Here is a 57,671-nt window from a genome sequence, read left to right as displayed (position 1 = left end):
ATTGTCCAATGTCAGAAGAAAACTATCATCTGCTTGATGAAAAAGCTTTTGAACAAATGAAAGATGGCGTCATGATCATCAATACCAGCCGTGGCGGATTACTTGATGCTGCCGCGGCTATTGAATCTCTTAAAACAGGTCGAATCGGTGCTCTGGGCCTGGATGTATACGAAAACGAGAAAGAACTGTTTTTCCGTGATAAATCCAACGATGTGATTGTCGATGACGTTTTCCGCCGTTTATCGGCGTGTCACAATGTACTGTTTACTGGTCATCAGGCGTTCCTGACGGACGAAGCGTTAGGCAACATTGCAGATACAACGCTGGGTAATATTGCTGCATTCAGTGAAGCAAAGCGCTCAGGTAATGAGCTGCTAGAGTTGTAACGATTAAAAAGGGCTTTCATATGAAAGCCCTTTCTTTTTTATTTCCTTAATGCATTCAGTTTGGCTTGTGCTATGCCAAAAACCGTATCTATCGGGTAACTTCCCTCATCACTGGCTTCGCCTGCAGGCTTGCCCATGAACAGTTCTATCGCTTCTGTAACATGATCAATAGCCCAGATTTGAAACTCCCCTCGCTCTACCGCCTTAACAACATCTGAACGTAACATCAGATTGTGCATGTTGGCTCTTGGTATGATAACGCCTTGTGTCTCACTTCGTCCTTTAATGCTACACACGTCAAAGAAGCCTTCAATTTTCTCATTAACCCCACCGATAGGCTGAGCTTCCCCAAACTGGTTCATCGAGCCAGTAATGGCGATGTCTTGTCGATTTGCCTGCTTAGAAAATGCCGATACCACAGCGCAGAACTCTGCCATGCTGGCACTGTCGCCATCCACTCCACCGTATGATTGTTCAAAAGTAATGGTCGTCTTGAGAGGGACTTTTGCGGTTTTACCGAATACCGATGAAAGATAGGCGGTCAGGATCATGACACCTTTGGAGTGAATGCTACCACCTAAATCTACACTTCGCTCAATATCAATGACTTCACCATCACCATAGCAAGTGGTCGCGGTAATCCGGTTTGGTGCGCCAAACATATACTCACTGGTACTTAACACTGAAAGCGCGTTAACTTGCCCTACAGCTTGACCTGCAGTCTGAAGTAAGGTGGTACCGTTAATGAAGCCTTCCATCACACTATCTTTGAGTCGGCTAACTCTCAGTTCTTGGTTAGCCAGAGCCTCTTCAACATGGCTTGCGCGAATCATGTTTGAGTTAGCCTGACGCGCTACGTAGTTGGACTCACGAATAAGATTCGCGATGTTAGCAGAGTGCAGTGACAATTTAGTTTGATCACCGGATAACCGAGAGCTGTGCTCTATAATTCGAGCTATGGCTTTTTTATCACAGTGCAGCATGTTGTTATCATTCACAACACTGGAGATAAAGCGAGCATAATGAAGCTCAGACTCTGGGCTACGACTCATTTCGTCTTCGAAATCTGCCGTCACACGGAATAGCTCGCTGAATTCTGGGTCATAATGTTGAAGTAATTGGTATGTGCGATAGTCACCAAATAAGATAATTTTCACGTCCAATGGAATCGGCTCCGGATCCAAGGAAACCGCGCCAGTGAGTGTCACTTCTTTTTCTAGCGAGGTAAAGCTCAGCTTGCGTGCTCTCAATGCTCGCTTGATCCCATCCCAGACATAGGGTTGCTCTAATACCTTTTGAGCATCCATAAGTAACACGCCGCCATTCGCTTTGTGCAGGCTACCAGGGCGTATTAAAGAGAAATCTGTAAATACAGTTCCTTTAAACGTTGCCGTTTCAATGTAACCAAACAAGCTGTGGTAGTTGGGATTCTCTTCAACAACGATTGGGAATTCGTCACCTTTACGGCTTACAAGGACATTAACCTTGTAGCGACGAGGGAGTTTCTTATCCAATGATGCCGTGGCAACTTCACCTTGCTCTCCACTTTGTTCAAGAAAAATATCTGCGTTTTCAACAATGTCTTTCTGGAGTTCCGTCAAATACGCTTTAATTTCCGCGTAACCAGAATAATCCTTTTTCAATTGCTTGATAAAGTGTGTGATGACTTCTAAAGTCACCTCATCATTCAACTTCTTGATTTTCTCACTGTATGCTTCTTCCCACTCGGTCAACTGACGAACCATATCTCTTAGCTTGATTTCAAGCTCGTCAATGGTTGAGCCAAAATACTCTTGCTCTTTCTTTGTCAGCTCTTCAAAAGACTCTTCGGTGTGCATCTCTTCGCCATTCATGGCCACAAACTGATAATCACCTTGGTTAGTGATGGTCAGGCTAATGCCTTTCGCTTTCGCTTCTTTGGTGATCACTGCCAGTTCAGCTTCCTGCTTTTGGGCCAACTGATTTTTGAGTTTATCAGCACGGCTGTAATACAGCTCATTATCAAACGCTAATGGGATAGCATTCACCAGTTTTGACATTAACTTTTCAATGTCTTGCTTTAGCTGGCTACCAATACCACAAGGCAGTGCAAGTACTTTTGGTGTTCTAATATCATCAAAGTTTGCCACATAACACCAATCATAGAGTGCTTTTACGTCATGCTGGTGGCGATTAAGGTAACGTAAAATCATGGTTCGCTTACCAAGGCCGTTCTGGCCAATGGCGTAGATGTTGTAGCCCTTTTCCTTAATGGACATTGCGAATTCTACCGCCTTCTGGGCGCGTTCTTGACCGACGATTTCGTCAATGGGTGCCAGCTCTTTTGTAGACTTACTCGGTAGCATTTCCAGCTCCGCAGCATGGTACAGCTGGCTCGATTCAAGCCGTTGAATTGCCATCTTTCTTTCCTTATTGTTATTTTTCATCCACTCTATAACGACCTAGTGTAGGCCAGTTTTTTATATATTTTAGTGACTTAGGTACTATTAGAGTTCAACTGATTAAATATCCATCAATTATGACGTCAAACATATTTTAAATGATAACCATTTGCAATAGATAATAAATTGCATTTAAATGTGCATTGTTACAATTTTGGTGGAGTATTTGAACATGGATCTACAACAGTGCTGGACACATTACCTCAAAGCTGAGCAGTTATTAGAACAAGGTCATTGGCCAGAAGCACACTATTTGTACGATCAGGTTCTGCATCATTTACCTACGCACATTCAAAGTGCGCTCAGTGATGACCAAATCAAACCATGCCAATTCAGTTGTTTATTGACCGGCTTACGTGATGCAGCCATCTCTCAATCTGAGATCCTAAATAAAATGGGGCAGTATCATAATGCCTTCGATTTGCTCAACCAAAGTTATGCTTTGCTTCAGTTTCTGTCGATTGAGCCTACTGAATTGGTTCAAGCCACCCACCAGATTCTAGATAAAAACTGTGAGGATCTTTTACGCCATATGGGCGCATTTTGTAGTGCTCAGCGTAATGCACAGTGGATGTTGGAGTTTGAGCAAGTTCAGAAAGCCCACCACCACTTTGCGACATTAAAGAGCTATGGCAGTGCAATGGAAAGCTCTCACTCAATAAATTAATACAAGGAATGCAAATGTCACAGAAGCCAATTCTTGAGGTAGAAAACCTCTCTGTCAGCTTTACTACTAATGACGGAATTGTTGACGCGGTAAAGGATGTTAATTTTGAGCTGTTTCCAGGAGAAACGCTCGCCATCGTAGGTGAATCGGGAAGCGGAAAATCCGTTTCAACCAACGCTTTGATGCAATTACTACCAAATAATGCCATTGTTCACGCTCAATCAAGCATCATTTTCGAAGGTGAACAACTCGTTGATAAAGCGGAGAAGGGAATGCAGTCTATTCGTGGTGACCGCATTGGAATGATTTTCCAAGAGCCCATGACTTCACTTAATCCATTTATGCGCGTAGGTATTCAGGTGGCGGAAGCCATCATGTGCCACCGTCCTGTTTCTCGTTCTCAAGCAAAACAGAAAGTATTAGAGTTGTTTAACCTTGTTCACCTCCCAAACCCAGAGCAAGCTTACACAAAGTATCCTCATGAGTTCTCAGGCGGTCAGCTACAGCGCATCATGATTGCGATGGCATTGATCAACGAACCAGACATTCTTATTGCTGACGAGCCAACCACTGCACTCGACGTTACTGTACAGGCAGAAGTGCTTAACCTAATTAAAGAGATCCAAGAAAAAATGGGTATGGCGATTCTCTTTATTACTCACGATCTTGGTGTTGTAAAGCACCTAGCAGATCGTGTCATCGTCATGTGTAAAGGAGATGTGGTTGAAGAGGGGCAATGTCAGGCACTGTTTAACGATCCTCAGCATGATTACACAAGAATGCTCATCAACTCGATACCTAAGGGAAGTAAAGACCCTATAGAAGAGAGTGCTGCACCTCTGCTAAAAGCAGAAGATATTCGCGTTAAATTCCTGATAAAGTCCCATTTCATTCAAAGGAAAAACCAGTACTTTGAAGCGGTTAAAGGTATTTCTCTTGAGCTTAAGCAAGGTGAGACCTTAGGTATTGTCGGCGAGTCTGGCTCAGGAAAATCGACACTAGGACGTGCACTTATCGGGCTACTGCCCTGTACGGGAGGCATTGAATTTAAAGGTCAGGATGTGAAGGCACTGAGTGAGAAAGAGCGCTTTGGGCTTAAAAAAGACATTCAGATGGTTTTTCAAGATCCTTATGGTTCTCTATCCCCACGTATGACTGTCGGTGATATCATTACCGAAGGTCTAACAGTACATCAGCCTCAGATGGGCCGCTCTGAGCGTATGCAGCGTGCTCGTAAGGCGCTAGAAGAGGTAAGACTTGATCCTCATTCAATCAACCGTTACCCACATGAGTTCTCTGGTGGTCAACGTCAACGTATTGCAATTGCACGGGCTTTGATCCTAGAACCTTCTTTTATTCTGCTGGATGAGCCGACTTCTGCACTGGATCGCTCAGTACAGCTGACCGTTATCGACCTGCTTAAAGATATTCAGAAAAAGCACAACATCGGCTTCCTATTTATCAGCCACGATCTGAGTGTAGTGAAAGCACTTTCTGACCGCGTATTGGTGATGCAGAAAGGCGAAGTAATGGAAGAAGGCACGGCGGATGAAATATTCCACTCACCGAAAAATGACTATACAAAGAAACTCATTGAAGCGTCGTTTGATCTCGACGAAGAAGAGGTTGTAGCCGCGTAATTAACATTGGTTTGGCCGCCAACACAAGCCGATGCAAGGATGCATCGGCTTTTTGTTTTGAGTGTTTAGAAGTTATAACTTGCGGATGCATAAAAGCTACCGATGGATTGGCTGTACTCTTTATCGTAAAAATCTAGGATAAAGTGATCAACCTCATACGCTGCGCGGATAGATAGCCCTGCTAACTGAGGAACAAAATATTCGACACCAGCTCCAATTCGAACTGTCGAGCCAGCTTCTGAACCGCTCTCACCCAAATCAATACTGCCCATACCAGCGGTAGCGAATGGTCTCAAGCCGTTGTCAAATGTATAACCCATATTTGCATTAACCGTGAAAGAGAATAAATCCAGCTCATGATTAAAAGTGGAATTAGAGCTATTAATCTTAATAGGAGCATAGTTAGTGTATTGTGCTTCAACACCAATGATTCGGTTAAACATGTAGCCGGCTATCAGCTTATAGGTTTGCCCATCGGCATCATTACTCGCGGTCATAGATGAATTACCCGGTAACTTAGACGCGGATTCTTGCATATCTTCTGTGTAGCCATCATCCGAGTAGTTTGTCGAACCGATACCCGCTCCAAAATAAAACCCTTTAAAATCCTGAGCAGAAGCCAAAGAAGAGAAGATGATTGTTGCTAATAATAGTTTTTTCATAGTTTCTTTTAATGTGTTAACAAGAAGCGCCTACTTTAAGCAAGCAAACCACATAAAACTAAATATCGACCAAAGGTTTTCCTCATAACTGTCCACATTACAAATTTGACCTAACTCTCATATTTTCTATATAACTGTTTTTGTTGCAAATATTTTTGTGTGATTAATTTTATAAATGCAAACATTGATTTTATACGTTTAATTTATAAACTAACCCGCCTTTGAGTAAGAATCGAATCGCTTAACACGCAGCGTCAATGCTTAAGTTGTAGAAATGAACATAGTCACAATATCCAATTTGCAATTGGACACTGCGTCACGGACGCTCAGTAATCACAATGGTCAATCTATTGAGCTACGTCCTCTCACATTCAACGTTTTTAGCTTGCTGATTGAAAACCATGGTACGCCGGTTAAAAGAGAGAAGATTTACGAGGAATGTTGGTCTGGACGTATTGTTACTGACCAAGCACTTACCAACGTAATTTCAGAGTTAAGAAGAGTATTGATTTCACTTAAAGCGACAAGCGTAGAGATCAAAACTGTAAGTAAGATAGGCTACTATTTGAGCTTGCCCAACGCTAACTCTCCTATCGTTTACGAACCTGCCAGTTATCCGGTGAACACTGAGGTGCTTGAAGTACCTAGTGTTACTAAAAAGAAATTACCTCAGATGAGCTTACTTGAGTTTTTTAAGTTCGCGTATACCTTCAAGTTGGCTTTGTTTATCACTGTTTCTACTGCGATTTTTCTAACTGGCTTTGGCATATTCCACTCACCTCCAAAGCCGAATTTTATCAATAAAGACAACTACTCCAAGTTCGAAATGAGCCATCTTAGCCTCTACTTTAGTAATGTGAGCGGGAAGAATTTCGATATCAACAAAGTCATAGAAAGTTTAGAGGCTCGCAACTTTGAGAACATTAAACAATGTAAGATCAGTGTTTACGTAAGAGTTTATCGCTCGCTATATGATGAAAGCCGGCTTGCCTCAAAAATATTTGTGTTTACACAAGATCCAACTAACAGCAAAACCTATCACCACTTAAACGCAACGACACACTCATTAGCCGAAACGTTAAACCGTGTCGCTATTAATAGGAAGACACAATGCAACTCATTGTTATAGCAATAGTATTGATGGCCTCTATCGCATTCTCATTTCTTATCAAAACACAACAAGCTGAAAGCGAGCTTAATGGTACTCGCTGGGTTTGTTCAGAACAAAAAAGTCATTTTTTACGCAGTTCATTCAGTCAATACCTCTCGATTGATGAGACACATACTTTATTATTTACCTCCAATGATGTGATGACCCAATATCACTCAGGTCAAATATCCATCGATGGAGAACAACCTCATCCTTTCGAGGTCAGCTATACGACTCGCTACTCTCTGTCTGGCAATAGGCTACGGATGTTGTACGACAAAATCATGTGGGCCAACAAACCCACAAGCTTGGATGTATTTGTGAATAGCGTTGATAGGTTGGAGGGAATATCCATAGATATTAACTACTATATCGAAGGTAACTACCTTTATCTCTTCAACAATGGACAGAGTGAAGACAGCAACTTTGTATGCCATGCTGCTTAGTCTGATCAGATCATTAGAAATAGTGTGAAATGGCCAGATAGCGCGCCCGAATGTGCTCAATCAGCAGCTTAACCTTATTGGGTGGCTGACGAGTAAACGGGTACACCGCGTAAATCCCTAACCGCTTGCCGACCAACTCGGGAAACAGATCCACCAGCTGACCATTGCGAATATCGTGATAAACCAAGCATCGCGGCACATACGCAATCCCGTGGCCTCCCAACGCTGCTTTCCTTAATGCTGTCGCGTTGTCGGTCGAGAAAGACCCAGATACCTTCACAATATAGTTCCCCGATTTTGACTTAAACTCCCACTCTGAGGCACCTGTGGTTTGATAGGCGTACTGCAGGCAGTTATGGGTAACCAGATCTTCAGGTTTGATCGGTTTTCCGTTGCGTGCGATGTAAGAAGGTGACGCACAAACCACCCATTGAGAATCAAGAATATGACGAGCAATCAGGCTGGAATCTTCAAGATACCCCGTGCGAATCACTAAGTCATAACCGCCCTCTACTAAGTCGACAAAGCGATTATCGAGGGACATATCAACCGTTAAGCCTGGATGTAAGTTGCAAAACTCCGCCACTGCATCAGCCAAAATTAGGTCACCAGAGATTGAAGGAACCGACATTTTGATGTGGCCGCTGATATTCTCACCAAACCCAGATACCGCGTCCATCGCTTCCTGAGCGGCTTGCTTCACATTTTTCGCGCCGTGGGTCAGCGCCTTACCAGCCTCAGTTAACGTCAATTTACGCGTAGTTCGATATAATAGTTGAACGCCAATTTCTTCTTCTAATCGAGCGATTCTTTTACTAACTACCGAATTTGTAAGGTTATTTATCTCTGCCACCTTACTAAAACTACCCAGTTCTACGACCTGAGAAAACAAGATTATATCGTCCGCACGCATACCATTATGTCATTTTTGGAATTAATTATTTTCATTATTTCCCTATATCAATAAAAAAGAAAGGGGTAAATTCACCTCGAGTTAACACAAATATCACAATTATAAAATCTAAGAGATTCTGGAGAATCCTGATTTGTAAAAGTAAAAGCCTGTACGAGGATGTACCAATGAGTGAAACTTTACTGGCCTTAGTGGCCTTTTCGCCGATAGTTGTTGCGGCTATATTATTAGTCGGTCTCAACTGGCCAGCTAAACGCGCAATGCCTGTCGCTTTCGGATTGACGGTTGTGATTGCCCTATTCTTCTGGGATATGTCTACTACCCGAGTTCTTGCCTCTATTTTCCAAGGATTAGGCATCACTGTCTCTGTTCTATGGATTGTTTTCGGCGCCATTTTCCTGCTCAACACGCTGAAGCATACTGGTGCGATATCAACCATCCGCAATGGATTTACCAATATCTCGCCAGACCGTCGAGTTCAAGCGATCATCATCGCTTGGTGTTTTGGCTCATTCATTGAAGGCGCCTCTGGTTTTGGCACCCCCGCTGCCATTGCTGCTCCGCTTCTGGTCGCGATTGGTTTCCCTGCTCTTGCCGCCGTTTTAATGGGCATGATGATTCAGTCTACACCCGTGTCTTTCGGTGCCGTAGGAACCCCGATCATTGTCGGCGTGAACAAAGGCCTAGATACACATAACATTACTGAAGCGCTTGTGGCTAACGGTTCAAACTGGGACGCATACCTTCAGCAGATAACGTCCAGCGTTGCGCTGATCCACGCTTCTGTGGGTACTCTCATTCCTGTGCTGATGGCGATGATGCTAACACGCTTCTTTGGCAAGAACAGAAGCTGGACAGAAGGCCTAGACATTGTTCCATTTGCCATTTTTGCAGGCCTTGCTTTTACCATTCCTTACGCATTAACAGGTGTGTTATTGGGCGCAGAATTCCCATCACTTATCGGTGGTCTGGTTGGCTTAGCGATCGTGGTTTCTGCTGCTAAGCGTGGTTTCCTTGTTCCTAAATCAACGTGGGATTTTGAAGACGAGAAGAAATGGCCTGCAGAATGGTTAGGCTCTCTTAAGATTGATCTGGCGGATTCTAAAGACAAGCCAATGAGCATGGTTATGGCTTGGCTGCCATACGTGCTTCTTGCTGTCGTCCTAGTAGCAAGTCGCGTCAGCGCTGAGTTTAAAGCCATGCTGCGTAGCGTGAGTTTGTCGTTTGGCAACATTCTTGGCGAAGCTGGTATCAGTACTGCTATCCAACCTTTATATCTGCCTGGTGGCATCTTAGTGTTTGTCGCTTTGATTGCAGTACTTCTTCAAGCACGCAGTGCTACCCCATTGACGAAAGCGTTTGGTGAATCGAGCAAAACATTGATTGGTGCGGGCTTCGTACTTGTGTTTACCATCCCAATGGTACGTATCTTTATCAACTCTGGAATCAACGGTGCTGATTTAGCAAGTATGCCTGTGACTACCGCAAACTTCGCTGCAGGTTTGGTGGGTGAAGCCTTCCCAGCACTCAGTGCCACAGTTGGCGCTTTGGGTGCATTCATCGCAGGCTCAAACACCGTCTCTAACATGATGTTCAGCCAGTTCCAGTTTGAAGTTGCTCAGACGCTATCTATTTCAAGTGCAGTCGTCGTCGCTCTTCAAGCAGTCGGTGCGGCAGCAGGTAACATGATTGCGATTCATAACGTTGTAGCGGCTTCAGCAACCGTCGGTCTTCTGGGTCGTGAAGGTGCGACGCTGCGCAAGACCGTTATCCCAACGTTCTACTATCTTGTAGTGACTGGCGTTATTGGCTTGGTAGCCATTTATGGTATCCAAATTACCGATGCGCTAATGAAGTAAACCTTTTCGCGTTAATACCTGTCCCTGACAAGACCGGACACTAGTGTCGAATAATTGCGGGTATTAACGCCTTTTTAATCTAAAAGATGTCGTTCCAGCCTTATCTAGGCCCCCAATATGTAAATGTAGGACTGAATTTATGATCATCTCAGCTTCAACAGACTACCGCAAAGCGGCTAAATCTAAACTTCCGCCGTTCTTATTCCACTATATTGATGGTGGCTCTTATGGAGAGCACACGTTAAGGCGCAATACCGAAGATCTCGCGGATATTGCCCTAAAACAACGTGTTCTCAAAAACATGTCTGATCTGAATCTGGAAACCGAAATCTTTGGTGAAAAATTCGCTCTACCTATTGCTCTGTCTCCAGTTGGTCTAACTGGCATGTACGCGAGACGCGGTGAAGTACAGGCCGCTATTGCTGCGGAAAACAAAGGCATCCCATTTACGATGTCGACAGTTTCCGTTTGCCCTATTGAAGAAGTCACACCAGAGCTCGCAAGACCCATGTGGTTTCAGCTCTACGTTTTGAAAGACCGCGGGTTCATGAAAAACGTACTAGAACGCGCAAAAGCAGCCGGAGTCACAACGCTCGTTTTTACAGTTGATATGCCTGTGCCGGGGGCTCGCTATCGTGATATGAATTCTGGTATGAGCGGACCAAATGCCGCAATGCGACGAGTCTTTCAAGCAATGCGTCATCCTTCTTGGGCATTTGATGTCGGCCTGTTTGGTAAACCGCACGATCTAGGCAACATTTCAACCTACCGCGGTGAGCCAACAAAACTCGAAGACTACATTGGCTGGTTAGGTGAAAACTTTGACCCTTCCATCTCATGGAAAGACCTAGAGTGGATTCGTGACTTCTGGGATGGCCCCATGGTCATCAAAGGAATTCTAGATGAGCAGGACGCAAAAGATGCCGTTAAATTTGGCGCTGATGGCATTGTCGTTTCCAACCACGGCGGTCGCCAGTTAGATGGAGTGATGTCATCTGCTAAAGCATTACCAAGTATTGCTGATGCCGTAAAAGGTGATCTTAAGATCTTTGTTGATTCTGGTATTCGCACTGGTCTTGATGTAGTCCGAATGCTCGCCTTGGGTGCAGATTGTGCCATGCTAGGCCGTTCTTACATCTATGCACTTGCAGCACAGGGGCAGGCAGGCGTAGAAAACCTTCTCGACCTGTACGAAAAAGAAATGCGCGTTGCCATGACACTTACTGGCGCGAAAAACATTCAAGAACTGACTAGGGAATCTCTAGTTAGCTTCAAATAACAACTTGGGCAGTACATTCAGCATGCTGTGCTGCCTAATTTTCCCCTTCCCTGATTCTTACGCTCATCCCAGTTCTTATTAACAGCATGTAACAAAAGTATTATCCTTTGCGAAGACACTCCCACTCACGGTGTGTAAAGCATTACAAATAATTACCTATGAGAATATATTCTCAACAATTAATACATAAAAAGAATTGGAGAGAAGTATGGAACTGGATATGTTCACCTGCGATGCATTTACAACTCAACGCTTTAAAGGGAATTCCGCGGCAGTAGTTCCTTTAGCTGATTGGCTCAGCGATGAAATAATGCAAAACATTGCAGCAGAAAATAATCTTTCTGAAACCGCTTTTGTTAAACCCACAGGCGCTAACCGATATGAGATTCGCTGGTTTTCTCCCGTTGCAGAGGTCGACTTTTGTGGCCACGCGACACTCGCCACCTCGTATGTGCTTTACCAATTTTTCGCTCTGAATGGAAAGATCGAGTTTGAAACAAGACATGTAGGCTCATTAGAAGTTGAAAAAGACCTGTCTGGGCGAATATTAATGACATTCCCAAATCGGAAGCCAATAGAATCTGAAGTACCGCCGGAAGTAATGGAAGCACTTTCCATTCAACCAAGCCATGTACTGAAAAGCCCACAGGCCTATTTCGCTTTCTATGAGAGTGAGCAAGATATCATTGAGGTTCAGGTTCGTCGTGAATATTTAGAACAGTTGGCACCTTATGACTTAGTGATTTCAGCCCAAAGCCAACAGTATGATTTTGTCTCTCGCTACTTTTGGCCCGATGTCGGTGACTGTGAAGATCCCGTCACGGGTTCTATTCATGCTGGACTGGCTCCTTATTGGTCGAAACAACTAGGTAAGTCCAACCTCAAAGCCTATCAAGCGTCTAAACGTGGTGGAACTCTATATTGTCACGTGGAAGAGGACAAGGTGATTGTTTCGGGTGATGCGGTTCTATATTCACGCAGCAAAATCTATGTATAAGTAGCCAGGGTGTCATCCGTTTTTTGCTTCTACCTATTGAACAACAACTGTCTTGCTCTGGTTTCTTGTCCCCGCCAATTGCTTTTGTTCAGTTGAGCAATACAAATACTGCCGACGGATTATCAAATCTTGCTTTCACTGCTGGTTAAACCACCCCAGCATTGGCAGAATAAGGCTAAGATTTTGTAGTGAGAAGTCCGATGAAAATAATCATTCTCCATGGGCTGTACATGCATGGGCTGGCAATGCAACCACTCAGCCAAAAGTTACGCTCTTACGGCTACGATACTCAAACTATTAGCTATAACAGTGTTGCCATTGATGAGCACAAAGTGTTCAGGGCCATAGACCAAGCATTGTCATCACAACAAAGTAACGTACTAGTTGGCCATAGCCTCGGAGGGTTGATCATCAAGCACTATCTCTCATCCAGACAACCATCTAAGCAGAAAATCTCGCATGTTGTGACTGTCGGATCGCCTTTAAAAGGCGCCTCGATTGTTAGCCGTATTCAAGATCTTGGTATGGGTGCGATGCTCGGCAATGCAGCAGAGTTTGGTTTACAGGAGCATGATGACGTTTGGTGCTTTCCCCAGAAGCTTGGTAGCATTGCTGGCACTTTAGCTGTCGGAGCGAGAGCACTCTTGATGATGGGAAATCAAACCCTATCAGATGGTACGGTTACGGTTGATGAGACAAAAATTGAAGGCATGACCGATCATATAGAGATGAGAAGTGCACATACCAGTATGATTTATACCGCCTTCGTCCCAAAGCAAATTGACCATTTCATTCGTACTAACCACTTTTATCGCTAACGCGATCTCAGCGTGGCGTAAGGTAACCAGCTAAATCGCGTAGATTCTTATCCAAAAAAAGCAGCACTTATGTCTCAGCATAAAGTGCTGCGGCTTCATAACAAAATTTTAACGCCTACTTAAGCAGCTTGAGGTTTAGTATGCTTTCCCAGCAAACCAGCGTAAAAGTCGCTGTCATCCAAAACGCCAATCAGCTCACCATTTTCAACCAATAAAATGGGCTGGCCACTTCTCTGCTTGAGTTTAATCGCTTCTCTCATGCTTATGTCTGGGTTTGCAATCACGACGGACTCTTTATTTATATCATTCAACTCAATCGAATCATCGCGCCAATCCACCAGCTTTAGATTGATGCCACTATCAAGATGCAACTGATTGTCACGCCCTTCGACCCACACTTTTTGGGTTGGGCAAATTTGCCATCTTGCGTTTTCTTGTTCTAGTTCGCTCACCGGTTGCATTAGTGAGCGGCCCTTTAACACGTTAAGCGGATTCGTATGCGATACAAAGTCTTTCACGTAATCGTTTTCTGGTGAGAGTACGATCTGCTCTGGCTTACCATGTTGAATCAGCTTACCAGACTCCATAATAGCAATGTTGTTACCAATTTTAAGTGCTTCATCCAAGTCGTGACTGACGAACAATATGGTTTTATTAAGCTTTTTCTGAAGCTGGATCAACTCATCCTGCAACTGAGCACGAATCAGAGGATCAAGCGCCGAAAAGGGCTCATCCATCAACAGGATGTCAGTATTCATTGCAAACGCTCTGGCCAGCCCTACACGCTGCTGCATCCCGCCAGATAACTCATGCGGATATTTTTGCTCCCAGTCTGACAGCTCGACCATTTCCAGCTGCTCACGTGCTTTTGCTCTTCGTTCAGCTTTCGGCATTCCTTGCATTTCAAGACCAAATGCAACGTTATCGAGCACAGTCAGCCATGGCATTAAAGCAAACTTTTGAAATACCATGGATACTCTATGAGTGCGAAGGTGTCTTAACGTTTCTTCATTACAAGAAGAGAGCTCGACCTGATTATCGCCATCCTTGATTTGCAATGAACCACGGCTGATAGAGTTCAAACCATTCACCGCCCTAAGTAGGCTTGATTTACCTGAACCAGATAAGCCCATTAACACGCAAATCTCGCCTTCTTTGACACTCATAGTGACGTTATCAACGCCCACGACTTGCCCTGTTTGATCGATAATTTCCTGACGTACTTTTCCTTCATCCAGCAGCGACAAAGCCTTCTGCGGCTGATCACCAAATACAACATCAAGGTTCTGAATCTTAATCGCATCCATGATTACACTTCCTTCTGATTAGGTGATTTACAAAGGCGGTCAAGAATGATCGCAACCAGCACAATGGCCAGTCCGGCTTCAAAGCCCTGAGAGATATTCACAGTGTTTAGTGCCCGAACCACTGGTTTACCTAGGCCATCAGCGCCGACTAGTGCAGCAATTACCACCATTGAAAGTGACAACATAATGCACTGAGTGACACCGGCCATAATGCTTGGCAACGCCGCTGGTAGCTCGACTTTATAGAGTAATTTCATCTTACTCGCGCCAAATGCCTGACCCGCTTCAATCAGCTCCTCTGGAACCTTAATGATCCCAAGATACGTAAGACGAATCGGAGCTGCGATAGCAAAAATAATGGTCGAAATTAACCCAGGAACAATCCCCAAACCAAACAGAACCAGGGTTGGAATCAAATAAACGAAAGTGGGGACAGTTTGCATCAAGTCCAAAATAGGACGCAGTAAGGTATACAGCCAAGCGCGATGCGCTGCCATTACCCCTAATGGAACGCCAATTAATACGGAAATCGTTGTCGCAGCAAACACTAGGACAAAGGTTTCCAGCATTTCTTGCCAGTAGCCGAGGTTAAGAATGGTTAGCAATGCACCAATAATAAACAAAACCAATGGAATGCTACGATGTAAATACCAAGCGATAGCAGCGGTAAGTAAAATCGGTAGTGCTGGTGGCATCCATTTAAAGATGTCGACAACAAAAAGGATAATAGTTTCGAGAAAATATGAGATGGAGTCAAAAAAGCCCGCTGCATTCATGGTTAGCCAGTCGACACCCGTTTCCATCCATTCACCGAAAGGGATTTTGTTGTTGGTAATAAAATTCACAATAAAACCTTAGATTGCTTGGCGGGCAAGATTGCCCGCCAGATAACGTTATGCGTTAGATTTAACGTAGTTTGATACCGCTTCTGCTGCATCACTACCTGAAAGCGTTTTGACTCCATCAAGCCAAGTTTTCACTTGTTCTGGGTTGTCTTTCAGCCACTGCAATGCTGCTTTTGAAGGCTTAACATTTTGATTCAGAATCTCTTCCATCAAAGCGTTTTCCATCTCTAGGCTAAACTTCAGGTTCTTCAGGAGCTGGCCAACATTTTGGCACTCATTTAGGTAGTTAGATCGTACGTTGGTATAAACGTTGGCGCCGCCGTAGTTCGGTCCAAAGAAGTCATCACCGCCGTCAAGGTATTCCATATCCACGTTATTGTTCATTGGGTGCGGCGCCCAACCAAGATAAACAATCCACTGATTACGACGGACCGCTCGGGAGACTTGAGAGACCATGCCCGCTTCACTCGATTCGACCAAGTTGAAACCTTTTAGGCCAAATGCATCACTGTCTATCATCGACTGAATCAAACGGTTGCCATCATTACCCGGCTCGATACCGTAAATACGCTCTCTGAATTTGTCGGCATTTTTAGCTAAGTCTGCAAAGCTTTTCACACCCGCATCATAAACATATTTGGGTACAGCTAGCGTGTATTTTGCGCCCTCAAGGTTTGCTCGTACAGTTTCAACCGTTCCAGCTTCACGATACTTAGCGATATCTCCCTCCATGGTTGGCATCCAGTTGCCAAGGAAGATATCGATATCACCGTTCGCCATAGAAGAATAGGTGACCGGAACAGAGAGCAAGTCGGTTTTCGTTTTATAACCTAGCCCCTTGAGTAATTCGCTGGTTACTGCCGTTGTAGCGGTAATATCAGTCCAGCCCACATCTGCAAATCGAACGGTTTCACACTGATTAGCATAAGCCGTCGTTGTCATCACGCTCAGCGCGACCGTTGATAATGTTTTTGTCATCATAGACATAATGTTTTCCTTGTAATATTTACTGACTTTACGAGACAGAAGATACGTCTCTTTTTGGTGTCTCGGTTCTCTGTTTTTCTTGCCAATCTGGCGCAATCCAGACCGGTAACTTAGCCTCTTTGAGCAAAGGCTTCCCTAAAATCAAATCTGCGGCTCGCTCCGCAACCATGATGGTGGGGGCATTCAGGTTACCGTTAGGGATGGTAGGAAAGATCGACGAGTCCACCACCCTCAGCCCTTCAACACCGCGTACTCGGCAATATTCATCCAACACTGCCATCGGGTCTTCGTCTGAACCCATTTTGCAGCTACAAGATGGGTGATATGCGCTCTCCACATTTTGTTTAACCCATTCATCAATGGCAGCGTCAGTAGTGACACTCTCTCCCGGTTGAATTTCACTCCCACGGTACATATCCATGGCTGGTTGAGAGAGGATCTCACGCGTCAGGCGAATACAATCTCGCCAGTCTTGTCGATCTTGCTCTGTCGAAATGTAGTTAAACTCAATCATGGGTTTGTCTTGCGGGTCTGCAGACTTGATTGCCACCCGGCCACGACTTTCTGGTTTATTTGGGCCGACATGGACTTGGAAGCCATGTCCATCAAATGCAGCTTTCCCGTCATAACGCATTGCTGCAGGCAAAAAGTGGTATTGAATATTGGGCCATTTAAGCCCTTTGCGTGAGCGAATGAACGCACAAGATTCGAAGTGATTAGTCGCCCCTAAACCTTTGCGTGTCAGGATCCACTCCGCCCCAATCATACCTTTACTCACCAAGCCGAGCTTGCTGTTCAAAGTGATGGGTTGCTGGCAATGATATTGGAAGTAAACTTCAAGATGATCTTGCAGGTTCTCACCGACTCCCGGTAGGTTGTGCTTTACATCTACTCCCGCTTGCTCGAGTACGGCCTTTGGTCCAATTCCAGACAATTGAAGTAATTGCACTGAGCCAATGGATCCTGCGCTAGAAATGACTTCTTTTTTCGCAAAGGTTTTCGTTACTTTACCCGAACGCTCGAACTCGACACCTATGGCTTTTTTGTTTTCCAACAAAACTTTATGAACAACTACACCTTTAAGCAGCGTCAAATTCTTGCGTTTTAGAGCGCGCCTTAAGTAGGCGTTAGACGTGGATGCTCGTACACCTTTATCCACGGTCATATGCATCGCGCCAAAACCTTCCTGCTGATAACCGTTGTAATCGGCAGTTTCCGGGTAACCCGCTTCTTTGCCAGCTTGAATAAAAGCTTGATACAATGGGTTAAGCGTCATGTCATTACCGTTACAGGTACCGACTGGCCCTTCACCTCCACGGTATTTATCCTCTCCGCCTTTCCAAGACTCTGCGCGACGGAAGTACGGCAAGCAAGATTGATAATTCCAGCCTTTGGCTCCGTTCTCTTCCCACTCATCGAAATCACAAGCATGTCCTCGAACATAAACCATGCCATTGATTGAAGAGCTTCCGCCAAGCACTTTGCCGCGAGGGCAATGTAGCTTACGTCCATCTAGGCCATCTTCAGCAACCGTCTCAAATTGCCAAGCATACTTTTCGGTGTTCATCGGATAAGAAAGTGCGGTCGGCATTTGAATAAAAATACTCTTATCTGTGCCACCGGCTTCTAATAGAAGCACCTGATGTTCACCACTTTCAGAAAGCCGATCCGCCAGAACACAGCCAGCCGAACCCGCGCCAACGATGATATAATCGTAGCTTTGCTCCATTTTCTTTCTCCGTTGCTGCTTAAGCGTAAGGGCTGACGTAATCGCCCAGCTCGATTAGGACACTCTTTGTCTGGGTGTAGTGACGAAGCGTTTCAGGACCGTTTTCGCGGCCAATACCTGAGTGCTTATAACCGCCCACAGGCATTTCAGCAGGTGAGTCACCCCATGTGTTTACCCAGCAAATTCCCGCTTGTAGTTGGTGAATCACTCGATGGGCACGAGAAAGGTCTTGTGTAAACACGCCAGCAGCTAAGCCGTAGGTTGTATCATTGGCTCGTTCGATAACATTTTGTTCATCTGAGAACTTGAGTACAGACATCACTGGCCCAAAGATTTCGTTCTGGACGTGTGGCATATCATCAGAGCAATCAATAAAAACAGTCGGCACAACAAAATTGCCTTTTTCAAGACCGTTATGCGTTAACTGTTCACCGCCAGTTAGAAGAGTAGCACCACTGTGCTTTGCTTCTTCGATGGCATTCAAAACTTTACCTAGGTGCTCTTTGGAGATCAGCGCACCGATTTGAGTGTCCATATCCATTGGATCACCCACCACCAGTTTTTCTGTTCTTTGTTTTAATTGGCTAACAAAAGCATCATAAATATCTTCATGAACGTAGACTCGTGTACCATGTGTACACACTTCGCCTTGGGTATAGAAGTTCGCTACCATTGCCGCTGATACCGCATGGTCTAACTTGGCGTCGTCAAAAATAATCATTGGTGACTTGCCACCTAACTCCATGGTGACCTGCTTCAGCGTTTTAGCGCTGTCCGCCATAACCAGTTTGCCAGTACCTGATTCACCCGTGAATGATACTTTTGCAATGTCGGGGTGTGCCGTAAGCATTTGTCCTACACGGTGATCACCTTGAACAACGTTAAATACACCATCAGGTAGCCCTGCTTCAGTGAATATCTCCGCCAACTTTAAAGCAGTCAGTGGTGTTTCTTCTGAAGGTTTGAAGATCATAGCGTTACCTGCGGCAAGTGCAGGAGCCGATTTCCACATCGCAATCTGAATGGGGTAGTTCCAAGCACCGATGCCGGCACAAATCCCCAAAGGTTCACGGCGCGTATAGAAAAACTGGTTCTCACTCAAAGGTTGCTGCTCACCTTGCATGCTAGGAGCAAGACCTGCGTAATATTCGATCACATCTGCGCCCGTTGTGATATCGACTTCAATCGCTTCCTGAATAGGTTTGCCAGTGTCTGCTACTTCTAGAGCGGCTAATTCATCATTTCGCTCGCGTAATATAGCCACTGCTTTAAGCAGTATGCGGCTACGCTCAATGGGTGACATCGAAGACCAAACTCTGAAGCCTCGCTTTGCCGACTCAATGGCCCGATCCAGATCCTGTTGGCTAGCTTGCCCAATTTCAGCCAATGGTTCTCCATTAGCGGGGTTGTAAGTAGTAAAGTGTTCACCCGATGTCGCCTTACAGGCGTTACCATCGATGTATAGTGATTTCATATCCATTTGATAGTTCTGACTTTTCGTTATTTTTGTGAATAAAAAGTGAGCTGCTTATCCAGGTAATCATTGATGATTAACCGGGCTTTATCAGCATCAATGCCATGAGGGTTCATCGTGCCTCGCAGCCAAATGCCATCAATCAATGCTGCGATGCCATGCGCGATAATTTCCGCTTGCTCTTTGTCAAATAGCGCTTTCAACTCTATCCGAAGGTGCGATAAAAGGCGCTTCTCATTGACACGCTGTAAGCGCTTGAGCTGAGGTTCATGTACTGAGTAAGCCCAAAACGCGAGCCAAGTTTTGGCCACTTTGTTCTCAGCCTGATAACCAACAAAGTTTCCATCAATAATCGCGTTAATACGTTGCTGATGTGCGCTGGTAGGCAGTTTCTTAAGGCGCTTCGTTACGGTAAGCGAAAGCTGCCGAAGCACTTCTCGCATTGTTTCTTCCAGCAAACCTTGTTTGCCGCCAAAGTAGTGATTGATGATTCCAGTCGAGACTCCCGCTTCCTTACTGATCAACGAAATACTCGCTGCGTGCAACCCAACTCTATCAATCACCGCCATTGTGGCTTGAACGAGCTGAGGCCTTCTGACTTCTGGCATCCCTACCTTAGGCATGACTCTTTCCTTTTTTAATTGAACGTTCAATTAAATATAAGATGCCAGAAAATTAGTTAGCACTCAAACTATTTTTTTAATTATCCGACAAATACCACTTAGCTTTCACAGAAATAGTGATGATAATTTCTTCAGTCTATTCCCCCAAGTCGAAGTTATTTTCGTTGTTATCGCCAGGTAAATAGAAACAAAAACACAAAATAAAAACAATTTAAATCAACAACTTAATGTAAATTCAACAAATAAAGCAAAATACAGAAATGAATTTACACCCTCACAAGCTTAGACACTTAACTCGATATCGATGTATTTGAGGAAAATCTTTCATTAGAGCTCTAATCAAGTAAATTCATTAGATCTATAAAAATCAAAACGCTCAATTAATGAGCGAGAACAAAAATCTCATTATCCCTTTTCATAACAAGGCGATGTACCTAAGGAAATCGGGAAGCATGAGGTTGCTCTTACTGGCTACATACGCTTCTCATCAACAACCATTCTGGTACTTAAGAGAACCGTTCAATCAACTCCAACTTTAATGAGAAGGAAAATATGAACGCTCGATTGCCTAAGTTCATTGAAAAGTCAGATAATTCCTAAGAAAAAAAACATCTCGAACTTGTATCCTTTGGCCTAGATACTTAAGTAATGACTGGAGAAAGGATGCATCAATATGCACTTATAACTGGAGGAAGTAGAGGCATTGGGAAAAGCATAGCGGAATACTTCGCAAAGCAACATTTCTCTCTTATTCTTGTCGCGAACAATCCAGATAATCTAAGTAAAGCGAAAAGCGACATTCTGTCACGGTATCCTCACTGTGAGATTGAAACTGTCTCGGTTGATTTTCGTAATCCATCGGACCTTCAGCAATCCATAAAGTCACTATTATCTCGCTACGAAAAAATTGATGTGATAGTCAATTGTGCTGGAATATTGAAATCAGGGAATACTCAAGTTTCATTAAATGATCTCACTGAACTCATAAATACCAACATTATCTCTAATATTTTGATCTGTAATATGGTGGTTGAAAAGATGAAGGTTCAAGGATTTGGTGAGGTGTATAACCTTGGTTCTACTGCAGGTTTAGAACCAGTATCTAAAATTGCTATTTACTCCGCGACTAAAGCCGCCATAGTGAGTTACAGCCGCTCCCTATATGATGAGTGCCTACCATTTCGTGTCAAGGTCTGTTGCCTGTGTCCAAGCGTCGTGGACACTGACATGACCAATGATGGACGTATCAAAAACGATTTAAAAATATCACCCGGGGATCTACATCAAGCCGTTAGCTTTATCAGAAAGCTCTCTCCGGGCGCAGCAATGCAAATGCTTTCTATTCGATGCACAATTATTGACTTGGAAAACTCACTGACAACCTATCGTGAATAGCCGTCGACCATGAGCTTTCAATCAATTAATAAGCACGTCAGGGTACTCACACAAATTTCACTTTTCAGCCCTGCTATTTAGTCCGTCCAAGATGTAGATTTCGGGCTCAAAAAGTGAAAGACGCGGATTCATCCGCGTCTATTCATTGCATTCAGCCTATCTTGTTTATTTCTTTGCTATTTGCGGTTTGAACGTTTTCGCTATCCGGTTCCAGCTATTAATGGCGTTGATCGCTACAACTAAATCGACTACCGCTTTATCACCCAAAATTTCCACTGCTTGGCTGTATTTGTCGTCTTCCAATGGTTGCCCTAGGGTCAGAACTTCTGCCATATCAAGTGCTATCGATTCGACCTGATCGTAAAAAGGCATTTCACGCCATGCACTAAGGCCGATCAATCTCTCCACACTTTCTCCTTGCTCAAGCGCATCTTTACTGTGCAAATTCACACAGTACGCACATTGATTCATCTGAGACACTCTAAGCTTAATCAACTCCCATAAATGAACCGTAAGAGTTTCAGATGTTTTAAATTGCTCACGCAAATACTCTTCTTGTCCAATCAGAATTTTCATCGCTTCCGGAGCTGTGGTGTAATAATTCATACGTGATTTCATACTCTTATATTTCCTCTAAAATCAAAACTGAGTACATTGCCGTTGTGTGTTTTAGGTTCACACCCTACATGGCATCGAGTTAATAAATGACAACCAACCATCAATAATCTTTGAAGAGAAACAATAAAAAAAGCCTCACACAAAACAATGAATGAGGCTCAAACTAACCTTAGTTAATCACATTAAGGGCTACAGGGAAGACCCAGAATGCAGAGCTAATTTATCGATATGTCTCACTTACAACAATCAGACGACTCTTAAAAAAAACATAACTCAGAGATATACGACGATACTACAAGAAAGTATCAATGTCTTAGTCAGCGACTACCATTAAGTCGCGACAAACATCTCTCTTGATATCTCAGTCCTTTCTAAATGGTCTTTTAATTGTTTTTGCAGTAAATCAATTTGTTCTTGTACGGTTTCGCGATTTGTAGCAGTCCCTTCAATGGTGAAGAACTTAATATCTTTTAACCCTATTGTAGCCATAATTTCTGTCAGGTACGGAGTAAAGAAATCTGGCTGATAAGCGTTTTTCCCAGAAAACCTTCCGCCCGCAGACACAAGAACATAAATAGGTTTATCGATTAGCAAACCACGCTTTCCAGTGTCTGTAATCTCAAATGTCCTTCCAGCCCTCACCACATGGTCCACCCAGCATTTAAGACTGGAAGGTAAAGTAAAGTTGTGCATTGGTGATGCAATAATAATGAGATCAGCTTTATTTAGCTGGGCAATTAATTGATTCGACAATGATAAACTACCGCTTGATTCATCGTACATGAGATCAGGCGTACTCAGTGCCTTAGCATAATCAGCATCAAGATGAGGCAAGGTTGCTGTATCGACTTCAACCACTTCAACGTCTACCTTCTCAGACATCTGCTGAATAATAAGTTGCGCCAATTGATACGTACATGCTTGAAGCTTTCTAGGACTACTGTTAACTAGCAGGATATTCATATATTTCTCCCAAAAAACAGGGTAATTGCTGCTGCTTTACTTAGTATGTTATAAGAGGCAATGGTTCAGTTTAAGAACCATAAGTTATCTTTTTTTATGGTCCATATAGTAATGAAAAAACCAAAACAATTTGCATATAAGCGTGTGTATCGGCGTATTCTCGACGCGATTTTACTACAGATACTAAAACCGGGTGAGAAAGTACCTTCGGCTCGCGCACTTGCGAAAGAAATGGGAGTTTCACGAGGGACAGTCGAAGAAGGCTATGCATTACTTAAAGCGGAAGGTTACCTCGAGGCGAAAGGGCAGGCTGGCACTGTCGTCAGTCATCAACTATTGACCCCAGCTAAAGGGAATCCATCAGCTCCATCTTCTCCGCTCAATTTAGAGAACGATCACTCTGATATTTTACCGTTTCACCTAGGCATTCCCGCTTTAGATGCCTTTCCTATCAACACTTGGTCAAGAATTTCGGCGCGATGTGCGAGGAACACACACAAGAGCAGCCTTGCCTATCCTCCAACCTGCGGGCTGCCGGATTTAAGAGGCGCAATAAGCCAATATCTGCAGTTATACCGAGGTGTTCAGTGCCACCCGGCACAGGTTTTTATTACATCAGGTTATGTCAATTCAATTCGCTGGATCACTAACGTACTGCTCAAAACACACTCTCATATTGGCATTGAAGACCCCGGTTACCCGCTAACTCGTCAGGTACTGGCAAGCAGTGGATTTCACCCTGAACCGATTCCTGTTGACGAGGAAGGACTAGCTCTTCCAGACAATAGTAAAGTGAAAGCACTCATTGTCACACCAGCGCATCAAAGCCCGACCTGTGTATCACTTTCACTACAAAGACGACAGATGCTATTAAACTGGGCGGTGAGCAATAAAAGCTGGATTATAGAGGATGACTATGACGGAGAGTACCGCCATACAGGGCAGCCCCTACCCGCTTTAAAAAGTTTAGATACTCATGACAGAGTGATTTATTCGGGTACTTTCAGTAAAGTTCTCTTCCCAAGCTTGAGAGTGGCATACATAGTAGTTCCACCAAGTCAGGTCTCTCAATTTGAACAATGTGCAGAGTTATTCGCTGGAAACGTCCCCACTTTTACACAAAACTGTATTCTGACCTTCATGCAAGAAGGTCACTTTCCTCGCCATATTCAACGGATGAGGAAGCTATATCGCGAACGGCGAGAATTAACATCTGAGCTGTTCACCAAAATGCTAGGCCACAAGCTATCTATTGAGCCCCAACCGGGGGGAATGCATATGATAGCAAGGTTAAATGACCCTAAATGTGACGATCTAGCGCTCTCTCGCCAGATGATGAAAACCGGGTTATTTGCTCAAGCGCTGTCACAGTGCTCTTCAAAGCCAATGCACCCAAGCCTAATTCTTGGTTTTACCAACATTCGAACAGCTGAAGAATGCCACGGTTTAATTGGCAGGTTAGGTCAATTCATATAAGCCAACAATCATAGTTCACTCTTGAGCACAATCCGCTGTGTCAAAGCTGCTCACGCATCCTTCCTTCGGGGTATGACAGAAGGCCAAGACTTAAACCTTCGGATGAAAAATATAAGATTTATCTGATAGTTATAATGCAACTGTTCCTTTTACTATCTAGTCGACTCTCTGCCGTGAACTACCCATTGTGTCGCAACTTATAGGAATACATGCATGTTCAAGATTCAAAGATTGAGCACTTTAAGTGCTCATCACTTCATCTGTACACTACTCAGTATTGTCGTCCTACCCGCAGCAGCGCAGGACATATGTGCCCTACATGCGCTCAACGACAAACCAGAAAATGTATTGCAATGCTTTCTTTCAGAGCCATCACAGAACATGGCTAGCATTGAGCTAATCAAGTCGGAAGCAAAAGATTCTATCGATATCCATCACTTCAAGCTAATTAGCCAATACTGGCCAAATACGCCTTTAGAGAACATTGGTAAAGAATGGGAACATACTCTTATCATTTATGTCCCTCACACCATTAAGCACCATCAGGCTTTACTGTATATCAATGGCGGCACTAATGTTCCTCAAGACGCTCACGGGAACCCTCAGCCAGAGTCCTTAGCTTTACAAGAGATTGCCTCGAACAACGCTTCGATAGTTGTGGATCTACATGATGTGCCGAACCAGTATTTGTTTTTTAACGATGGAATACCGAGAAAGGAAGATAGCATTGTGGCTTATAGCTGGAATCGTTATATGGATGATCCAGCAAACAATGCCTATTGGTCTGCACACTTACCCATGGTTAAGTCGGTTGTTCAAGCAATGAACGCTGTGCAAGAAGCATCAAGGAATCAGGGCTTTACGAAACCTGAACACTTCGTATTAGCAGGAGCAAGCAAACGAGGGTGGGTAGCATGGTTAACGTCACTGGTTGACACTCGCGTCAGCGGGCTGGTTCCAATTGCCGCTGATATTTTAAATACCGACGATAACATTCGCCACATTCATGACAGCATTGGGGACTGGCCAATTGCGTTTCATGATTACGTATCTCAAGGCGTAGTCGATAGAATTGATACGCCAAACTTCACTAAATTGATGCGTATTGAGGACCCCCTTGCTTACTCAAATTTACCTGAATACGCAGATCGACTTTCCATTCCAAAATATATTATCAATGCCTCATCAGATGACTTTTTTACTCCAGACTCTCTGCTTCAATACATTGATAAACTGTCAGGTGAAAACATGGTTCGAATATTACCCAATCAATCACATTCGATTGATTCCAAAATCATCAGCACGGCTCTTAATGAGTACTACGCTATGTTCCTTGATAATCACTCTTATCCCTCAGTGACATGGAGATACGACAAAAAACATATCGTAATCACGACAGATTTTGTTCCAGAAAAGCAAGCGACACTTTGGTCTGCATACAACCCCAATGGGCGTGATTTTCGCATATTCCCTACCAACATTAGGTACAGCGCCAATACGATAAAAGGCCGCTGTGATGAGAAAAAGTGTACCTTTACTCTACCCAAAGTGACAAATACCGCCGGTTGGACGTCTAGGTTTATTGAATTCAACTATAAAGAAGGAAAACATGAGATAACCGTTACCTCTCCTGCGTTTGTCTCGCCTAATACCTACCCACAACCCAATCAGTAACATAAAATCTCGGTTTACGTATGATAAAACATTTCCGACTACATATTGAGATCAACTGCTTGCAGGCCTAAAATCATCAGGACTCAAGTTATGCGCATCAATGACGTATTCAGGACACCAGTTTCGTGTCACCGTTATTGAGACATTCAAAGCTTCCCAACATAGTTGGGGGGCTGCCCAGCTTAAATAGCATTGGCTTACAAGCGATACACTCAATCATTAACACGAAGAAACGAGGTAAACTATGTCACTAAACACGATGCGCACTTTAATACTAGGCATTGCGACGGTGACATTTTTGGTGCTGCTTGCACTGGCTAATTTTTCTATTATGCAATTTCAACTGTCCAAGCAGTCAGCATTTACTGAAAGGTTACTCGCCCATACTGAACGTGTTGTGCAGGATGTGATGACGGCTATCGATGAAGCTCAAGAAAAGCCACTTGAGCAATGCTCTTCTGCTAGCATTGATGAGTTTCAACTTCTCGCGAATTACCATTATTTTGTCTATGACATTGGTTTGATCGATAAAGACACACTCGTATGCACCGCCAACTGGGGTCTCTTAGATTCACCTCCTCCTTTGATTGATAAGCAAAGCCAAGAGACTTCAGCGCTGCAAATTTATACAGATACTAACAACCTTTTTCCGGCAGATTTACCTTTGGTTGCCTTTAGAGTAGGCTCCATTGCTGCATTTGCATCACTGGATTTTTATGCTCAGTATTCGCGATTGGCTCCTGATTTTTCTTATCGCATTTTATCCCAAGGCCCGTCTCAGACTCTTGCTTCGTATGAAGCCGTCGACTCAGAAGCCTTTGAGCTACCTTTCCTATATCAACAGATTCAGCAATGCAGTGACACACTGCCTATTTGTATAGACACAAATAACAAGCGTTCTGGTATCTTGTATTTATCAGCTCCCGCGCTCATTGTCGTGGTTCTGATATGCGCTTTGCTCAGTGCCTTACTCACTTATTGGTGGGCTTCCGTTCAAAAGCGACGTGCCTCCATGGAGCATCGATTTCAAGAAGCTCTCAAGCATAAGCGGTTACATTTAGCCTACCAACCTATTGTTGATGCCCGATCTGAACATATTGTCGGAGTTGAGTCGCTACTTAGATGGCACGATGAACGACTAGGCCATGTATCGCCAGAATTTGTCATTCAGATGGCTGAGGAGCTATCACTTTATGCTCAATTGTCTGAATTCATCGTCGATACCGCATTATCAGAGATGGAAGCCCTGCTACGTTCGGACTCCTTGTTTTTCCTCGCGTTGAATGTTTCATCTTACGAGATACTTCACTTGGACTATCTTGATGCCCTGATCGATAAAATGGCCTCAAAGGGGATTAACCCTAGCCAAATTAAACTTGAGATTACTGAAAGAGTGGAACTGGATATTCCTTACCTGAGGGCATTTTCACAAAAAGCGAAAGGACTCGGTTTTATTGTGGCTCTGGACGATTTTGGGACAGGGTTAGCAAACTTGGTGTGGCTGACGGAAATAGATTTTAGCGAGATAAAAATAGACCGTATTTTTACACAATCTCTATCCAATGATCTCAAGCGAGAGTTGGTTACACATATTATTGTAATGATAAACCAATTGAATAAACCGCTCATTTTTGAGGGCATTGAGCACCCATCGGAGCTGGCACATATCAAACAGCTTTGTGACAGCCCCAAAGCTCAGGGTTGGTTATTTTATCGAGCAATGCCAAAAGATGAACTTGAATCCATATTGGGCAAGCGCTCACTCTAAACGGGGCGAGCCGTCAGGTATGATTTTCTTTCTCGCGCCCGCTTACTCATTATTTTGATAATGGAGTGGCGTATGGCCTGTGTGTTTTTTGAAAAAACTGATAAAAGCACTATCGCTTGAAAAGGCTAATTTATCAGCGACTTGGTTAACTTGTAAGTGATCGGCTAATAAATTCATTGCTTTAAGTAACCGCCATTGCTGACGCCAAGCTTGGTAACTCATGCCCGTCTCAGCTTTGAAAATACGGCTGACCGTCTTCGTACTCATTCCAATTTGTTTAGAGAATATGTTGAGTTGTTCAGGTAACAAATGATCTTGTTTAAGGTCTGATAACCAAGTTTGTAACCTCGGATGTTTCGGCATTTTTAACTGCCAATATTCGCGTGGTGCGCTCTTTATTTCTTCCAAAAAAAGAGCAAGTACCGTTTTTTGGTCACCCACAGGCATATCCCATTGCCAATGAGCCATCCTTTCAATCAGCTCTCTCAGTAAAGGATTGACTTCCATTATCTGGACCTTGTCAAAGTCAGGCAACACAGTGTCAAGCGAGAAGTAAAGTGAACGGTACTCAACGACACCAGTCATTAACACTCTGTGTACCATCCCAGCAGGAATCCAAACAGCGCGGCTAGGAGGAAGCAGACATATCCGCTGATCCAATTCAATACTCATACACCCTGCTTGAGCAAACAGCAGCTGGTGAGATCGATGCGTATGTGGGCCAGAGTCATGCACTGCGAGCTTTGAGGCCACACCTACAACCATGGCATCGATTAAATCAGGATTAAAATCTTGCTGCGGATGAATGATTGCCATAATGTCCTATTTTTGATGTATTTAGTCTTAATTATTATAACAGAGCTTTAAGCGAAACTTTACAATGGCCGCCACTTAATTAATGGAGGTTATTATGATTTCTAAAGTTCCGCCTCTATGGCTAGCGGTGGTATTAATGATGTTTCCACAAATCGTGGAGACAATCTACAGTCCAGCTCTTACTGATATCGCTCATCAGTTTAATGTTAGCGATGCTAAAGCATCTCAAACACTTTCCGTCTACTTTTTAGCATTTGCTATCGGAGTGGTGTTTTGGGGAAGACTAAGTGACTTAATCGGAAGACGCCCAGCTATGCTTGCAGGTTTACTGACGTATGGACTTGGTGCACTACTCGCTTTAGTCACAAACAAGTTTGAAATATTGTTGTTGGCGCGTGTCATTTCTGCATTTGGTGCCGCAGTGGGTTCGGTCATTACTCAGACGATGCTGCGTGATTGCTATGATGGCTCTGAATTAGCAAAAGTATTCTCCGTCATGGGGGTTGCTCTCTCAATTAGCCCTGTCATAGGCCTATTGAGCGGTGGGTTGCTTGCTGAATACTATGGCTATGTCGGTGTTTTCAGTGGTTTGATGCTACTCGCAATGGTTCTATTGCTCATAGCTGTATGGGGGTTACCTGAAACTAGGCCTATGACAACCTCTAAGGTACAGATGTGGCCCTTGATAAAGCGAATGTCAAAAGACTCAACACTTTGGCTAAACGCCTTACTGGTTGCTATTTTCAACTCAATGTTGTTTGGGTATTACAGCCTCGCACCATTTTTGTTTTCAGATATTGGTATGACAGCAAAAGACTTTGGCTACTCCGGTGTAGTGCTTGCTATGGCGACATTTATTGGTAGCATGATGAATAAGCACCTTCTCAATAAGGGATGGTCACCCATGGCACTGACCAAACTCGCCGTTGGTATCGCGCTCATTTGTGGAACAGCGGTATGGCTGACTCAATCATCACTGTGGTTCTTGTTACCTATGATGGGCGTTGTGATCTCATTTGGTATCGCAATACCAAATATCTTGAGCCAAGCTTTAGTCGATTACAAAGAGGTTGCGGGGAGCGCTGGCGCATTATTTGGCCTAGCTTATTACTTGTTGCTAAGTATAGGGCTAGGTCTGGCTGGAGCCATGCAGTCGCTGGGATTAGTCTTGACGCTGTGCGGTGTCGCCGCAACGGTTTGTGCTTTTTTGTTACATACAAGAAATCGTTGATTTCATTATTCCCAACTCAAAGCCTAGCAGCGATGCTAGGCTTTTTTAGTTTATAACGAACCAGGCTCTACTGCTCCATCCCATTAGCCCATATGATTATTCTTACTATTCACCTCAGCGTGAATCCAACGAGAGAAGGCTTGAAATTTTGCTCTTGTTTCCATCCCCTTAGGACATACCAGGTCGTAGCCTTTCCCTGATTCAATCCTTGGAAAAGGTGCCACCAGCTTTCCTGCATTAATTAAGGGAAGAGCAAACTCTAGCCGTGCTAGAAAGACCCCTAGAGATAACTCTGCTGCCTCCATTGCTAGGCGGTTATCACTGTAAAAGTCACATTTTTTCTTACAGTCAATATTGGCCCCCATTTCATCTAGCCAATACTGCCATGCACTCGTATCCCCCCTATGAATAAAATTCACCCGAGAAAGTGACTCAATTCCACTATGAAGGTTAAGTTCTTGAGCATAAGAGGCGCTGCATACTGGAGTCCTGATGCCAGAAAAAAGTCGTTCACTATAGTGATTGGGGTAACGCCCTTCGCTATAAAAAATAGCTACATCGTATGGTTCAAACTGAAAATCAGATTGGTTCTGCTTCGTCTGCAACTTAATACTTAAACTTGGGTATTGCCGCCGAAGTGAGGGTAAGCGAGGGATCAACCATGCCGAAGCAAAATAAGGTGAGGTGGCTATGTATAAATCGCCAGTAAGTTCCCCCGTTTGGATATCGGATAATACGGAAAAGATAGATTCGAACGAACTATTGAGTGTAGTTAATACCCTCCTCCCCTCTGGTGTAAGTTCTAGCCTTCTTGTTTTTCGGATAAACAAGTTGAATTTAAGTAACCCCTCAAGCTTTTTTATTCGCTGACTGATCGCTCCTTGCGTTAAGAAAAGCTCTTCAGCGGCATCGGTAAAGCTCAAATGACGAGCAGCCACACTGAATGTATACAGTAGCGAAAGGAGTTGCTGTTGGTTAGCTGGCACACCCATGCATTAACTCAATTAATTTATATTGGGATTATATTAGTTTGTTAGACAAAAAATTACATTATAAATTAATCAAACTAATACCTACCATAAAAACACTTAGTTTGGCGTAAGAGAGAAGCTCGAAGCTGTCACTACAGAAAAGAGTTGCTGTGATCATGCTTAATGCCAGTATTATTCATTTTAATCATTCAGGTTATGACGTATGAAACTTATATTGAATGCAGATGACTTTGGTCTTACAGAGTCAGTAAATTTAGGTATTGCCGACTGTTTTCGCGCGGGAACGGTAAAATCCACAACCATCATGATGAACCAGCCAGGGGTAAACCACGCAATACAACTCTACAAAAGTGGATTAATTCGTCATGTTGGGCTCCATTTTACAGTGACATCAGGCAAGCCTATTTCCAAGCCTGAAGCCATACCGACTCTCGTAGACAAAAATGGTAATTTTTTCTCGAGGACAGCGCTATTTAGTAAGTCAGAGGTGTCCGCTGACGATATAAAAAGAGAGTTACTGGCACAATATCAAGCCGCGCTAGACGCAGGGTTAAAAATCAGCCACATCGACAGCCATCATTTTGCTAGCGCATACCGGCCTCTAAAAGCGGGGTTTGTCCAAGCAGCGAATGAAATCGGCCTTCCAGTAAGACGGATTGATACCTTTATTCTTGGTCAAGATCGACTTTCTGTACCTACACCAGATGCATTTGACACTGGATTTTTTGCAGAAGGCGCCACTATCGAACACCTAAAAGCCATACTGACTGCCTACAAGCAAGCCATGCCGAATGGCACCATTGAGTTAATGTGCCACCCTGCTAATTCAGTCAGCGCAGAGTTGGAGCAACTGTCTAGTTATACGTGTCATCGACGCCAAGAATGGGAGATCTTAACCAGTGACGCGTTTTCCAACTGGTTGAAAGAGAACGATATCGAGTGTATTGGGTTCGATGACATTCATCCTAAGTAAGTGTGTCTTCGGTTATGAAGCCATATTCTGTCGCAGCTAACGATCATACTTTCTATTGATTATGCTCTGTAGGCTGAGATAGGCATTTTCTTAGCGTCAGCCTACTTTTTATTTCATTCCTCAAAAACATCATTTTAAAAGGGCACATTGTGGTCAATCCTACTGTACTTTCTCAAATAAATGTTTACCCAGTTAAGTCCACTGGTGGAATTTCCCTGTCTTCATCATGGGTCGAAAAGCAAGGCCTCTGTTTTGATCGCCGCTTTATGCTAATGCTAGTGGGTGACTCCCGAGCAATGAGTGCTAAGTACCCGACGATGGTCACTGCACGTCAATACCCGAACATGGTTAAGGTGGCATCAAGCTTACGACCTACGGGAATCGTCTTTACCTATCCCGGCATGCCTCCACTTGAATTGCATTATGCTAATTTCAATATGCACAACACCAACGCAATCGTATGGAGAGATCACTTTTCTGCTTATACGACGACCGATGAAGCTGATGATTGGTTCAGTAAGGTAATAGGCAAACGAGTGACACTCATCTTCACGGGGGAACAGTCCAACCGGATAAGAGAAAACACGGCCCAGCCCGTCAGTTTTGCTGATGGCTTTCCACTATTGCTCATTAGTTCCGCCTCGTTGGATGAGCTCAATAGGCGAAGTAGTGAGGTACATAACATGGCGCAGTTTCGTACCAATCTGGTCGTTCAATCCGATGAGCCTTTTATCGAAGATTCATGGAAGCGGATTAAAATCGGTGACGTGGAGTTTGAAACCGTAGAACCTTGTGAGCGCTGTATATTAACCACACTCAATGTTGATCAAGGCACATTCAGAGCAAACAAGGAGCCACTCAAGACCTTCTCTCGTTTTAGAGCCAACGAGGATGGAAAAATATTTTTTGGCCAGAATCTTATCGCAAAAAACGAAGGGATGATCTCAACCAATGACATCGTTGAGGTGCTTGAATATAAAGCCAAAGAACGCTACGAAGATCTCGATGCGAAGCAACAAGAGTTTATTTGTGTGGCCAGAGAAACCGTCGCAAAAGATTTTGAGACCTTCTGGCTCAAGCCCAAGACAGATCACACGCCAAGCTACAAAGCTGGTCAGCATCTTCCAATTGAAGTGTTGATCGATAATCAGCGCGTAAAACGAACCTATACCCTCTCCTCTAGTCCAACTCGGCCAGAACGCTTGGCCATTTCGGTGAAGCGAGTCCATGGCGGTAAAGTGTCCAATTGGCTGCTTGATCATCTTCAAACCGGGGGGACAATTATCGCGGACCAACCAAAAGGGAGTTTTCACCTTTCAGAAGCGTCAAATGCCCCTTTATTATTACTGTCAGCGGGTAGCGGGGTAACCCCTATGATGTCGATACTGCGTGATTTAACAGATAAAAATGATACTCGTGACATCGTGTTCTATCACCAATGCGTGGCCGAAGAGGATATACCTTTCAAACAAGAGCTGAGACTCATCAGCAAGCACCACCCAAATGTGACCATTACCTACCTACTCAGCAAGCCATCAGAACATTGGCCAGGACAAGCAGGGCGGTTTAATCTTTCCCATTTGAAGCAAATTCCAGACTTTAGCTCACGACAAGTCTTTGTTTGTGGGCCTAGTGGCTTCATGGAAAATATTAAAAAATTAATGCTAACCAACGGACTAAGAGAAGAACAATATCACCAAGAAACCTTTGGTATTTCAAGAGCCCCATTGCCGCCCTATAAAAAGGTTAAAGTTTGCCTAGATGGGGTGGTATTTGAAGGTGACAACCAGAGCACTATCCTTGAGCAAGCCGAAGCTGCTGGTCTTTCCATCTCCAACAGCTGTAGAGCCGGATTCTGCGGAGCCTGTAAATGCACCGTTAAATCAGGTTCCGTGCACCAAGCCGATGCCCCCGCAATTCAAGACAGTGAAAAAGCACAAGGTCAGGTGCTGGCGTGCTGTGCGGTACCTAACACCGACATAAACCTCGTTTGCTTTAAATAGCGTATTATTCAGTCTTATCTTGAGATAAGGCTAAAATTTGCCATGCTAACTTGCTGCACCATGCTGCGCCTTCTTGCGCCGATATGGGCTTTTTCTCTCGCAGCAAACTCTCTAAGCGCGCGGCGCTCTTTATAAACGCCGCGTTTTTAGACATCAGAGCAACCCCATGAAGGCGGTGCGCGTAATACAACTGATGCTTAATGTCTCCATTGTTAAATGCCAGTTCCAACGATCTCAAATCGGCTTCGACAAGTGTGCATTGTTCTTGGGTAAATAACTGTGTAGAAGACAAGGCCGTAGCCATCGTGGCCGCTTGCTCACACCACTTATTTAAAACCGGAACTAAGTTTTCAAAACTTATCGGCTTATGAAGTACGTCATCCATACCACTGGCATAACACTTTTCAACATGCTTTTGCTCGTTTAGCGCAGAGATGGCCACAATGGGAGTATGATCTAATTCAAGTTGTGCTTCCCTATCGCGTATCTTTTCAGCCACCTGATAACCACTATAACCAGGAAGATGACAATCCAGTAAAATCATACTGTAATAGTTTTCATCTTCAAGCAGTGCCAGTGCGGCTTCCCCAGTGTCAGCGCTCTCCACATGACATCCTAAAGAGCGCAACTGCTCACAAATAAGTTGTCGGTTTACCGGATGATCTTCAACGACTAAGACAGAGGTTTCATCATTAAATTGAACACCGCTTTGTTCAACAGAACAAGCGTGCATTTCTTGTTCGGACGCCAGTTCTAAAGGCAATGAAAGCGATACTCGCGTTCCTTTGCCCAGCTCACTATGTAAAGTTAACTTTCCTCCCATTAACTGCGCAAACTGGTTTGAGATGTATAGCCCTAACCCACTTCCACCCCTGCTCACTCCACTATTTGATTGCTCCCAAGCTTTAAACACTTTGGCTTGCGCTTCTTTTTCGATACCTTGCCCTTCATCACAGACATCGATGACTACAGAGGGTTCACCGTTATTTCTTACAACCTCCCACGACATAAGAATTTCTCCACTAGAAGAAAATTTAATCGCATTTGATACTAGATTATGGAGAATTTGCCTTAATCGTTGAGCATCACTTTTAATGAAAAGTTTTTCGGCGTCAGTCATTTCTTTCAACCTCAGCACTAAACCTTTGTTGATTGCTGAGGGCTGATGACTATCACAAACCGACTTTAATAGTTCCCCAACATCAATAGCCTCTTTGCGAATCGTCATACTTTCAGATTCTAAACGCGAATAATCCAGAATGTCGTTTAACAGTTCCATTAGGTTGTTCGCAGATTGCCGCGCTAAGCTTAGGTACTTTTGCTCTTGTTGTGGTGTATCACATTGCTTAAGTAAGTCCAAAGAAGCCATTACCGCATTCAATGGCGTTCGAATCTCATGACTCATGACAGCAAGAAAACGGGCTTTACTCTTTTCACTGGCTTGCGCTCGTCGTCGGCTTATCCAAACCTGACGCATGGCAACCAAAAGCACACAGATTAAAATGCTGTATGTAACAGCCTCGTAGCGATAGTAATACAGCACCGTTTTTACTGGAGGAACTCCCAATTGGAGAGTGTTACCCCACTGATTAAAAATCTTCTCCGTTTGCTCAGCGGTCAATGCTTGAAGCGATTTATTCAAAATAGAGAGCAACACAGGCTTTGAACTATCTACAGCCATACTCAAACCAATAGAAGCTTCAGGTAGGCTACCCGTAATGGATAGGCTCATCGGAGCATATCGCTGCACAATTGGACGCATCGTGAGTTCTGTATCTAGAACGGCATAAACATCGCCCTCTTCAATAGCTTCGATGGCATGAAGAGCATCCTCGAATTCAACCAATATGATTTGGGGATGATGCTTAGTTAACCAATCACTAAAGAAACGATTATTTTTCAGTACACCAAGTTTTTTACCATAGAGTTGCTTAAGGGAATAAACGGTAGCTTTGTCTGATTTCGAAACCACTAAGGCCCCAACATTTAGATAGGGGATAGTCAGTAGCCAGTGTTTATCTTCCATTGCAAAACGCTGTGAAACTAGCGAAATCAAATCAACGGTTTGGCTGTTACCATTGGCCGTATCATCTGACACTGCGCGGAACGTTAAACCAGAAATTTCAGAGATAATATCCAGATAATCTTTTGACAACCCAACATGATGCCCTTCTTGCTCAAAGTCAACTGGCCAACTATCAGGATAAGCGTACCAAACAACAGGGTTAGCCCTTATCCACTGTTTTTCTTCTTGGCTGAACAACTCATGAGCCTGGGTCGGCATCACCCAAAGTATCATTATTAACAGCGTAACAAGGTTACGACAGAGTCGAGCGATTTTGAATAAAAGTGCAATCATAGAAGTGAGCCAGTACCAGTCATAGCGATTGGAAGAGCAATCAATAGTAAACAGGAACAACTGAGCTTATTGCCGCGTCATCCCCTTAAAATTAACGAGGCCAAAACTACATTCACTGCAGTTTTGGCCTAAAAATATCAGCCTATCGGTACGTCATATAATTCAATGACGACGAACCAAAGTAAACTCATCTGATTTTAACAAGTTTCCCCCATTTGCCAATCGATATAGTGTGACACGATCCGATTCAGCGATCAGATACTTATCCTCTACTGTGATGGTTTCTAGGTACTCAGCACCTTCATTCTGTTGACTCGAAGCCACTTCAGCCATCTTTCCTAGAGCCTCACCGCTACGCAATATCTTGATAGATACACTACCTGAATAAATGGTTTTTCCCGCTATTTCAGAAATAGAGTCTGCTTCTATTTCAAACTTTTCTTCAGGTCCAAATAAAATCTCGGCATTTCCAATATACTTTTGCACTTGATAGTTTTTATTTGCGCTCATTTCCACTGCGAATGACGGTGCCGAGAACAAAAAGCACACTAGCATGCTTTTCATCATCACATTTCTTTTCATGATTCCTCCAAGGTGAACTCTGTGTTTTTAAAAGGACACAAATGAAATATTGTGTCGCTTTACGATATTAATTCCCACGTTCTATTCACATCTAGAATTACCCTATGACTTTTATATGACAGTCGTTATTTTTACATTTATTTATATATATGCATTTGTTTTTTAAAGCATTTAACTTAGAAAACCATAAAATTAAGAATCTTCTTATTTTCAACCCTTTACTATTTACGTTTAATGCTAACCTCATTCACCGCATATTAACTCAACCATTTGGAAACCATTTATATGCAAAGTTTAATCTCGTATTCATTAGTGAGAAACATACTTCTTTCTACAACCGCACTGTTCTACGCTTCTGGTTGTGCTGCAGACACAACAGGCTTAGACAAATTCCCTATCCCAAGTGCTGCTAGCGAAGAGCTACAAAACGCCATAAAGCAAGGTTACGTTTACCCTGAAGAAGTTACGGCGAGCAAACCAACCAATGAGCAAGAATGGCAAGAGCTAATTGAAACTATTGATGGAGCAGGGATCACGTTAGAAAATTTAGAAGACTGGTTCGGAATTGAAGCAACAGAGCGTAATATGGGAGGCGTACTGACCTATGAGCTCTCCCCACCACAAGCAGACAAGACAGAACCGCAATCTGTTTTCTTATATCTGCATGGCGGTGCCTATGTGTTTAATGCAGGCCCTCTTGGCGCGTATGAAGGCGCACTCATCGCTGCATCAGCCAATATAAAGGTTATTGCTGTGGATTACAGAATGCCACCAAGCCACCCTTACCCTGCTGCACTCAATGATGCTACCCAGGTATATCAAAGCCTGTTGAACCAATACCCAGCTAACAAAATCGCAATTGGCGGCTCCTCTGCCGGTGCTGGGCTAAGTATGGCGGCACTACAAAAATTCCAAGTAATGGGGCTGCCAATGCCGGGAGCTTTATATGCAGGTTCACCTTGGTCAGATCTCTCTGACAGCAGCGACACGCTCCATACTTTAGATGGAATTGACCGCGTATTAAACACTTACGATGGGTGGCTAGAAGCTTCCGCTTTGTTGTATGCAAATGGCACAGATCTAAAGACACCATATTTATCACCAATATATGGTAGCTTTGAAAACTACCCGCCCACTTACTTAGTCAGTGGCACACGAGACCTACTGTTAAGTGACACACTAAGAACACACCGAAAACTGCTGGAAAAAGAAATCCCAGTGGAGCTACACATCTTAGAAGGGCTTTCACATGTTGAATACACAATGATTCCCAACTCCCCTGAGGGGCAGCAAGTGTATCAAGGCCTCGCCAAGTTCTTACAATCGAATCTTAAGTGACCCCTGACTTCAAGAACGTAGAGTGAAACCCACACCCGTTATGTTTTCACGAGCATAACGGGTATTTTAAAATCGTCAGAGTTTGAAATTAAGTACAGTCATGCATTGAGCGCATGACAACGAATTGAAAGCTGGGATATTCACTTATTGCGCTTAACCACCTCGGTACATCCAACTACTGTTCATAGACTCGCCCTGCTCTTCTAACTTTTCAACCACAAAGTCAATGAACACTTTCACTTTAGCGGGCACAAAGTCACGACACGGATAGTATAGGTATACGGCCTGTTCTGGGTTTCTTTGTGGTTGCGACACTAACACCAGCTTTCCTTCTTGAACTAAATCTCGCGCAAGGTAATGAGGCATATAAGCGATGCCCGCTCCAAGGCTAGCCAATGTGGCCATCGCGTAGCCGTTATCTACAGTGATTTGGTATTCTGGATTGATTTCTATCTGTTGTCCGTTGAGCGTCATCACCATGGTCAGTAAACGCCCAGATTGTTTAAAGCGATACATGATCCATTTGTGTTCATTTAGCTGTTCAACGCTATCAGGCCGCCCTTTTTCCCGTAAGTACTCTGGGCTGGCAAACATACCTAAATCAATAGGACATAACCGTCTAGCAATGAGGTTGCTGTCATTCAGCTTTCCGCTTCGTACGGCGATGTCCATGCCACTTTCCAGTATGTCGGTATATTCATCCGAAAAGCTAAGATCCAGCTTCACCTCTGGATAGAGGCGACAAAACTCGGGCATCAGAGGAGCAATATAGTGCTGGCCGAATGAAAGAGGGAGATTCACTCGAAGTGTCCCCGAAGGTGAACTCGTACTCTGAGCTAATTGTTCCTCACTGTTTTTAAGAAGATCGACCACTTCTCTTGCCGTGTTTAGGTAATTAAAACCAGCTTCAGTGAGCTTTACCTGACGCGTTGTGCGGTGAATCAAGCGAACACCCAAGTTTTGCTCTAACCTGGCAATGGCTTTACTGATGGTCGAAGGTGACTGCCCGAGCTGATTCGCAGCCGAGGTGAAGTTGCCTAAATCAACGACTGATATAAACAGTTTTAATAAATTTAATTTATCCATACCGACCAATAATTAGTGAAATAAGTTCACATCTAATGTGATGAAAAATGTATTTCTGTGCCCCGTAATCTTTCCTAGTATACCGTGACAAGGCTCAATTCCACACCTTAACATTTTTGCTTTTAGGCTAGATATTTCATAAGTCAGCACTGCACTACACCTTGAAAACTCAGAGTTGTATTCGTCCTTGCCGCTTATTGCTTTTCTGGTCAAAAAAATCGCAACACCTATACCTATATTGAACAATGAAAGTCAGAGGTTTTATGACGATAATTCAACTTGAACGCGAAGTCATTTGTTTTGCCGGAGACTCAGGGGATGGTATCCAGTTGCTAGGAGAGCGCTTTTCAGATAACTCATCAAAGCAAGGTAATGATGTAATGACATTACCTGACTACCCAGCAGAAATACGCGCTCCGGCCGGTACCACATCGGGTGTGTCAGCTTTCCAAATGCAGTTCGCTTCTTCCGAGATATTTACACCGGGCGATGAATTTTCCGTCTTGATTGCTTTAAACGCAGCGGCACTGAAAAGCAAGATTTCACAGTTAGCCTGTGGCGGACTCGTCCTTATTGATGTGGATGGCTTTAATAACAAGAACCTTGAGCTTGCCGGATACCAATCTGATCCATTAACCGATGGCAGTTTGGCAAACTACCGGGTCATTGCCGACAGCTTTACCCGCTTGACAGTGCAATCGCTTGCTGAGCTGAATATTGCGCCAAAAATAGTTAAGCGCAGTAAGAATTTCTTTATGCTTGGTATTGTGTGCTGGATTTATAATCGCCCAATGGCGCCAACCATCCAGTGGTTGAATGATAAGTTCTCTGATAAACCACAAGCTCGTGATGCGAACATCCTGGCACTAAAATCCGGATTCAATTACGCCGATACCACAGAAATATTCAGTGAATGCTATCAGGTTGCCCCCGTGGCTGAAAAGCATGGTCTCTACCGCACTGTATCTGGCAATGAGGCTTTATCATTAGGCTTGATATGCGCCGCCGAAAAGCTAAAACGTCCATTGTTCTTGGGTTCATACCCCATAACACCAGCATCAGATATTCTCCATACCTTGTCTCGCTACGCGCACTTTGGTGTTACAACTTTCCAAGCCGAAGATGAAATTGCTGCCGCTTGCTCAGCTTTAGGCGCATCTTATGCCGGAGGTCTTGGCGTGACATCAACATCTGGCCCCGGGTTATGCTTAAAAGCAGAAACCATTAACCTTGCTGTCATGGCTGAATTACCGCTTGTGGTTGTTAATGTTCAGCGCGGTGGCCCTTCAACAGGGTTGCCAACCAAAACCGAGCAATCCGATTTATTACTTTCTTTATATGGCAGGAACGGAGATTCTCCACTGCCCGTTCTGGCTGCCGCGTCACCTGCGGATTGTTTTGAAATGGCCTTAGAAGCAAGTCGTATTGCTACAACCTTTATGACACCTGTAATTTTATTAAGTGATGGTTATCTAGCTAATGGTTCAGAGTCATGGCTCATCCCTAACCCTGACGATATCACTTTAAGTCCGAAAACGTCACATTCAGACTCAACACCATTTCAGCCCTATATGCGTGATGAGGTCTACCTCAGCCGCGAATGGGTGACTCCAGGAACCCAAAATAAAATGCACCGCATTGGAGGGTTAGAAAAACAATCAATCACAGGTGAGCCTTCTCACGATCCCGAAAATCATCAACGTATGACCGAGGAAAGAGCCCACAAAATTAGTAATATCCAACATTTCATACCAGAGCAGTCATTAGTCGGGCATCTTCAAGATTCTGTTTTAGTCATTAGTTGGGGAGGCACTCAGGGCACAATAGCAACCGCAATATCACAACTAAGAAAGCAAGGCGCCTCAGTGGCTCATGCCCATATCCAATACCTCAACCCTTTTCCTGCAAACCTCGCGGACATCATCAGTCAGTATGAGCACATAATCGTCTTCGAACTTAATAATCAGCAGTTAGTTAATGTCATTCGAGCTCAATTTTCCACTGACGCACACAGCATCACTCAAGTTAAGGGGCTGCCATTTAAGGTTCAAGATGTCATAGATTCGATTCAGCATTACCAAGAGGAAATCAAACATGAAGACTAATGAACTCAACCGCAAAGATTTCGTGTCTGATGTTGAAGTGAAGTGGTGTCGTGGGTGCGGCGACTTCAATGTTCTAAAAACCATGCAGTCAGTACTCGCAAAATCGGGACGGTCCAGAGAGAATACCGTCTTCATTTCTGGTATCGGGTGTTCTTCTCGCTTTCCTTACTACTTGGAAACTTATGGGTTTCACACTATTCACGGCAGAGCGCCAGCGATAGCGACAGGTGTTAAGGCGACCAATCCAGATCTGGATGTGTGGGTCGTGACCGGTGACGGTGATGCGTTAAGTATTGGAGGTAATCACTTTATCCACGCAATTAGACGCAACCAAGATATTAAGATCTTGCTATTTAATAACGCAGTTTATGGGTTAACGAAAGGGCAATACTCTCCAACCAGTGAGCAAGGGTTTGTTTCCAAATCAAGCCCAGAGGGCTCGCCTGACCAAACACTAAAACCATTGGCTGTAACAGCGTCTGCAGGTGCCACTTTCCTTGCACGAACCTCTGACAATGATCCTACCCATATGACCATGGTTCTAGAAGCCGCTGCCGCCCATACTGGAACAGCGGTTGTTGAAATCTTACAGAACTGCGTTATTTTCAATGACAAAGTCCATGAGCCCTATAACGGGCCAGCAAATAGGAATGAACATTTGCTTTACCTCAAGGAGAATGAACCCTTATTGTATGGCAGACACCACTCCAAAGCACTGGCCAACAAAGGGTTTGGGTTTGAGGTCGTGGAATCCGATACTACTAATCTTCTGATGCACTTACCCAATAGTGATAACCCAAACTATGCTTATGCTCTGGCTAACTTGAGTCATCCTGAATTTCCTGTTCCAGTCGGTGTTTTGCGGTCAGTTAACCGCCCAACCTATGACCAAGTGATTCGTCATCAACAACGAGCAGCCGTTGAGAAACATGGCCAAGGTGATCTGCTCACTCTGCTCAAACACAACAGTTACCAACGTGTGTGTTGACCCTATTGAAAATCGGCAAGCCAGCCCTAACTGGCTTGTTTGATAATCATATTTAAGGCTCAAAAATAAACAAAGGAGGCGAATATATTCAGCCTCCTTTGTTTGATCAAAAAATAATGGTGGTCTTGTGTTCAGCTTGCTCTGCTATCATATTCTGCGCTGGCTTTTTTCAAACCTTCAATGTCATCTGAACATAGTAACCTTTTTAGGCTTTCAATTTTATCTGCCGGCCAGTCATATACTTTCAACGCCATTAAATCATCAATGGTTTCTTTGGTGAAACGATATCTTACATGCTGAGCAGGTGAACCTGCCACCATACTATAAGGTTCTACATCCTTAGTAACTACACTATTTGCAGCAATAACCGCCCCTTCTCCAATATTGACACCAGGCATGATCATGGCTCTCATGCCGATCCATACTCCATCACCAATATGTGTATCGCCTTTTCCGACATACGCCTCTTCGATAAAGTCCATAAACGGATATAAACATAGCCAGTCTGCTCTGTGGGTACTATTACCACCCATCACGATCACAACCTCAGGCGCAATACACACGAAGTCACCGATATGTAACTTATCAACCTTCCATTTTAATTCCCAATCTCGGCTGCCCTCATCACCTTGTAAATATCTGACGACAGACTCTTCAAACCCTGCGTCCCAGCAGTCGCTGTAATAGCTATGTTTACCCTTAATAGTGATATTAGGGTTCGTCACGACTTCATGCAGCAAAGTGGTCTTCGACCAGTGCTTGTTTTTCATTTTAACTCCAGATAAAAATAGAGATTTTGAACTTTTCTAATCACCGTAGATATAGCATCAATCCTACCAAAGCGTATATCGACTTGTCAGTGAATTTATATGTTACTCAACACCTCATGGATCTTTTATCGGTTCAATATCGGGGAGTGTGTGAGCAAGCTCAACGTTAATTTGAGCTGTTAACGTTGAGCGCTTTCTATCTATTGAGTGATAGCACTAATAATGTCGTAAGCCGCTTCCACTCTTTCATTAATTGGATAGCTTTTATTGGCTAGAATCACCACTCCAATTTTTTCAGAGGGTACATACGCCACATACGCGCCAAAACCACCTGTTGAGCCTGTCTTATTGACCCAAGCAGCACCTCCTAGTTTACTAGATTGGCTTTCAGTAACTGGATTAGAAGCGAACATAATCTCTCTTGAGTTCCCCTTTAATAAATCTTGAAGTGAAACCGGGTAGTCATAATTCTCCCAACCAACGGCTTGGGTGAATGGGCCAACATCAAAATACCCTTTATGTGTGCTTTCTATCGCCTTCTCGATATCATCACTTAGAGATATTTTTCCCATATTCGCTTCGATAAAGTGAAGCATATCCGCACTAGTCGATTTAATACCATAAGCTTCAGCGTCAAGCACTCCTGGGCTTACTCGCACTGCTTCATTCTTTGCGTTATATCCAAAAGCATATTTGTGCGTTAAATCACTAGGAACATTTACGAACGTATTGGCCATTCCAAGTTTAGGGAGAATGACCTTTTCCATCATTTCAGCGTAGTCAGACTTCATACTCAAGGCACCGATATAACCATACAAACCGATGCTAGGGTTTGAATACCTCCGCTGCTCACCTGCTTCAAACTCAGGCTGCCAAGATTGGTAATAATTGATCATGCCCTGATGATCGGTCACTTCACTAGGAAATTGAAGAGGTAGCCCACCCGCAGTATAGGTGGCGATGTGTAGTAACTTAGCCTCTCCTAGAGGACTACCATTCAGCTCTGGCATGTAAGCCGAAACCTTATCCCCCATATTCAATTTACCCTTTTGCTCGGCATAGCCAGCCAAAGTTGCCGCGAAAGTCTTACTCACTGAACCCAACTCAAAGATGGTTTCATTGGTTACCGGGCTGTTGGTTTTTTTATCTGCAACGCCATAATCGTAATAGTAACGTTCACCATCTACCGTGACTGCCACAGCCAAGCCCGGGATATCATATTCCTTCATCAGCTCTGCTGCATTTCCATCTACGATATTTTTTAATTTGCTATCTATGGTCGCTTCGGAGCTCGCAAAAGCCGTAAAAGTACTTAACGAACAAATAGTGGCTAACGTGATGTGCAATTTCATTCTTTTATTCACCATCTTCTCAATTTTTAAATGTTATCTGCAGCGTGATCAGACAACTAAGGGTTACTTCGGAAAAATTATTTTAAGTCGTTACCAGAAGGACAAGTATGCACGACTAATTTACATCCTTGGTCGGCCTGACAAGCCATCTATTCAATAAAGTTTGCTAAACTTAGATCTCCCTTCACATAAAAAAAATAGGAATAATCCTAATTTTACAAAATCACCTCACTAAGGCCGCAAGCTGAGCATGTGATGTCAGTGGTGTACTTTTCTTGCTCTCACTTCATATTGATCGTGATTTGCCTTGTCAATCATTTACGCAGGGTGCTGATTATTGATACAAGCAAAGCTAGTTTACTAATGATCTAATGATTGAAAATGCTTTATCCATTGACTGTGGGCTTATCTTGCCGAATCCAAACAAGACAGCATTGGATTGGTTTTCTACTGAAAAATGAGCAGCTGGATATACCGCCACGTCTAAGGATTCTAATTTGCGGGATAGCTCCACAGCACACGTCGTAACATTTGCCGCTACGTGCAATCCACCTTGACTTGGAATCCGGCTAAAGCCGTCAACACCATCAATTAACTGTGTCAGCTGATGATATTTTTCCTCATACAACTTATTCATACTCCGTAAGTGATAACTAAAGTGACCATCACGCATAAATTCATCAAGAAGGATTTGAGAGACAACAGACGTGCTTCGACCAAGGTGCCACAACATTTTCTTGATTGGTTCAAGTAAAGGCTTCGGAGGAATTAAGTAACCTATACGTATACCTGTAAACAGTATTTTTGAGAAACTACCTATAAATATGACACTGCCCTTGCTGTCTTGTGCTTTGAGTGCCTGCTTATTGGTATTCAGGTAATGATATTCTGCGTCATAGTCATCCTCAACAATTAGGCTATTTGCCGTTTCTGCCCATTTAAGTAACGCTTCCTTTCTCTCCATAGAATAACCGAAACCAAGCGGAAACTGATGGCTTGGCGTTGTGTACAATAACTTTGCATTGGAAGGGAGTGCATTTACGACAACGCCCTCTCCATCCATCGGCACAAATCCAACTTTAGCACCAAGCAGTTGAGCTTGCTTCCTAAAAACGGGGTAGCCAGGGTCTTCCATTGCAACCTGATCTCCCGGGGACAAAAGCGTCATTAACGTGGTCATTAAAGCTTGCTGTCCCCCTTGAGTAATAATAATGTCATCTGGTTCACAAATCACGCCGCGCGAATGCCTGACATATTCGCAAATAGACTCTCTTAGACATGCCAACCCTTGGATATCTCCACCATAGGCAAACTCCGGCGTCAATGTATCTAAGCGGCTTAGGCGAGAATGCCGCCAGATATGTTTCGCTATTCTTTGATGATCAGGAATGCCAAGCGTAAAGTCGTAGGTAAGATGTTTGGCTGCCATTATTGTTGGCTCATCATCTAAATTGTAACCAAACATGCCTAACGAGTAGTCGCGAGGCTTCCCTTCAAAGGGTTCTTTCCTGCCGTGAGAAGCAACACTGACGTACGTACCGGATCCGATCTTTTGTATCACCAAACCTTCAAACTCAAGCCGATCGTAAACTGAAATCACCGTATTTCTGGCAATGCCTAACTTCCTTGCTAGAACTCGCGTTGAGGGTAACTTTTCCCCCTGCCTTAGCCTGTGTTCAACAATGGCTTGATGCAAAGAGGAGTACAAACGTTTACTGGTAATTTTTCCCATTTGGAAGTGCAACGAAAGTGGCATAGGTTTTCCTGAAAATACACAAAGTGGTTCTAAATGATTGCAAGGATTTGGATCTGTTTGGGGGAGAAATGTGACACTAATATGCAGATCAATTTGCAAGGAGATCACTAAATGCGCCCATTACCTATCCCCTTCTATAAATTAATTTTACTCATTATTTTCTACCCTTGGTTCCTTAAATTGTTTTACTTGGGGAATGTAGGCGAGATAAGCTCCATTTTTTCTTATATTGGATTGATTCTGGCGTTTACAACTCCGTTGTACTCCCTTTACCTCTCGATTTCGATCAGACAGAAACCAGCTTTGGATGATACCGAAAAAGCACAGCGAAACTTTGCTCTACTTGGCGTCATCATCCCCTCTTTGTTTACGCTGATCGGGGTTGTTCTATATATGATTGGCCTAGGAATGACGGCAGAACTAGTGGTTTACTATACGTTCTGGCTCATTGCTGCGCTAGTATTACTCAAGCCTTCTAGCACGTCCATTTCACCGAGTAAGCCTATACCTGCCGGCCTACGAGTAGCTCATGGCATAAGTGCACTCGTACTGCTTGTTTTCATTACTGCACACCTTATCAATCACCTTTCTGCAAACTGGGACGGTGAAACTCATATCCAATTGATGGAAAATCTCAGACACTATTATCGACACCCAATCGTGGAAATCTTCTTAATTGGTATGTTTATTTTTCAAATGGCTTCTGGATTCGTTTTACTTTCTAGGCATGCGGCAGAGGCCTGTGACGGATACCGAACCACTCAACTCGCTACTGGCTTATTAGTCATGGTCTTTTTAGCTTCACACGTCACCGCCGTTCTTGGTTTAGGCAGAGGAGTGCTGTCACTTGACACCAACTGGGATTGGTTGGTTTATGCTCCGGGTCTAATGAAAGATCCATGGAATGTTAGATTGGTCGTGCACTATAGCTTAGGTGTTTTAGCTTTATTAGTGCATGTGCTTTTGGGGTTAAGAGTCGTAATTTCTGCCCATAAAGGCATTCCAATAGCAAATAAGGCTTTCTGGAGTATCTTGATCATCCCATTTGTAGCGATGTTCCTGATAATGCGTCCCCTTCTTCTTGCATGAAGACTGTTCCTAAGCCACTGAAAAATTAGATAAAATAGATTGATTAACACTCGAAATAACTAATTATGAAAAAACCTTACAGCTATACATCGGCGCGCTTAGCCGTTTTATCAACTTTTTTATTGATGTCAACAAACGCACTAGCGTCTGATTTGGAGGAGAGAGTTCAATATTATGAGCAAAAAGGATGGGAAGTCGGGGTCACGGTTTTAGATACGAGCTCAAACGAAATGGAGTCTATAAATGGTGACACGCGATTTCATTTCAACAGCACTATCAAAGCCTTAGCGTGCGCAAATGTATTATATAAAGTCGATCATCAGCAATTGTCGCTTGATGATAGCATCAAGTTGAGTAAAGAAGATATCGTAGAGTACTCTCCAATCACTCAAGATTATGTAGGGAAAGACTTTTCCTTGAAACAAGCCTGTGATGCCACAACAGCATATAGTGATAACACAGCGGCTAACTATGCAATATCCGCCGTTGGTGGCCCACTGAGCTTAACAAAGTTTATGCGTTCAATAGGGGACGAGACATTCCGCTCCGATCGATACGAACCGGATTTGACTCTCAATGTGGCTGGTGATGACAGGGACACAACCACCACCAATGCAATGACAAAAAGCTTACAAGAGCTCTTGCTTGGTGACACGCTTTCTGACACATCAAAGCAGCAGTTATTAACTTGGATGGAAGGAAACAAAGTCGCAGATGGACTACTTAGAGCCTCTTTGCCTCAAGGATGGCAAATCGCGGATCGCTCCGGTGCAAGCAGTTATGGTGTCCGAGGAATCATTTCCATGGCGTGGTCTGATACTCGCTCCCCGGTGCTCATTTCGATGTATGTGAGAAAAGGTGAAACATCCCTTGAGGAGCGAGACAAAGTTGTTGCGGATTTGGGGGAAGTAATATTCAATAAGTATCAATAACTCTTAAATAGCCCGGAATCGAATATTCTCTCTGGGCTTACTTACATACAGTAATCGTTATGAAAGTTGATGGTAATAAACTTAAAGAGATTCGAGAAAAGCGATTATTGACTCAAGAGAGTCTTGCTATGATGAGTGGCTTGAGTATTCGTACTATCCAAAGAGTAGAGAAAACAGGTATAGCATCAAAAGAAACTATTCAATCTCTACAAGCCACTTTAGACATTAACACTCTTACACTATTACCGAAATCAAAAAATAATATTGAAACCCATCGAGCTCTAAAAATAGTAACAATATTATTCTTCACTCTAGCTTTAGATTGCGACTCATATAACCTGTATCCAAAAATCATTTATACGAAAAATCAATTCTTAGACAACTATGGTAACCATATTATGTCTGGAGGTGTAGAATTAAGCTTTAAGAACAGTGAATTAAGCACCATTTCCTCTGATTCCATAGTTGTCCATAATGATTATATGGTGACTGGTAAAAACACTGAGTTAGAATTTAAGAGTTCTATATTTCAATCCGATGAATCCATTATAAATTTCAAATTTTCGGAATCTAGATTTTATAGTGACCTATTAGCTCATCCTTTACCGACCAAAAATGAGATAGAAGAGTAAGTTACCTAAAGTGTGCTAATTCAGATTCGATCTAAACTTCCGCTTTACTCTGCTAGTTCAGAGCTAAATTAGTTCAGGATAGTAGGTTTATTCTTGTCTATCTATCTCTTTAAATTCTATTTGGTAAAGCTCTTTATCACTACTCACACCGAGCTTTTTCATAGCATTTACCTTTTGTGTGCTGATTGTTTTAATGCTCCGAGAAAACTTAGCAGCGATTTCAGACACAGTCATTCCGGAAATTAAGCATCGAACTACTTCTCTCTCTCGGGTGGTGAGCTCACCTTGTTTAATCAGCGGGGTAATCTGCAATGATGTATGAGAAGAGCCATTATTGAGGCTTAGAGAAACACCCCTATTTTCAGAGATTTGTTCTGCCATATTTCGTTCTAAATACAGCTTTCCCTTACACACCATTTTAACTGCTTTAATCAGTTCTTCTTGGCTTTGATGTTTCCCAACAAATCCTTTTGCCCCAGCACGTAACGCTAACGAAACGATACCTGTATTAAAATGACTGGACATGACTATGATTTTGATACTTGGAAATTTCGCGTGAATAGAACGAACTAAATTAGCACCATCGTTCTCATCGGGTGTCAGCTCATAATCAGCAACAAGCACATCTGGTAGGTTATGGATAAAGCTTTTAAGCAATTCACTACTTTTTGTATAGGCACCAAGGATAGTGAAGCTTTCTTCATTAGTTAAATAGGATTTTATACCCTGTAACACAAGTTCATGATCATCCAGTATTGCTATTTTTATCTTTGAAGCGACACTCGCCACGCTCAGCTTCCCCTACACAAGCAATGGTTAATTATCTGAAATTATAAGCAATTTTAACACTTTACTAAAGAAATAATAGTATCTAAGTTGAACAAGGACAAAGAAATTTCTTTAAAATCAAGTAGGTTGTTTATCCTTCCCTGTGAGGGTCAGTGTACTTAACAAAAGATTACAACTGCATACTTGTCATAATTAAGAAGTGCTGATCAAATATTGGTTTTAAGTGTCGCTTTCTATTGGAGTGACCACCTCATGTTTTTAATCACAAAGGGCTATCTTTATTAGCTGCCAACTGTGGATAAATTAATAGCATTACTCTCAACAAACCGTCTTTTTCAAAACACATATGTAAAGATCTTTAGTATCTATCAGGTCAGATACTATTAGTTTGGTGTCTGAAATTAACTCTTGAATTTCTGTTATGCTAGTGGGTAAAGTGTTCGGCACAATGAACTTATTACTCAGATGAAGGTGTTCAACAAAGTCGGACCCAAGAGGATGACTGATTACAATAATGCCATGATTACTCAACATATTTGACATGTTCTTTAACGCAGCCGTTTGGTTTAAAAAGTTTCCAAAGCAAGCATTACAATATATCACATCAAATGCTACTGGATTAACAAAGCTAGATATATCTCCCTGATGAGTATAGACATGTGGATATTGAGACTGAACGATTCTCAGTTGATTGTAGGACAAGTCCAAAGCATGCAGACAAATATTTTGGAATGCATCTTCTATATATTTAATCAGCACTCCTGAACCTGTCCCGACATCTAAGATATTAAGAGCATCAGTGTGTTTTTCTTCCAAGTACTTTTGAGGGCTAAAAGCAATATCTTGCAGCCTTAATTCCGTAAACCCCGGTCTAGATTCTTCTGATGCGTACCAGTGAGACTCTTTATCAAAAAATAAGGCTTGATTATTGATAAACTCTTCACTTGATACGCTACTAGATAGATTCTGGCATTCAAACTCTGAGTGTTTACTCAAAATTTCATCTATATGCTCTTTTTCTTTCATCATTCTCACTTATCAATATGAAACATCATAAAATCTAGCTTTAAGATAATAGCTAACATGAAAACGATTAAAATAAGATTATTCTTATTTTTATTAATTTTAGAAAAACATTTAAATAAACATAATTTTAGATTATTCTGTATAGAAGATGAGTTTAATTGCAGTAATAAATCGAAAAAAATTATTATTAAAGAACCGTTATATGAAAATTAATTTCTACATATAAAAAGAACCGCTAATAACGGCCCTAATCAGTTAGTGTTTCATATTTTAATAACTATAGTTCAATAATATTATTCATCATAATTTACAAAAATAATAAAACCACACCATCTCACACTTAGATAATATATCACTTAATTTTGATTTTCTCTTCGTAATATGCCTTTGTAAGCACCAGGAACGGAACCTTCAATTTCGATAGCATTAACAGAGCGCTCATAAAATTCTTTTGGGCCAGCCTTTCCTACAAATGCATAGCAATGGCCTTGATCCTTCATGCAATTGAGTGCTTTATGCAGAAGCAACTCTCCAATGCCTCGACCTCTCATCGCCTCACTCACGCCAGTGGGTCCAAAGAAACCTTTAAAAGTGGTGTCGTAACAAGCAAAACCCACTACATTTCCGTTTTGAATGGCAACTAAACAACGAACAGGATGTTGTGATAAGGCAAACTCAACTTCACTTACCCAATATTCACTAAAGTGTTTTCGAACAAAATCGACAACTATATGCCTCTCCGGCACCATAGCAGGTCGAATCAGTACATCACTTGGGCAAGTTCGTTCTAACTGGGGCATATCGTACAACTTAACTAATAGATCCATAGCTCCTCCAATAATTCTGCACCAGCATAATTACAAAAGATCTAATGTTCATCTACTGTGGGCCACTTTAGATTTTCATTCTGTGACCCGCCTACCAATGAACTTTGATAAGTAAGCCGTAAGTTATTACCCTGACTAATTAAAAAGCCAAAGGCTTGAAACTGGCAGAACAAAACAGCCGCTGACCTTAGTGAAGAATCTAAAGTAAATTGTTACGATTTCATTCTCAAAAGAATGTAGTATTTAAGCGATATCAATAACATTGGATAAAAATCTAACATGTATTAATTTCAAATTAAAAAATGGAAACTCATACCTCTATTTATCGCAATTTTTATTCTGCATACTACAAAAAATAATCAATCACATGGAAAAATTTGTGATACTAACTCCATATAGGATTATTTAGTAAAAATGCCCATTCATTTAGTCATCTTTTGCTCTTTGTAATGGTTACAATCTTTCATTAACCGTATACCAACAACAAGAACATTATGAGTGACAACAGAAAGAGTATTTTCCCCAAAACATCCATGGCCTTCGAGGCTGAAAAAATGCCCAACCAGTAACTAACACCAACGCTGATGAAGATACTTTTTTCCTCAGACTTCGATTGCTTATGAAAATGAAGTGAAGTCAACTCGTGTAACTCCAGGTATAGGGAAAGGTTTCTTACCTCCATTAAAGAGAAAACCATTAACTCAAAGCGCCACCACTTCACAACCCTCAACAGCAAATATTTCTCCAGAAAATATGTATTGGCCTCCGTATCACTTTACAACAGGCGAATATATCAATACGAAGGAATTTCCAGATCATGCATTAAGGAAGAACTTAGAAAATAACCACATAGAAGTCATGTATCTAACGCTTGAGGAAGCGTTTAAAGTTCTGCAAGGATGGGGATGGAAAGATACTAAGGACACGTGGAAATCAATGACGACCTCAACTGGGGCTCAAGTGATGATTAACTACGGTGTTAATGGTAAGGACGTCGTTTCTACTTCGATGGTGATTGCTCAATTCAATATTCATGGATTAAAAGCCACAAAGCTCGGGCTCAAAGCGACATTTGGTATGAAAATGTCCACGTACTACAACAAAATTGGTACGGAGATGATTAAACTTTCCGGTTACTCGGGCTTGAGACGGATATTAACTGCATCGGCTTATAGGCTAGATAATCCAAAAGTTGTTCAGCTAGGTATAGGAAAATACGGTTTAGCCAACTCCATAAAATCCGGAACAGTTCTGACAATCTATATTGCCGCAGGCTATCGAATCCTAGATTATGCGCTCAACGATGAAGTATTTTTAGCTGACTTGATTGGCTCATTAGCTACGGATATTGTTAAGATAGGTATATCCTCGGCAGTGTCAGCTTTACTCGGTTCACTGGCATTAGGCTCAGTAGCCTTCGTAGCTGGACAACTTGCAGTTGTAGTATTAGCTGGTCTAGCAACAGCTATGGTACTCAACATGATAGACGAACACTATGGCATCACCCCTAAAGTGATCGAGTTATTGGAAAAAGCTCAGCAGGAAACTGTTCAAAAAGGCAAAGAGCTTCAACAAGATATGTACGATAGCTTTTTAGACTTGGCCGCTATGTTAGTTGAAGGCCTGCTTGAAAAAGGCAAAAAGGTAGTTGAAGAAGAGGTTAAAATTTATTTGCAGAAGTCGCTCAACGAGCTATTACAGAAATCATTATGAACATGAAACTCTCGATAGATAAAACAGCTCAATTAATGAAAACACTCGTAGGCGTTGTTTTGCTGATCATCCTATCCATAGCTAGCTTGTATATCGGATTTAACGCTATCTCTATGCTCTTAACTGAGGTCGGTGAAGTTGTGATCTACTACAGGTTCGGATTAGCGATGATACCGTGTGGTATAGGTTTGTTGGCTACTTTAATTGGAGTTATATATTTTAATCTTAAGAACAAGCGACTAGATGATGTCTACGGAAATGCCCTCAGCTACACCCTTATAGGGTCACTTGCTTTAGCGTTTTTGATTACATGGCTGACACCTTCAATATATGAAACTCGTCTTGAGAACGCTGGACTTCAAGCTTGTGAGGGAATACCGGCAAGTCACCTCCCTTTATTTGCGAAAAAATTTGCTGCCAATGCCTCACTCTGTAAAAGCAACTAACTTCAGAAAAGAAATATAAAAAGAGCCGCAAAATGCGGCTCTTAATATTTCGAGTTTTCAGAAGTGCAGAATTACTTCTCTTTACCGAAAACGTTGTTCTCTTGCTCTTGTACACGGATAAAAGTCGTACGCTTGGTTAGCTCTTTAAGCTTTGCTGCGCCTACGTAGGTACACGTTGAGCGTACGCCACCAAGGATGTCTGAGATAGTGCCGTGAACGCTACCACGGAATGGCAATAGTACGGTTTTTCCTTCAGCTGCGCGGTACTTTGCAACACCACCTGAATGCTTGTCCATAGCCGACTGAGAAGACATGCCATAGAATTTCATAAAAGTCTCACCGTCTTTCTCAATAAGTTCACCGCCTGACTCTTCGTGTCCGGCAAGCATACCACCTAGCATAACGAAATCAGCGCCGCCGCCGAAGGCTTTTGCTACATCACCTGCGCATGAACAACCACCGTCACCGATGATCATGCCACCTAGGCCATGCGCAGCATCACCACATTCGATGATGGCTGAAAGCTGAGGATAACCCACACCTGTCTTAACGCGAGTGGTACATACAGAGCCGGGACCAATACCCACTTTCACTATATCCGCGCCTGCGAGGATAAGCTCTTCACACATATCGCCAGTCACAACGTTACCTGCGGAAATCACTTTATCAGGAAAGGCTGCACGCACTTTTTCAACGTACTCGACTAAGTGCTCTGAATAGCCGTTAGCAATATCAATACAAATGAAGATAAGCTCATCACTTAACGCCATGATGTCTTGAGTCTTTTGAAAGTCAGCCTCAGAAGTACCAGTTGAGACAAATACATTGTTCAATGTGCTCTGATCGGCTGATTCTACGAAATCAGCCCACTGCTCAACAGTGTAGTGTTTATGAATTGCAGTCATCACACCATGTTCAGCTAGAGCTTCTGCCATCGCGAAGCTACCCACTGAGTCCATGTTTGCCGCAATTACCGGTGTGCCAGACCATTGACGACCACTATGCTTGAATGTAAAATCGCGGGTTAATTCAACTTGAGAACGACTTTTTAGTGTGGAACGCTTCGGGCGGAACAGTACATCTTTAAAGCCTAACTTAAGTTCTTGTTCGATACGCATGATAAATTTTCCTGTAAGCAAATTTACGTGTCGTGCGTTTTCGGTAAACGTTGGCAGACGTTTTACTGAGTTTCGGACACAAAAAAACCGGAGCGTTGGCAGACGCTCCGGTTTTCAGCATTATAGGCTGGGATTTATTTCCCGCAAGACTGATATTTGCATTTTTTTTGTGATACCATTTTGTCATCTTGCAAATTCGATTCCCCCACACCATCCCTTTCTCCAAAAGAAACTCAAATAAACAAAGACTTAGAGTCTACTGATAAAAATTCATCACGCATCCCGCAATCGTTTTCCGAAATCGTTCACTTCATTATTTTTGGTGAAAAAGGTTGTATTGGGTTTATGTGTTCACCAAATGACGAATATGAGGCAGTAAATCGCTCGCACAAAGGCCTCGTTCACCGTTGATTTCAGCTTCTCTGTCAGCAGCTTGGCTATGTATCATCACACCTTTTACTGCCGCACTGATCAAACTTTCTCCCTGTGCTAACAGACCAAGAATCACACCAGTAAGAACATCCCCCATTCCTCCAGTTGCCATTCCCGGATTGCCTGCATTGCAAATATAGGTTTTTTGTCCATCACAAATGAGCGTTCCTGCCCCCTTTAAAACGATGACACCACCATATTTCTTGTGCAGCTTGCGTACTGCATTGAATCTATCACTTTCTATAGCTTGAACTGAGCACCCTAAAAGCCGAGAGGCTTCACCAGGATGGGGGGTCAGGATTCGATTAGGGTCATAATTTGCTTTTTCTGCAAGCAAGTTAAGAGCATCTGCATCAAACACTTTATTCAATGTGGTATCAACAACGGCTTTATACATCTTCTTTGCAGATACATCCGTACCTAGACCAGGGCCAATGGCAAAACAGTCACACCACTGGTTCAACCTCAACGCATTAACCTTGTTATCCAGCCATGATGATGCCATGACCTCTGGACATGACACTAAAGCAGGTAGTGTATGATCCGGATGGGTAAGTAATGCAGTTAAACCTGCCCCGACCCGTTGACATGCCAATGCAGAAAGTACCGCCGCTCCTCCCATTCCTTGATTGCCTCCCACAAGCGTCACTTTGCCATGCAAACCTTTGTGCGCACTTCTTGATCGAGAAAGCATTGGTGCATAATCTTCTACTCTATTAAGCAGCTGCGCAGACGGAGCATTCTGTTGTTCAAATGCACCTTCCACTCCTAGTCCTCGAAAATGCACAATTCCCGTATAATCCCGAGCTTGCCCTGTAAACAACCCCTGCTTTAGCCCGACAAAAGATACCGTATGGTCGGCCTTAAGACAGTTTCCTAGCACTTGCCCTGTATTGCTGGAAAGGCCAGAAGGAACATCCACTGAGACAATGGGGATATCGCTCTGATTGAGTTTATTAATAACCAAAAGAAGGTGAGCTCTAACAGAGCCAGAAAGGCCCGTGCCAAGCAAAGCATCCACAATGCAGTCATAGTTAAGCTTTGAATCTAGGTCCGGCACCTCAACACACCCGCCAACTGCACTAAAGTCTTGGTATGCCTGTAGTGCATCACCTTTGAGTTTGCTTTGCTCGACACTTTGCCAGACCGTCACTCGCCACCCAGCTTCAATCGCCAATCTACCCACCACATAACCGTCTCCCCCATTGTTTCCTCCTCCACACACAACCAGAATACTTTGGCATGTGGGGTATTGTTCTTGGATCAATTCAAAGACGGCACGACCAGCACGAATCATTAGTTGATATAAAGTTACTGATTGGCTTTTCGCGGCAACCACTTCACCTGCTTTCACCTGCTCTGCGCGATAAAGAGGAATGGGGGATGACATGGTGACTCCTTAAGATAAAAATAAAGCCAGACAGATTCTGGCTTTATACATAAATTAGGCTAAATTCACTCTACTTAACTTGATTCAGCGAAACCAAAGCCTCAGCTGTTGCATCTTGAATGGATAGGAACATTGAGCGAATGTCACCTGTCGGCGTTCTCATCGGGTTGAGTGTGATGTTTTGGTACATAAAATCCGCTTGCTGTGTCACAGGTCTTACGTTTCGGCATTTGAATAAGTACGGACGCTGTTGCCATGTAATGAAGCTCCGACATCCTAAATCATAAACAGGCTTGCTCTTTAATTTAAACCAGTCTTCAGGTATCTCAGAAAACAGTTCAAAAAGTGACTTATCTATCGCATCATGAGCCTGAACTCCACTATGGTGAGTCATAAAGCCATTCCAAACTTGAACTTTATACTCACGATCAACCACAATCAGCCCGAGATCGACATTTTGCACCATATCCACCATCCAGTGGAATTGCTCAAATTCGGCAGGAAGGTTAAGCATCAAAAGTCCTCCATCAAGTAAGATAACTTGTTGTCGAGCAATGGAAGAGACTCATCAACAAACATAAACAATAGATCACAGCGGATGGAGGTCCCATCGATGTTGTAACTCACCTCAAACGTCATGGTTTTCTTAAACGATCCCGTTGTCGATTGGATAACTGAATCGATCGAAATATGTTGACCGAGCAATACTGGTGAACTTTGGAAAAAACGAACCTCTGCCTGCTTGCCTAATCCATTCAAGAAAGAACCGACGAGAATATTTGACACATCCATCAACAGCTCTAACTCTT

The 57,671-nt window shown here is 43.1% G+C and carries 50 protein-coding genes (2 of these 50 only partly in view); 24 read left to right on the top strand and 26 right to left on the bottom strand.

Translation table 11 applies throughout. From position 1 onward, the window contains the following. A protein-coding gene (locus L1D23_RS01840) for a 2-hydroxyacid dehydrogenase (RefSeq protein WP_239863911.1) crosses the window boundary here: on the top strand, positions 1 to 386 show its 3' portion. It extends 613 nt beyond the left edge of the window; 386 of the gene's 999 nt are visible here — the last part of the coding sequence; its start codon lies off the left edge, out of view; the stop codon is at positions 384 to 386. Between the two features lie 38 nt (positions 387 to 424). Here L1D23_RS01840 and L1D23_RS01835 read toward each other — a convergent pair whose 3' ends face one another. Continuing rightward, the gene (locus L1D23_RS01835) at positions 425 to 2,785 is read right to left on the bottom strand and encodes an ATP-binding protein (protein ID WP_239863910.1); all 2,361 of its coding nucleotides are present in this window, start codon (positions 2,783 to 2,785) and stop codon (positions 425 to 427) included. Positions 2,786 to 2,999: 214 nt separating this feature from the next. Here L1D23_RS01835 and L1D23_RS01830 point away from each other — a divergent pair, with 214 nt between their 5' ends. Together L1D23_RS01830 and L1D23_RS01825 are read left to right on the top strand one after the other, a co-directional pair. Next, positions 3,000 to 3,494, top strand: coding sequence for a hypothetical protein (locus L1D23_RS01830; RefSeq protein ID WP_239863909.1), 495 nt, complete (start codon positions 3,000 to 3,002; stop codon positions 3,492 to 3,494). 14 nt (positions 3,495 to 3,508) lie between these two features. Further along, entirely contained in the window at positions 3,509 to 5,134 is a 1,626-nt protein-coding gene (locus tag L1D23_RS01825; RefSeq protein ID WP_239863907.1) for an ABC transporter ATP-binding protein, read from the top strand. A gap of 65 nt (positions 5,135 to 5,199) precedes the next feature. Here the strand turns inward: L1D23_RS01825 and L1D23_RS01820 are convergent, their stop codons facing one another. Next, on the bottom strand, positions 5,200 to 5,796 hold the full coding sequence (locus tag L1D23_RS01820) for a porin family protein (RefSeq protein WP_239863906.1): 597 nt from the start codon (positions 5,794 to 5,796) through the stop codon (positions 5,200 to 5,202). Positions 5,797 to 6,070: 274 nt separating this feature from the next. Between L1D23_RS01820 and L1D23_RS01815 the strand changes: the two genes are divergently transcribed. After that, the gene (locus L1D23_RS01815; protein WP_239863905.1) at positions 6,071 to 6,925 is read left to right on the top strand and encodes a winged helix-turn-helix domain-containing protein; all 855 of its coding nucleotides are present in this window, start codon (positions 6,071 to 6,073) and stop codon (positions 6,923 to 6,925) included. Then, positions 6,907 to 7,392, top strand: a complete 486-nt coding sequence (locus L1D23_RS01810; protein WP_239863904.1) for a hypothetical protein — start codon at positions 6,907 to 6,909, stop codon at positions 7,390 to 7,392. The genes L1D23_RS01815 and L1D23_RS01810 overlap by 19 nt, the downstream gene beginning before the upstream one ends. A 13-nt stretch (positions 7,393 to 7,405) precedes the next feature. Here the strand turns inward: L1D23_RS01810 and L1D23_RS01805 are convergent, their stop codons facing one another. Next, positions 7,406 to 8,305, bottom strand: coding sequence for a LysR family transcriptional regulator (locus L1D23_RS01805; RefSeq protein ID WP_038161629.1), 900 nt, complete (start codon positions 8,303 to 8,305; stop codon positions 7,406 to 7,408). Between the two features lie 167 nt (positions 8,306 to 8,472). Between L1D23_RS01805 and L1D23_RS01800 the strand changes: the two genes are divergently transcribed. From L1D23_RS01800 to L1D23_RS01785, 4 genes are all read left to right on the top strand, one after another. After that, positions 8,473 to 10,164, top strand: a complete 1,692-nt coding sequence (locus L1D23_RS01800) for an L-lactate permease (RefSeq protein WP_239863903.1) — start codon at positions 8,473 to 8,475, stop codon at positions 10,162 to 10,164. Positions 10,165 to 10,303: 139 nt separating this feature from the next. Beyond that, entirely contained in the window at positions 10,304 to 11,443 is a 1,140-nt protein-coding gene (gene lldD, locus L1D23_RS01795; protein ID WP_239863902.1) for an FMN-dependent L-lactate dehydrogenase LldD, read from the top strand. 208 nt (positions 11,444 to 11,651) lie between these two features. Continuing rightward, positions 11,652 to 12,440, top strand: a complete 789-nt coding sequence (locus tag L1D23_RS01790) for a PhzF family phenazine biosynthesis protein (RefSeq protein ID WP_239863901.1) — start codon at positions 11,652 to 11,654, stop codon at positions 12,438 to 12,440. A gap of 200 nt (positions 12,441 to 12,640) precedes the next feature. Next, on the top strand, positions 12,641 to 13,258 hold the full coding sequence (locus L1D23_RS01785) for an alpha/beta fold hydrolase (protein WP_239863900.1): 618 nt from the start codon (positions 12,641 to 12,643) through the stop codon (positions 13,256 to 13,258). Between the two features lie 119 nt (positions 13,259 to 13,377). Here the strand turns inward: L1D23_RS01785 and choV are convergent, their stop codons facing one another. The 6 genes from choV to betI are packed head-to-tail and all read right to left on the bottom strand — an operon-like array spanning position 13,378 to position 20,223. After that, positions 13,378 to 14,565 (bottom strand): choline ABC transporter ATP-binding protein, encoded by a 1,188-nt coding sequence (gene choV / locus L1D23_RS01780; protein ID WP_239863898.1) that lies wholly within the window; start codon positions 14,563 to 14,565, stop codon positions 13,378 to 13,380. Between the two features lie 2 nt (positions 14,566 to 14,567). Continuing rightward, positions 14,568 to 15,410 (bottom strand): choline ABC transporter permease subunit, encoded by an 843-nt coding sequence (gene choW, locus L1D23_RS01775; RefSeq protein ID WP_239835282.1) that lies wholly within the window; start codon positions 15,408 to 15,410, stop codon positions 14,568 to 14,570. A 48-nt stretch (positions 15,411 to 15,458) separates the two neighbouring features. Next, positions 15,459 to 16,397, bottom strand: coding sequence for a choline ABC transporter substrate-binding protein (locus L1D23_RS01770; RefSeq protein WP_239835283.1), 939 nt, complete (start codon positions 16,395 to 16,397; stop codon positions 15,459 to 15,461). 28 nt (positions 16,398 to 16,425) lie between these two features. Continuing rightward, entirely contained in the window at positions 16,426 to 18,126 is a 1,701-nt protein-coding gene (betA, locus tag L1D23_RS01765; RefSeq protein ID WP_239863896.1) for a choline dehydrogenase, read from the bottom strand. Positions 18,127 to 18,145: 19 nt separating this feature from the next. Continuing rightward, a complete protein-coding gene (gene betB, locus L1D23_RS01760; protein ID WP_239863894.1) occupies positions 18,146 to 19,606 on the bottom strand; it encodes a betaine-aldehyde dehydrogenase in 1,461 nt (486 codons plus the stop codon). Between the two features lie 20 nt (positions 19,607 to 19,626). Continuing rightward, positions 19,627 to 20,223, bottom strand: coding sequence for a transcriptional regulator BetI (betI, locus tag L1D23_RS01755; RefSeq protein ID WP_239863892.1), 597 nt, complete (start codon positions 20,221 to 20,223; stop codon positions 19,627 to 19,629). A 663-nt stretch (positions 20,224 to 20,886) separates the two neighbouring features. Between betI and L1D23_RS01750 the strand changes: the two genes are divergently transcribed. Continuing rightward, positions 20,887 to 21,618, top strand: coding sequence for an SDR family NAD(P)-dependent oxidoreductase (locus tag L1D23_RS01750; protein ID WP_239863890.1), 732 nt, complete (start codon positions 20,887 to 20,889; stop codon positions 21,616 to 21,618). Between the two features lie 165 nt (positions 21,619 to 21,783). On the opposite strand, the gene L1D23_RS01745 is transcribed toward L1D23_RS01750, so the two are convergent. Continuing rightward, positions 21,784 to 22,236, bottom strand: a complete 453-nt coding sequence (locus L1D23_RS01745; RefSeq protein WP_239863889.1) for a carboxymuconolactone decarboxylase family protein — start codon at positions 22,234 to 22,236, stop codon at positions 21,784 to 21,786. 330 nt (positions 22,237 to 22,566) lie between these two features. Continuing rightward, positions 22,567 to 23,199: an NAD(P)H-dependent oxidoreductase gene (locus L1D23_RS01740; RefSeq protein WP_239863888.1), complete on the bottom strand. Its 633-nt coding sequence runs from the start codon at positions 23,197 to 23,199 to the stop codon at positions 22,567 to 22,569. Positions 23,200 to 23,310: 111 nt separating this feature from the next. Between L1D23_RS01740 and L1D23_RS01735 the strand changes: the two genes are divergently transcribed. From L1D23_RS01735 to L1D23_RS01725, 3 genes are all read left to right on the top strand, one after another. Beyond that, positions 23,311 to 24,675 (top strand): PLP-dependent aminotransferase family protein, encoded by a 1,365-nt coding sequence (locus tag L1D23_RS01735; RefSeq protein WP_239863887.1) that lies wholly within the window; start codon positions 23,311 to 23,313, stop codon positions 24,673 to 24,675. A gap of 213 nt (positions 24,676 to 24,888) precedes the next feature. After that, complete coding sequence (locus tag L1D23_RS01730; protein ID WP_239863885.1) at positions 24,889 to 26,349, top strand: PhoPQ-activated protein PqaA family protein; 1,461 nt, start codon at positions 24,889 to 24,891, stop codon at positions 26,347 to 26,349. 244 nt (positions 26,350 to 26,593) lie between these two features. After that, entirely contained in the window at positions 26,594 to 28,117 is a 1,524-nt protein-coding gene (locus L1D23_RS01725; protein WP_239863884.1) for an EAL domain-containing protein, read from the top strand. A gap of 42 nt (positions 28,118 to 28,159) precedes the next feature. Here L1D23_RS01725 and L1D23_RS01720 read toward each other — a convergent pair whose 3' ends face one another. Beyond that, entirely contained in the window at positions 28,160 to 28,933 is a 774-nt protein-coding gene (locus L1D23_RS01720) for a helix-turn-helix transcriptional regulator (RefSeq protein ID WP_239863883.1), read from the bottom strand. Between the two features lie 97 nt (positions 28,934 to 29,030). On the opposite strand from L1D23_RS01720, the gene L1D23_RS01715 reads away from it, so the two are divergent. After that, complete coding sequence (locus tag L1D23_RS01715) at positions 29,031 to 30,164, top strand: multidrug effflux MFS transporter (RefSeq protein ID WP_239865349.1); 1,134 nt, start codon at positions 29,031 to 29,033, stop codon at positions 30,162 to 30,164. A gap of 83 nt (positions 30,165 to 30,247) precedes the next feature. Here L1D23_RS01715 and L1D23_RS01710 read toward each other — a convergent pair whose 3' ends face one another. Beyond that, positions 30,248 to 31,156: a LysR substrate-binding domain-containing protein gene (locus L1D23_RS01710; RefSeq protein WP_239863882.1), complete on the bottom strand. Its 909-nt coding sequence runs from the start codon at positions 31,154 to 31,156 to the stop codon at positions 30,248 to 30,250. A gap of 202 nt (positions 31,157 to 31,358) precedes the next feature. On the opposite strand from L1D23_RS01710, the gene L1D23_RS01705 reads away from it, so the two are divergent. Both L1D23_RS01705 and L1D23_RS01700 read left to right on the top strand, forming a co-directional pair. Beyond that, the gene (locus tag L1D23_RS01705; protein ID WP_239863881.1) at positions 31,359 to 32,129 is read left to right on the top strand and encodes a carbohydrate deacetylase; all 771 of its coding nucleotides are present in this window, start codon (positions 31,359 to 31,361) and stop codon (positions 32,127 to 32,129) included. 149 nt (positions 32,130 to 32,278) lie between these two features. After that, positions 32,279 to 34,132 (top strand): hybrid-cluster NAD(P)-dependent oxidoreductase, encoded by a 1,854-nt coding sequence (locus tag L1D23_RS01700; RefSeq protein WP_239863880.1) that lies wholly within the window; start codon positions 32,279 to 32,281, stop codon positions 34,130 to 34,132. Positions 34,133 to 34,136: 4 nt separating this feature from the next. Here L1D23_RS01700 and L1D23_RS01695 read toward each other — a convergent pair whose 3' ends face one another. Both L1D23_RS01695 and L1D23_RS01690 read right to left on the bottom strand, forming a co-directional pair. Next, positions 34,137 to 36,416 carry an ATP-binding protein gene (locus L1D23_RS01695; RefSeq protein WP_239865347.1) on the bottom strand — a complete coding sequence of 760 codons (2,280 nt, stop codon included), beginning with the start codon at positions 36,414 to 36,416 and terminating at the stop codon, positions 34,137 to 34,139. 237 nt (positions 36,417 to 36,653) lie between these two features. Then, positions 36,654 to 37,073 (bottom strand): hypothetical protein, encoded by a 420-nt coding sequence (locus tag L1D23_RS01690; RefSeq protein ID WP_239863879.1) that lies wholly within the window; start codon positions 37,071 to 37,073, stop codon positions 36,654 to 36,656. Positions 37,074 to 37,358: 285 nt separating this feature from the next. On the opposite strand from L1D23_RS01690, the gene L1D23_RS01685 reads away from it, so the two are divergent. Next, positions 37,359 to 38,411: an alpha/beta hydrolase gene (locus L1D23_RS01685; RefSeq protein ID WP_239863877.1), complete on the top strand. Its 1,053-nt coding sequence runs from the start codon at positions 37,359 to 37,361 to the stop codon at positions 38,409 to 38,411. Positions 38,412 to 38,564: 153 nt separating this feature from the next. Here the strand turns inward: L1D23_RS01685 and L1D23_RS01680 are convergent, their stop codons facing one another. Beyond that, positions 38,565 to 39,497 (bottom strand): LysR family transcriptional regulator, encoded by a 933-nt coding sequence (locus L1D23_RS01680; RefSeq protein WP_239863875.1) that lies wholly within the window; start codon positions 39,495 to 39,497, stop codon positions 38,565 to 38,567. 263 nt (positions 39,498 to 39,760) lie between these two features. On the opposite strand from L1D23_RS01680, the gene L1D23_RS01675 reads away from it, so the two are divergent. Both L1D23_RS01675 and L1D23_RS01670 read left to right on the top strand, forming a co-directional pair. After that, positions 39,761 to 41,602 (top strand): 2-oxoacid:acceptor oxidoreductase subunit alpha, encoded by a 1,842-nt coding sequence (locus L1D23_RS01675; RefSeq protein WP_239863872.1) that lies wholly within the window; start codon positions 39,761 to 39,763, stop codon positions 41,600 to 41,602. Further along, on the top strand, positions 41,592 to 42,590 hold the full coding sequence (locus L1D23_RS01670) for a 2-oxoacid:ferredoxin oxidoreductase subunit beta (protein WP_239863870.1): 999 nt from the start codon (positions 41,592 to 41,594) through the stop codon (positions 42,588 to 42,590). Before L1D23_RS01675 ends, L1D23_RS01670 begins: the two co-directional genes overlap by 11 nt. 131 nt (positions 42,591 to 42,721) lie before the next feature. Here the strand turns inward: L1D23_RS01670 and L1D23_RS01665 are convergent, their stop codons facing one another. The 3 genes from L1D23_RS01665 to L1D23_RS01655 form a co-directional block, all read right to left on the bottom strand. Then, positions 42,722 to 43,360, bottom strand: a complete 639-nt coding sequence (locus L1D23_RS01665; RefSeq protein ID WP_239863869.1) for a CatB-related O-acetyltransferase — start codon at positions 43,358 to 43,360, stop codon at positions 42,722 to 42,724. Between the two features lie 200 nt (positions 43,361 to 43,560). Then, positions 43,561 to 44,712, bottom strand: coding sequence for a class C beta-lactamase (gene ampC, locus L1D23_RS01660; RefSeq protein ID WP_239863867.1), 1,152 nt, complete (start codon positions 44,710 to 44,712; stop codon positions 43,561 to 43,563). A gap of 352 nt (positions 44,713 to 45,064) precedes the next feature. Then, positions 45,065 to 46,468 (bottom strand): PLP-dependent aminotransferase family protein, encoded by a 1,404-nt coding sequence (locus L1D23_RS01655; RefSeq protein ID WP_239863866.1) that lies wholly within the window; start codon positions 46,466 to 46,468, stop codon positions 45,065 to 45,067. A gap of 111 nt (positions 46,469 to 46,579) precedes the next feature. Here L1D23_RS01655 and L1D23_RS01650 point away from each other — a divergent pair, with 111 nt between their 5' ends. The 3 genes from L1D23_RS01650 to L1D23_RS01640 all read left to right on the top strand — a co-directional run bounded on the left by L1D23_RS01650 (position 46,580) and on the right by L1D23_RS01640 (position 49,121). After that, the gene (locus L1D23_RS01650) at positions 46,580 to 47,557 is read left to right on the top strand and encodes a hypothetical protein (RefSeq protein WP_239863865.1); all 978 of its coding nucleotides are present in this window, start codon (positions 46,580 to 46,582) and stop codon (positions 47,555 to 47,557) included. Between the two features lie 65 nt (positions 47,558 to 47,622). Next, positions 47,623 to 48,489, top strand: coding sequence for a class A beta-lactamase (bla, locus tag L1D23_RS01645; protein WP_239863864.1), 867 nt, complete (start codon positions 47,623 to 47,625; stop codon positions 48,487 to 48,489). Positions 48,490 to 48,548: 59 nt separating this feature from the next. Then, positions 48,549 to 49,121, top strand: coding sequence for a helix-turn-helix transcriptional regulator (locus tag L1D23_RS01640; protein WP_239863863.1), 573 nt, complete (start codon positions 48,549 to 48,551; stop codon positions 49,119 to 49,121). A gap of 87 nt (positions 49,122 to 49,208) precedes the next feature. Here L1D23_RS01640 and L1D23_RS01635 read toward each other — a convergent pair whose 3' ends face one another. From L1D23_RS01635 to L1D23_RS01625, 3 genes are all read right to left on the bottom strand, one after another. Next, on the bottom strand, positions 49,209 to 49,910 hold the full coding sequence (locus L1D23_RS01635; protein WP_239863862.1) for a response regulator transcription factor: 702 nt from the start codon (positions 49,908 to 49,910) through the stop codon (positions 49,209 to 49,211). Positions 49,911 to 50,228: 318 nt separating this feature from the next. Continuing rightward, positions 50,229 to 50,939 carry a methyltransferase domain-containing protein gene (locus tag L1D23_RS01630; protein ID WP_239863860.1) on the bottom strand — a complete coding sequence of 237 codons (711 nt, stop codon included), beginning with the start codon at positions 50,937 to 50,939 and terminating at the stop codon, positions 50,229 to 50,231. Positions 50,940 to 51,292: 353 nt separating this feature from the next. After that, a complete protein-coding gene (locus L1D23_RS01625; protein WP_239863859.1) occupies positions 51,293 to 51,763 on the bottom strand; it encodes a GNAT family N-acetyltransferase in 471 nt (156 codons plus the stop codon). 630 nt (positions 51,764 to 52,393) lie between these two features. On the opposite strand from L1D23_RS01625, the gene L1D23_RS01620 reads away from it, so the two are divergent. Both L1D23_RS01620 and L1D23_RS01615 read left to right on the top strand, forming a co-directional pair. After that, complete coding sequence (locus L1D23_RS01620) at positions 52,394 to 53,476, top strand: hypothetical protein (RefSeq protein ID WP_239863858.1); 1,083 nt, start codon at positions 52,394 to 52,396, stop codon at positions 53,474 to 53,476. Beyond that, positions 53,473 to 53,922: a hypothetical protein gene (locus tag L1D23_RS01615; protein ID WP_239863857.1), complete on the top strand. Its 450-nt coding sequence runs from the start codon at positions 53,473 to 53,475 to the stop codon at positions 53,920 to 53,922. Before L1D23_RS01620 ends, L1D23_RS01615 begins: the two co-directional genes overlap by 4 nt. 71 nt (positions 53,923 to 53,993) lie before the next feature. Here the strand turns inward: L1D23_RS01615 and L1D23_RS01610 are convergent, their stop codons facing one another. The 4 genes from L1D23_RS01610 to L1D23_RS01595 form a co-directional block, all read right to left on the bottom strand. Continuing rightward, positions 53,994 to 55,040, bottom strand: coding sequence for a GMP reductase (locus tag L1D23_RS01610; RefSeq protein ID WP_239863856.1), 1,047 nt, complete (start codon positions 55,038 to 55,040; stop codon positions 53,994 to 53,996). A 343-nt stretch (positions 55,041 to 55,383) separates the two neighbouring features. Continuing rightward, positions 55,384 to 56,862, bottom strand: coding sequence for an NAD(P)H-hydrate dehydratase (locus tag L1D23_RS01605; RefSeq protein ID WP_239863855.1), 1,479 nt, complete (start codon positions 56,860 to 56,862; stop codon positions 55,384 to 55,386). A 70-nt stretch (positions 56,863 to 56,932) separates the two neighbouring features. Continuing rightward, positions 56,933 to 57,376 carry a PAS domain-containing protein gene (locus L1D23_RS01600; protein ID WP_239863853.1) on the bottom strand — a complete coding sequence of 148 codons (444 nt, stop codon included), beginning with the start codon at positions 57,374 to 57,376 and terminating at the stop codon, positions 56,933 to 56,935. Further along, positions 57,376 to 57,671: the end of a response regulator gene (locus L1D23_RS01595; RefSeq protein ID WP_239863852.1), read on the bottom strand. The gene runs 709 nt beyond the window's last position; the window shows 296 of its 1,005 coding nt (coding positions 710-1,005); its start codon lies beyond the right edge, outside the window; it ends in the stop codon at positions 57,376 to 57,378. The genes L1D23_RS01600 and L1D23_RS01595 overlap by 1 nt, the downstream gene beginning before the upstream one ends.

It is taken from the genome of Vibrio sp. Isolate24 (genome assembly GCF_022398215.1).
In the GTDB taxonomy this organism is placed as follows: domain Bacteria; phylum Pseudomonadota; class Gammaproteobacteria; order Enterobacterales; family Vibrionaceae; genus Vibrio; species Vibrio coralliilyticus_A.
Note: the sequence above shows the minus strand (reverse complement) of the source record. Positions and strands in the feature narration are given on the sequence as shown.

Excerpts from the sequence above, each read along its gene's own strand:
- L1D23_RS01825 (WP_239863907.1), top strand. The coding sequence starts at position 3,509 with ATGTCACAGAAGCCAATTCTTGAGGTAGAAAACCTCTCTGTCAGCTTT.
- L1D23_RS01745 (WP_239863889.1), bottom strand. The coding sequence starts at position 22,236 with ATGAAATCACGTATGAATTATTACACCACAGCTCCGGAAGCGATGAAA.
- choV (WP_239863898.1), bottom strand. The coding sequence starts at position 14,565 with ATGGATGCGATTAAGATTCAGAACCTTGATGTTGTATTTGGTGATCAG.
- L1D23_RS01810 (WP_239863904.1), top strand. The coding sequence starts at position 6,907 with ATGCAACTCATTGTTATAGCAATAGTATTGATGGCCTCTATCGCATTC.
- L1D23_RS01815 (WP_239863905.1), top strand. The coding sequence starts at position 6,071 with ATGAACATAGTCACAATATCCAATTTGCAATTGGACACTGCGTCACGG.
- L1D23_RS01640 (WP_239863863.1), top strand. The coding sequence starts at position 48,549 with ATGAAAGTTGATGGTAATAAACTTAAAGAGATTCGAGAAAAGCGATTA.
- L1D23_RS01650 (WP_239863865.1), top strand. The coding sequence starts at position 46,580 with ATGCGCCCATTACCTATCCCCTTCTATAAATTAATTTTACTCATTATT.
- betI (WP_239863892.1), bottom strand. The coding sequence starts at position 20,223 with ATGCCTAAGGTAGGGATGCCAGAAGTCAGAAGGCCTCAGCTCGTTCAA.
- L1D23_RS01615 (WP_239863857.1), top strand. The coding sequence starts at position 53,473 with ATGAACATGAAACTCTCGATAGATAAAACAGCTCAATTAATGAAAACA.
- L1D23_RS01785 (WP_239863900.1), top strand. The coding sequence starts at position 12,641 with ATGAAAATAATCATTCTCCATGGGCTGTACATGCATGGGCTGGCAATG.
- L1D23_RS01720 (WP_239863883.1), bottom strand. The coding sequence starts at position 28,933 with ATGGCAATCATTCATCCGCAGCAAGATTTTAATCCTGATTTAATCGAT.
- bla (WP_239863864.1), top strand. The coding sequence starts at position 47,623 with ATGAAAAAACCTTACAGCTATACATCGGCGCGCTTAGCCGTTTTATCA.
- L1D23_RS01655 (WP_239863866.1), bottom strand. The coding sequence starts at position 46,468 with ATGCCACTTTCGTTGCACTTCCAAATGGGAAAAATTACCAGTAAACGT.
- L1D23_RS01690 (WP_239863879.1), bottom strand. The coding sequence starts at position 37,073 with ATGAAAAGAAATGTGATGATGAAAAGCATGCTAGTGTGCTTTTTGTTC.
- L1D23_RS01685 (WP_239863877.1), top strand. The coding sequence starts at position 37,359 with ATGCAAAGTTTAATCTCGTATTCATTAGTGAGAAACATACTTCTTTCT.
- L1D23_RS01600 (WP_239863853.1), bottom strand. The coding sequence starts at position 57,376 with ATGCTTAACCTTCCTGCCGAATTTGAGCAATTCCACTGGATGGTGGAT.
- L1D23_RS01790 (WP_239863901.1), top strand. The coding sequence starts at position 11,652 with ATGGAACTGGATATGTTCACCTGCGATGCATTTACAACTCAACGCTTT.
- ampC (WP_239863867.1), bottom strand. The coding sequence starts at position 44,712 with ATGAAATTGCACATCACGTTAGCCACTATTTGTTCGTTAAGTACTTTT.
- L1D23_RS01605 (WP_239863855.1), bottom strand. The coding sequence starts at position 56,862 with ATGTCATCCCCCATTCCTCTTTATCGCGCAGAGCAGGTGAAAGCAGGT.
- lldD (WP_239863902.1), top strand. The coding sequence starts at position 10,304 with ATGATCATCTCAGCTTCAACAGACTACCGCAAAGCGGCTAAATCTAAA.
- L1D23_RS01725 (WP_239863884.1), top strand. The coding sequence starts at position 26,594 with ATGTCACTAAACACGATGCGCACTTTAATACTAGGCATTGCGACGGTG.
- L1D23_RS01735 (WP_239863887.1), top strand. The coding sequence starts at position 23,311 with ATGAAAAAACCAAAACAATTTGCATATAAGCGTGTGTATCGGCGTATT.
- L1D23_RS01625 (WP_239863859.1), bottom strand. The coding sequence starts at position 51,763 with ATGGATCTATTAGTTAAGTTGTACGATATGCCCCAGTTAGAACGAACT.
- L1D23_RS01800 (WP_239863903.1), top strand. The coding sequence starts at position 8,473 with ATGAGTGAAACTTTACTGGCCTTAGTGGCCTTTTCGCCGATAGTTGTT.
- L1D23_RS01750 (WP_239863890.1), top strand. The coding sequence starts at position 20,887 with ATGCATCAATATGCACTTATAACTGGAGGAAGTAGAGGCATTGGGAAA.
- betA (WP_239863896.1), bottom strand. The coding sequence starts at position 18,126 with ATGGAGCAAAGCTACGATTATATCATCGTTGGCGCGGGTTCGGCTGGC.
- L1D23_RS01630 (WP_239863860.1), bottom strand. The coding sequence starts at position 50,939 with ATGATGAAAGAAAAAGAGCATATAGATGAAATTTTGAGTAAACACTCA.
- L1D23_RS01730 (WP_239863885.1), top strand. The coding sequence starts at position 24,889 with ATGTTCAAGATTCAAAGATTGAGCACTTTAAGTGCTCATCACTTCATC.
- L1D23_RS01610 (WP_239863856.1), bottom strand. The coding sequence starts at position 55,040 with ATGCGTATCGAACAAGAACTTAAGTTAGGCTTTAAAGATGTACTGTTC.
- L1D23_RS01835 (WP_239863910.1), bottom strand. The coding sequence starts at position 2,785 with ATGGCAATTCAACGGCTTGAATCGAGCCAGCTGTACCATGCTGCGGAG.
- L1D23_RS01675 (WP_239863872.1), top strand. The coding sequence starts at position 39,761 with ATGACGATAATTCAACTTGAACGCGAAGTCATTTGTTTTGCCGGAGAC.
- L1D23_RS01830 (WP_239863909.1), top strand. The coding sequence starts at position 3,000 with ATGGATCTACAACAGTGCTGGACACATTACCTCAAAGCTGAGCAGTTA.
- L1D23_RS01705 (WP_239863881.1), top strand. The coding sequence starts at position 31,359 with ATGAAACTTATATTGAATGCAGATGACTTTGGTCTTACAGAGTCAGTA.
- betB (WP_239863894.1), bottom strand. The coding sequence starts at position 19,606 with ATGGATATGAAATCACTATACATCGATGGTAACGCCTGTAAGGCGACA.
- L1D23_RS01695 (WP_239865347.1), bottom strand. The coding sequence starts at position 36,416 with ATGCCGACCCAGGCTCATGAGTTGTTCAGCCAAGAAGAAAAACAGTGG.
- L1D23_RS01680 (WP_239863875.1), bottom strand. The coding sequence starts at position 39,497 with ATGGATAAATTAAATTTATTAAAACTGTTTATATCAGTCGTTGATTTA.
- L1D23_RS01670 (WP_239863870.1), top strand. The coding sequence starts at position 41,592 with ATGAAGACTAATGAACTCAACCGCAAAGATTTCGTGTCTGATGTTGAA.
- L1D23_RS01665 (WP_239863869.1), bottom strand. The coding sequence starts at position 43,360 with ATGAAAAACAAGCACTGGTCGAAGACCACTTTGCTGCATGAAGTCGTG.
- L1D23_RS01770 (WP_239835283.1), bottom strand. The coding sequence starts at position 16,397 with ATGTCTATGATGACAAAAACATTATCAACGGTCGCGCTGAGCGTGATG.
- L1D23_RS01820 (WP_239863906.1), bottom strand. The coding sequence starts at position 5,796 with ATGAAAAAACTATTATTAGCAACAATCATCTTCTCTTCTTTGGCTTCT.
- L1D23_RS01710 (WP_239863882.1), bottom strand. The coding sequence starts at position 31,156 with ATGGGTGTGCCAGCTAACCAACAGCAACTCCTTTCGCTACTGTATACA.
- L1D23_RS01740 (WP_239863888.1), bottom strand. The coding sequence starts at position 23,199 with ATGAATATCCTGCTAGTTAACAGTAGTCCTAGAAAGCTTCAAGCATGT.
- L1D23_RS01805 (WP_038161629.1), bottom strand. The coding sequence starts at position 8,305 with ATGCGTGCGGACGATATAATCTTGTTTTCTCAGGTCGTAGAACTGGGT.